Origin of the sequence: Yokenella regensburgei (genome assembly GCF_003634235.1) — a bacterium.
Taxonomy (GTDB): Bacteria; Pseudomonadota; Gammaproteobacteria; order Enterobacterales; family Enterobacteriaceae; genus Yokenella; species Yokenella regensburgei.
Genome location: NZ_RBIZ01000003.1, coordinates 2,024,940 through 2,082,610 on the forward strand (window position 1 = coordinate 2,024,940; position 57,671 = coordinate 2,082,610).

At 55.5% G+C, this 57,671-nt stretch carries 53 protein-coding genes, 1 pseudogene and 1 riboswitch (1 of these 55 only partly in view); of the genes and pseudogenes, 32 read left to right on the top strand and 22 right to left on the bottom strand.

Annotation, left to right across the window (positions count from 1 at the left end; all coding sequences use genetic code 11):
• Together C7387_RS09920 and C7387_RS09925 are read left to right on the top strand one after the other, a co-directional pair.
• Positions 1–181, top strand: a pseudogene (locus tag C7387_RS09920) (DUF2931 family protein); the annotation flags it as partial.
• A gap of 82 nt (positions 182–263) precedes the next feature.
• Entirely contained in the window at positions 264–872 is a 609-nt protein-coding gene (locus tag C7387_RS09925; protein WP_244922359.1) for a DUF2931 family protein, read from the top strand.
• A gap of 43 nt (positions 873–915) precedes the next feature.
• Here the strand turns inward: C7387_RS09925 and fsa are convergent, their stop codons facing one another.
• A complete protein-coding gene (gene fsa, locus C7387_RS09930) occupies positions 916–1,578 on the bottom strand; it encodes a fructose-6-phosphate aldolase (protein ID WP_006819174.1) in 663 nt (220 codons plus the stop codon).
• A gap of 139 nt (positions 1,579–1,717) precedes the next feature.
• Between fsa and C7387_RS09935 the strand changes: the two genes are divergently transcribed.
• From C7387_RS09935 to C7387_RS09950, 4 genes are all read left to right on the top strand, one after another.
• A complete protein-coding gene (locus C7387_RS09935) occupies positions 1,718–2,617 on the top strand; it encodes a glycyl-radical enzyme activating protein (RefSeq protein ID WP_120816592.1) in 900 nt (299 codons plus the stop codon).
• A gap of 4 nt (positions 2,618–2,621) precedes the next feature.
• A complete protein-coding gene (locus C7387_RS09940; RefSeq protein ID WP_120816593.1) occupies positions 2,622–5,054 on the top strand; it encodes a formate C-acetyltransferase/glycerol dehydratase family glycyl radical enzyme in 2,433 nt (810 codons plus the stop codon).
• Between the two features lie 122 nt (positions 5,055–5,176).
• Positions 5,177–5,992 (top strand): Cof-type HAD-IIB family hydrolase, encoded by an 816-nt coding sequence (locus C7387_RS09945; RefSeq protein WP_006819171.1) that lies wholly within the window; start codon positions 5,177–5,179, stop codon positions 5,990–5,992.
• Between the two features lie 149 nt (positions 5,993–6,141).
• Complete coding sequence (locus C7387_RS09950) at positions 6,142–7,407, top strand: DUF1479 domain-containing protein (RefSeq protein WP_120816594.1); 1,266 nt, start codon at positions 6,142–6,144, stop codon at positions 7,405–7,407.
• Here C7387_RS09950 and C7387_RS09955 read toward each other — a convergent pair.
• Positions 7,404–8,477: a LacI family DNA-binding transcriptional regulator gene (locus tag C7387_RS09955; RefSeq protein WP_006819169.1), complete on the bottom strand. Its 1,074-nt coding sequence runs from the start codon at positions 8,475–8,477 to the stop codon at positions 7,404–7,406. The two genes, C7387_RS09950 and C7387_RS09955, sit on opposite strands and share 4 nt — an antisense overlap.
• A 300-nt stretch (positions 8,478–8,777) precedes the next feature.
• On the opposite strand from C7387_RS09955, the gene C7387_RS09960 reads away from it, so the two are divergent.
• From C7387_RS09960 to C7387_RS09970, 3 genes are all read left to right on the top strand, one after another.
• Positions 8,778–10,079, top strand: coding sequence for an MFS transporter (locus tag C7387_RS09960; RefSeq protein ID WP_040903424.1), 1,302 nt, complete (start codon positions 8,778–8,780; stop codon positions 10,077–10,079).
• Positions 10,080–10,094: 15 nt separating this feature from the next.
• Positions 10,095–12,461: a glycoside hydrolase family 31 protein gene (locus C7387_RS09965; protein ID WP_120816595.1), complete on the top strand. Its 2,367-nt coding sequence runs from the start codon at positions 10,095–10,097 to the stop codon at positions 12,459–12,461.
• Between the two features lie 123 nt (positions 12,462–12,584).
• Complete coding sequence (locus tag C7387_RS09970) at positions 12,585–12,830, top strand: hypothetical protein (protein WP_006819165.1); 246 nt, start codon at positions 12,585–12,587, stop codon at positions 12,828–12,830.
• A 65-nt stretch (positions 12,831–12,895) separates the two neighbouring features.
• Here the strand turns inward: C7387_RS09970 and C7387_RS09975 are convergent, their stop codons facing one another.
• Entirely contained in the window at positions 12,896–14,491 is a 1,596-nt protein-coding gene (locus C7387_RS09975; RefSeq protein WP_120816743.1) for an ABC-F family ATPase, read from the bottom strand.
• A gap of 259 nt (positions 14,492–14,750) precedes the next feature.
• On the opposite strand from C7387_RS09975, the gene ldtB reads away from it, so the two are divergent.
• Positions 14,751–15,671, top strand: a complete 921-nt coding sequence (gene ldtB, locus C7387_RS09980) for a L,D-transpeptidase (RefSeq protein ID WP_006819163.1) — start codon at positions 14,751–14,753, stop codon at positions 15,669–15,671.
• Positions 15,672–15,719: 48 nt separating this feature from the next.
• Here ldtB and C7387_RS09985 read toward each other — a convergent pair whose 3' ends face one another.
• The 5 genes from C7387_RS09985 to mntR all read right to left on the bottom strand — a co-directional run bounded on the left by C7387_RS09985 (position 15,720) and on the right by mntR (position 20,728).
• Positions 15,720–16,436 (bottom strand): GntR family transcriptional regulator, encoded by a 717-nt coding sequence (locus C7387_RS09985; RefSeq protein ID WP_006819162.1) that lies wholly within the window; start codon positions 16,434–16,436, stop codon positions 15,720–15,722.
• A 35-nt stretch (positions 16,437–16,471) separates the two neighbouring features.
• A complete protein-coding gene (locus tag C7387_RS09990; RefSeq protein ID WP_120816596.1) occupies positions 16,472–17,848 on the bottom strand; it encodes a glycoside hydrolase family 1 protein in 1,377 nt (458 codons plus the stop codon).
• 154 nt (positions 17,849–18,002) lie between these two features.
• Positions 18,003–19,046, bottom strand: coding sequence for an aldo/keto reductase (locus C7387_RS09995; RefSeq protein ID WP_120816597.1), 1,044 nt, complete (start codon positions 19,044–19,046; stop codon positions 18,003–18,005).
• Between the two features lie 102 nt (positions 19,047–19,148).
• On the bottom strand, positions 19,149–20,258 hold the full coding sequence (locus C7387_RS10000; protein WP_006819159.1) for an anion transporter: 1,110 nt from the start codon (positions 20,256–20,258) through the stop codon (positions 19,149–19,151).
• Positions 20,255–20,728 (bottom strand): manganese-binding transcriptional regulator MntR, encoded by a 474-nt coding sequence (mntR, locus tag C7387_RS10005; protein ID WP_006819158.1) that lies wholly within the window; start codon positions 20,726–20,728, stop codon positions 20,255–20,257. Before mntR ends, C7387_RS10000 begins: the two co-directional genes overlap by 4 nt.
• 184 nt (positions 20,729–20,912) lie before the next feature.
• Here mntR and mntS point away from each other — a divergent pair, with 184 nt between their 5' ends.
• Together mntS and C7387_RS10015 are read left to right on the top strand one after the other, a co-directional pair.
• Positions 20,913–21,038 (top strand): manganase accumulation protein MntS, encoded by a 126-nt coding sequence (mntS, locus tag C7387_RS10010; protein WP_006819157.1) that lies wholly within the window; start codon positions 20,913–20,915, stop codon positions 21,036–21,038.
• A gap of 268 nt (positions 21,039–21,306) precedes the next feature.
• Positions 21,307–22,890 (top strand): phosphoethanolamine transferase, encoded by a 1,584-nt coding sequence (locus tag C7387_RS10015; protein WP_120816598.1) that lies wholly within the window; start codon positions 21,307–21,309, stop codon positions 22,888–22,890.
• A gap of 62 nt (positions 22,891–22,952) precedes the next feature.
• On the opposite strand, the gene ompX is transcribed toward C7387_RS10015, so the two are convergent.
• On the bottom strand, positions 22,953–23,468 hold the full coding sequence (gene ompX, locus C7387_RS10020; RefSeq protein WP_006819155.1) for an outer membrane protein OmpX: 516 nt from the start codon (positions 23,466–23,468) through the stop codon (positions 22,953–22,955).
• A gap of 354 nt (positions 23,469–23,822) precedes the next feature.
• Between ompX and rhtA the strand changes: the two genes are divergently transcribed.
• The 6 genes from rhtA to ybiO all read left to right on the top strand — a co-directional run bounded on the left by rhtA (position 23,823) and on the right by ybiO (position 30,215).
• On the top strand, positions 23,823–24,710 hold the full coding sequence (rhtA, locus tag C7387_RS10025; RefSeq protein ID WP_006819154.1) for a threonine/homoserine exporter RhtA: 888 nt from the start codon (positions 23,823–23,825) through the stop codon (positions 24,708–24,710).
• A gap of 111 nt (positions 24,711–24,821) precedes the next feature.
• Positions 24,822–25,325: a DNA starvation/stationary phase protection protein Dps gene (gene dps, locus C7387_RS10030; protein ID WP_038258784.1), complete on the top strand. Its 504-nt coding sequence runs from the start codon at positions 24,822–24,824 to the stop codon at positions 25,323–25,325.
• 353 nt (positions 25,326–25,678) lie between these two features.
• Positions 25,679–26,425 carry a glutamine ABC transporter substrate-binding protein GlnH gene (gene glnH / locus C7387_RS10035; protein ID WP_006819152.1) on the top strand — a complete coding sequence of 249 codons (747 nt, stop codon included), beginning with the start codon at positions 25,679–25,681 and terminating at the stop codon, positions 26,423–26,425.
• An 83-nt stretch (positions 26,426–26,508) separates the two neighbouring features.
• Positions 26,509–27,168: a glutamine ABC transporter permease GlnP gene (gene glnP, locus C7387_RS10040; RefSeq protein ID WP_006819151.1), complete on the top strand. Its 660-nt coding sequence runs from the start codon at positions 26,509–26,511 to the stop codon at positions 27,166–27,168.
• A complete protein-coding gene (gene glnQ / locus C7387_RS10045; protein WP_006819150.1) occupies positions 27,165–27,887 on the top strand; it encodes a glutamine ABC transporter ATP-binding protein GlnQ in 723 nt (240 codons plus the stop codon). The genes glnP and glnQ overlap by 4 nt, the downstream gene beginning before the upstream one ends.
• A 108-nt stretch (positions 27,888–27,995) precedes the next feature.
• Complete coding sequence (gene ybiO, locus C7387_RS10050) at positions 27,996–30,215, top strand: mechanosensitive channel protein (RefSeq protein WP_006819149.1); 2,220 nt, start codon at positions 27,996–27,998, stop codon at positions 30,213–30,215.
• Here ybiO and rlmF read toward each other — a convergent pair.
• Entirely contained in the window at positions 30,212–31,138 is a 927-nt protein-coding gene (gene rlmF / locus C7387_RS10055; RefSeq protein ID WP_006819148.1) for a 23S rRNA (adenine(1618)-N(6))-methyltransferase RlmF, read from the bottom strand. The two genes, ybiO and rlmF, sit on opposite strands and share 4 nt — an antisense overlap.
• Positions 31,139–31,322: 184 nt before the next feature.
• Between rlmF and bhsA the strand changes: the two genes are divergently transcribed.
• The 3 genes from bhsA to ybiJ all read left to right on the top strand — a co-directional run bounded on the left by bhsA (position 31,323) and on the right by ybiJ (position 32,516).
• Complete coding sequence (gene bhsA, locus C7387_RS10060) at positions 31,323–31,586, top strand: multiple stress resistance protein BhsA (RefSeq protein ID WP_006819147.1); 264 nt, start codon at positions 31,323–31,325, stop codon at positions 31,584–31,586.
• A gap of 115 nt (positions 31,587–31,701) precedes the next feature.
• Entirely contained in the window at positions 31,702–31,968 is a 267-nt protein-coding gene (locus C7387_RS10065; RefSeq protein WP_120816599.1) for a DksA/TraR family C4-type zinc finger protein, read from the top strand.
• A 287-nt stretch (positions 31,969–32,255) separates the two neighbouring features.
• On the top strand, positions 32,256–32,516 hold the full coding sequence (gene ybiJ / locus C7387_RS10070) for a DUF1471 family protein YbiJ (RefSeq protein ID WP_006819145.1): 261 nt from the start codon (positions 32,256–32,258) through the stop codon (positions 32,514–32,516).
• 75 nt (positions 32,517–32,591) lie between these two features.
• Here ybiJ and C7387_RS10075 read toward each other — a convergent pair whose 3' ends face one another.
• Entirely contained in the window at positions 32,592–33,926 is a 1,335-nt protein-coding gene (locus C7387_RS10075; protein WP_038258789.1) for an NCS2 family permease, read from the bottom strand.
• Positions 33,927–34,122: 196 nt separating this feature from the next.
• Between C7387_RS10075 and adeD the strand changes: the two genes are divergently transcribed.
• Positions 34,123–35,889: an adenine deaminase gene (gene adeD, locus C7387_RS10080; RefSeq protein ID WP_120816600.1), complete on the top strand. Its 1,767-nt coding sequence runs from the start codon at positions 34,123–34,125 to the stop codon at positions 35,887–35,889.
• Positions 35,890–35,893: 4 nt separating this feature from the next.
• Here adeD and ybiB read toward each other — a convergent pair whose 3' ends face one another.
• The 3 genes from ybiB to rhlE form a co-directional block, all read right to left on the bottom strand.
• On the bottom strand, positions 35,894–36,859 hold the full coding sequence (gene ybiB / locus C7387_RS10085) for a DNA-binding protein YbiB (protein ID WP_120816601.1): 966 nt from the start codon (positions 36,857–36,859) through the stop codon (positions 35,894–35,896).
• Positions 36,860–36,878: 19 nt separating this feature from the next.
• The gene (gene dinG / locus C7387_RS10090; RefSeq protein WP_038258793.1) at positions 36,879–39,023 is read right to left on the bottom strand and encodes an ATP-dependent DNA helicase DinG; all 2,145 of its coding nucleotides are present in this window, start codon (positions 39,021–39,023) and stop codon (positions 36,879–36,881) included.
• Positions 39,024–39,118: 95 nt separating this feature from the next.
• Complete coding sequence (gene rhlE / locus C7387_RS10095) at positions 39,119–40,465, bottom strand: ATP-dependent RNA helicase RhlE (RefSeq protein WP_120816602.1); 1,347 nt, start codon at positions 40,463–40,465, stop codon at positions 39,119–39,121.
• 224 nt (positions 40,466–40,689) lie between these two features.
• On the opposite strand from rhlE, the gene cecR reads away from it, so the two are divergent.
• Genes cecR through C7387_RS10120 form a run of 5 tightly spaced genes read left to right on the top strand, consistent with a single transcriptional unit; the run spans position 40,690 to position 46,333 of the window.
• Positions 40,690–41,367 carry a transcriptional regulator CecR gene (gene cecR, locus C7387_RS10100; protein ID WP_038258795.1) on the top strand — a complete coding sequence of 226 codons (678 nt, stop codon included), beginning with the start codon at positions 40,690–40,692 and terminating at the stop codon, positions 41,365–41,367.
• A complete protein-coding gene (hlyD, locus tag C7387_RS10105) occupies positions 41,364–42,350 on the top strand; it encodes a secretion protein HlyD (protein WP_006819137.1) in 987 nt (328 codons plus the stop codon). Before cecR ends, hlyD begins: the two co-directional genes overlap by 4 nt.
• A gap of 1 nt (position 42,351) precedes the next feature.
• Positions 42,352–44,094, top strand: a complete 1,743-nt coding sequence (locus C7387_RS10110) for an ATP-binding cassette domain-containing protein (protein ID WP_120816603.1) — start codon at positions 42,352–42,354, stop codon at positions 44,092–44,094.
• Positions 44,084–45,217 carry an ABC transporter permease gene (locus tag C7387_RS10115; RefSeq protein WP_120816604.1) on the top strand — a complete coding sequence of 378 codons (1,134 nt, stop codon included), beginning with the start codon at positions 44,084–44,086 and terminating at the stop codon, positions 45,215–45,217. The genes C7387_RS10110 and C7387_RS10115 overlap by 11 nt, the downstream gene beginning before the upstream one ends.
• Before the next feature lie 9 nt (positions 45,218–45,226).
• A complete protein-coding gene (locus C7387_RS10120; RefSeq protein ID WP_120816605.1) occupies positions 45,227–46,333 on the top strand; it encodes an ABC transporter permease in 1,107 nt (368 codons plus the stop codon).
• Here C7387_RS10120 and C7387_RS10125 read toward each other — a convergent pair.
• Complete coding sequence (locus tag C7387_RS10125) at positions 46,295–46,705, bottom strand: YbhQ family protein (RefSeq protein WP_006819133.1); 411 nt, start codon at positions 46,703–46,705, stop codon at positions 46,295–46,297. The genes C7387_RS10120 and C7387_RS10125 overlap by 39 nt on opposite strands.
• 137 nt (positions 46,706–46,842) lie before the next feature.
• Here C7387_RS10125 and clsB point away from each other — a divergent pair, with 137 nt between their 5' ends.
• The gene (gene clsB, locus C7387_RS10130; RefSeq protein WP_006819132.1) at positions 46,843–48,051 is read left to right on the top strand and encodes a cardiolipin synthase ClsB; all 1,209 of its coding nucleotides are present in this window, start codon (positions 46,843–46,845) and stop codon (positions 48,049–48,051) included.
• Here the strand turns inward: clsB and C7387_RS10135 are convergent.
• The 6 genes from C7387_RS10135 to moaA form a co-directional block, all read right to left on the bottom strand.
• The gene (locus C7387_RS10135) at positions 48,048–48,752 is read right to left on the bottom strand and encodes a Bax inhibitor-1/YccA family protein (protein ID WP_006819131.1); all 705 of its coding nucleotides are present in this window, start codon (positions 48,750–48,752) and stop codon (positions 48,048–48,050) included. The genes clsB and C7387_RS10135 overlap by 4 nt on opposite strands.
• Positions 48,753–48,831: 79 nt before the next feature.
• Positions 48,832–49,284: a molybdopterin synthase catalytic subunit MoaE gene (gene moaE, locus C7387_RS10140; protein WP_120816606.1), complete on the bottom strand. Its 453-nt coding sequence runs from the start codon at positions 49,282–49,284 to the stop codon at positions 48,832–48,834.
• Between the two features lies 1 nt (position 49,285).
• Complete coding sequence (gene moaD, locus C7387_RS10145) at positions 49,286–49,531, bottom strand: molybdopterin synthase sulfur carrier subunit (protein ID WP_006819129.1); 246 nt, start codon at positions 49,529–49,531, stop codon at positions 49,286–49,288.
• Positions 49,524–50,009 (bottom strand): cyclic pyranopterin monophosphate synthase MoaC, encoded by a 486-nt coding sequence (moaC, locus tag C7387_RS10150; RefSeq protein WP_120816607.1) that lies wholly within the window; start codon positions 50,007–50,009, stop codon positions 49,524–49,526. The genes moaD and moaC overlap by 8 nt, the downstream gene beginning before the upstream one ends.
• Positions 50,010–50,012: 3 nt before the next feature.
• Positions 50,013–50,525: a molybdenum cofactor biosynthesis protein B gene (gene moaB / locus C7387_RS10155; RefSeq protein ID WP_038258805.1), complete on the bottom strand. Its 513-nt coding sequence runs from the start codon at positions 50,523–50,525 to the stop codon at positions 50,013–50,015.
• 37 nt (positions 50,526–50,562) lie between these two features.
• Positions 50,563–51,549: a GTP 3',8-cyclase MoaA gene (gene moaA / locus C7387_RS10160; RefSeq protein WP_038258807.1), complete on the bottom strand. Its 987-nt coding sequence runs from the start codon at positions 51,547–51,549 to the stop codon at positions 50,563–50,565.
• Positions 51,537–51,669: riboswitch (molybdenum cofactor riboswitch) on the bottom strand. It overlaps the preceding gene by 13 nt.
• Before the next feature lie 227 nt (positions 51,670–51,896).
• Between moaA and yvcK the strand changes: the two genes are divergently transcribed.
• From yvcK to pmrB, 4 genes are all read left to right on the top strand, one after another.
• Positions 51,897–52,805: a uridine diphosphate-N-acetylglucosamine-binding protein YvcK gene (gene yvcK, locus C7387_RS10165; protein WP_006819125.1), complete on the top strand. Its 909-nt coding sequence runs from the start codon at positions 51,897–51,899 to the stop codon at positions 52,803–52,805.
• A gap of 82 nt (positions 52,806–52,887) precedes the next feature.
• Positions 52,888–54,528, top strand: a complete 1,641-nt coding sequence (gene eptA, locus C7387_RS10170; RefSeq protein ID WP_120816608.1) for a phosphoethanolamine transferase EptA — start codon at positions 52,888–52,890, stop codon at positions 54,526–54,528.
• Positions 54,525–55,196, top strand: a complete 672-nt coding sequence (gene pmrA, locus C7387_RS10175) for a two-component system response regulator PmrA (protein ID WP_038258811.1) — start codon at positions 54,525–54,527, stop codon at positions 55,194–55,196. Before eptA ends, pmrA begins: the two co-directional genes overlap by 4 nt.
• Before the next feature lie 4 nt (positions 55,197–55,200).
• A complete protein-coding gene (gene pmrB, locus C7387_RS10180; protein ID WP_120816609.1) occupies positions 55,201–56,280 on the top strand; it encodes a two-component system sensor histidine kinase PmrB in 1,080 nt (359 codons plus the stop codon).
• Between the two features lie 182 nt (positions 56,281–56,462).
• Here pmrB and uvrB read toward each other — a convergent pair whose 3' ends face one another.
• Positions 56,463–57,671: the 3' portion of an excinuclease ABC subunit UvrB gene (gene uvrB, locus C7387_RS10185; protein WP_120816610.1), read on the bottom strand. 804 nt of this gene lie beyond the right edge of the window; only the last 1,209 of its 2,013 coding nucleotides appear in the window; the start codon falls outside the window, past its right edge; its stop codon occupies positions 56,463–56,465.

Here is a 57,671-nt window from a genome sequence, read left to right on the forward strand (position 1 = left end):
GTTTTCCGATGTCGCCGGGCGTCCCAGCCTGGTGATTAAGCCATTCAAGCTCACCACCCGCTCCGGCAACGAGATGACCCTGTGCAAAAACTACGTTGTACCAGGCGGCTACTACGCGTTCATCCCCGCCACGCAGGATTTTATCAAAGGTAAAACCTACCCCTACGGCAACTGGGATTAACAGGGAAAATGGCTATGAACAAGATACTAATGCTCATGCTGCTGTTAGCGACCACCGCTGCAGCTCGCACAAACCTCAACCTTTGCAGTCGAAACAGGCCGCCAGCGGCGACTGGACGCTGCCCTACGGTGAGTGGTTTTTTTCATTTATTACTCCCAGGGATTTACCGTCAGCGGTGCTTCACGCCAGGATTATTGATACGGACGGGTATCTGTATACCTTCAACACCCTCGACATCGCCTCAAACGACCCAAATTCCGTCAAGGAATGGTCAGTCAGTGCCCACGGTTTTGGTATGCAATTTAACAGAGCCAAAAAACCACCGCAGTACATGATCTTCTGCTGGGAATCCTATATTGATCAGAAAACCTACGAAACCAGCGCCATGTTCGCACCGGACACCTGGCTGCGGATGAAAACCCCTGCCGATCATACCTGGGGCAATGGAGACACTATCTGGTATGACTCAATGGTGTTCGGCCTGTCCCCTGGCGGTAAGGTTAAGGTCTGGCTTTCCGATGTCGCCGGGCGTCCCAGCCTGGTGATTAAGCCATTCAAGCTCACCACCCGCTCCGGCAACGAGATGACCCTGTGCAAAAACTACGTTGTGCCTGGCGGCTACTTCGAGTTCATCCCTGCCACGCAGGATTTTATCAAAGGTAAAACCTACCCCTACGGCAACTGGGATTAACCGTAGAGGCTTAACCTTCGGCAGGGCATCATACAGCTCAGATTCAGAGCGATGTCCGTCCGAACGCCCCCTGCCAGTCCTGCTCAAACTTTTTGACCGCCGCATCTACCGCCGGAGAAGCGATAAACTGCTGCGCCACGTCCAGCGGTAAGGTGATGGATTCACAGCCCGCCAGCAGGCAATCCAGCGCCTGACGCGGCGTTTTAAAGCTCGCGGCCAGCACTTTAGCGTGCGGAGCGTGCAGGGTTAACAGCAGCTGGAGTTCTGCCACCGTCTGAATACCGTCACCGCCCTGCGCATCGACGCGATTGACGTAAGGCGCGATATACTCCGCCCCGGCAAGCGCCGCCAGCAGCCCCTGCGCGGCACCGTAAACGGCCGTACCGAGCGTTGGGATCCCTTCGGCTTTCAGAAGCTTAATGGCTGCAAGGCCTTCAGCGGTCACCGGCACTTTGACCACCAGGTCGGGCACGATGGCCCGCAGTTTACGTGCGTCCTGCACCATACCTTCGGCGGTAGTCGCCATCACCTGAGCGAACAGCGTTCCGCTACCACCGAGCGCTTCGCGCAGTGCCGGTAACAGACTTTCCAGCGCAACCTTCCCGCTCGCAACAATGCTGGGGTTAGTGGTCACACCGGCCAGTGGAAAAATACGGGCCAGACGTTTTACTGCCGCGACATCGGAGGTATCCAGATAGAGTTCCATTATTCAGCCTCAGGTATTTTGTGAAGTGTGGGTATGGTTCAAAAGTATACGCGGGCGACCTGCCTCCTTTTTGATTTGCGTCAATTCAACTTTCATTCGAAAGTAATTTAATCTTCATACGCAAACACTGAGGTGGTTTATGATCTTCAACATTCAGCGTTACTCGACACATGACGGCCCGGGCATTCGCACCGTGGTATTCCTTAAGGGATGCTCGCTGGGCTGCCGCTGGTGCCAAAACCCCGAGAGTCGCTCCACCACGCGCTCCCTGCTGTTCGACCCGCGCCTGTGTCTTGAAGGCTGCGAGCTCTGCCAACAGGCCGCACCGGAGGTCATCACCCGGGCGCTGAATGGTTTGCTTATTCACCGCGAAAAACTTAACAACGACCACTTTACCGCACTCACGGACTGTTGTCCGACCCAGGCACTGACGGTCTGCGGAGAAACGCAAAGCGTGGAACAGATTATGGCCACGGTGCTGCGTGATAAACCCTTCTACGACCGCAGCGGCGGCGGCATTACCCTTTCCGGCGGCGAGCCGTTCATGAACCCTGAACTTGCGCTGGCGCTGCTGAAAGAGAGCCACCAGCAGGGCATTCATACCGCTGTTGAGACCTGCCTGCACGTACCGTGGCGCTATATTGAACCCTGCCTGCCGTACATTGACCTGTTTCTCGCCGATCTCAAGCACGTCGATGGCGATATCTTCAAAACCTGGACCGATGGCTCAGCGAAGCGCGTGCTGGCGAATCTCAAACGCCTGGCCGATGCCGGGAAAACGCTGACCATTCGCGTGCCGCTGATCCCCGGCTTCAACGCCGACCGGGAGTCTATTACCGCTATTACTGAATTTGCCGCCAACGAGCTGCACGTTCGCGATATCCATTTTCTGCCGTATCACACCCTGGGCATGAACAAGTATCACCTGCTCGGCCAACCCTACTCCGCCCCTGACAAGCCGCTGGACAGTCCGTCATTGCTGGCCTTTGCGCAAGAAGTTGCCAGCCAACACGGGCTTACTGCGACCTTACGAGGATAAACCGATGACCATTCTGACTCTCAACACCCTGACAGACCGTATCCAGGCCCATAAAAACGCGCTGGTGCACATCGTTAAGCCGCCGGTTTGTACCGAGCGTGCCCGCCATTACACCGAGGCGTATCAGCAGAATATGGACAAACCTGTTGCTGTGCGTCGCGCGCTGGCGTTAGCGCATCATCTGGCGGAACGTACCATCTGGATTAAGCACGATGAACTGATTATTGGTAATCAGGCAAGCGAAGTCCGCGCGGCTCCCATCTTCCCGGAATACACCGTCAGCTGGATTGAGAAAGAGATAGACTCCCTCTCCGACCGTCCGGGAGCCGGGTTCGCGGTAAGCGAAGAGAACAAACGTGTACTGCACGAGGTTTGCCCGTGGTGGCGTGGGCAGACGGTGCAGGACCGCTGCTACGGGATGTTTACCGATGAACAAAAAGCGCTGCTGGCGACGGGCATTATCAAGGCGGAGGGCAACATGACCTCCGGTGATGCCCACCTGGCGGTGAACTTCCCGCTGCTGCTGGAAAAAGGGCTAGACGGGCTGCGTCATAAGGTAGACGAACGCCGTGGTCGCCTTAATCTGACCGTTCTCGACGATCTTCACGGCGAGCAGTTCCTGAAGGGCATCGACATCGTGCTGGCGGCGGTGAGCGAACACATCATCCGCTTTGCCACGCTGGCACGCACGATGGCACAAAGCGAGTCGCGCGCCCAGCGCCGCGACGAGCTGCTGATGATGGCTGAAAACTGCGACATCATCGCCCACCAGCCGCCTCAAACCTTCTGGCAGGCGCTGCAGCTGTGCTGGTTCATTCAGTTGATTTTGCAAATCGAATCCAACGGCCATTCGGTATCCTTTGGTCGCATGGACCAGTATCTGTATCCGTACTATCGCCGCGACGTGGAGCTGAACCAGAGCCTGAGCCGCGAGCAGAGCATTGAGCTGCTGCACAGCTGCTGGCTGAAGCTGCTGGAGGTGAATAAAATTCGCTCCGGCTCACACTCCAAAGCGTCGGCAGGCAGCCCGTTGTATCAGAACGTCACGATCGGCGGACAGAACCTGGTCAACGGCCAGCCGCAGGATGCGGTTAACCCGCTCTCTTACACCATTCTGGAATCCTGTGGTCGCCTGCGTTCGACCCAGCCAAACCTCAGCGTGCGTTATCACGCTGGCATGAGCAACGACTTCCTCGACGCCTGCGTGCAGGTCATCCGCTGCGGGTTCGGGATGCCCGCCTTCAACAACGATGAAATCGTGATCCCGGAGTTCATCAAGCTCGGCATTGAGCCGCAGGACGCTTACGACTATGCCGCCATCGGCTGTATCGAAACCGCCGTCGGCGGTAAATGGGGCTACCGCTGCACTGGGATGAGCTTTATCAACTTCGCCCGCGTAATGCTGGCGTCGCTTGAGGGCGGTCGCGATGCCACCAGCGGTAAAATCTTCCTGCCGCAGGCGCAGGCGCTGTCCAAAGGGAATTTCCGCAACTTCGACGACGTACTTGCCGCCTGGGATACGCAGATCCGCTACTACACCCGTAAATCGATTGAAATTGAATACGTGGTCGACACCATGCTTGAAGAGAACGTGCACGATATTCTGTGCTCGGCGCTGGTCGACGACTGCATCGAACGGGCGAAAAGCATCAAACAGGGCGGGGCGAAATATGACTGGGTCTCCGGCCTGCAGGTGGGGATCGCCAACCTTGGCAACAGCCTGGCGGCGGTGAAAAAGCTGGTGTTCGAACAGGGAGCGATAGGTCAGCAGCAGCTGGCCGCCGCGCTGGCAGATGACTTCGAGGGGCTGACCCATGAGCAACTGCGTCAGCGCCTTATCAACGGTGCACCAAAATACGGTAACGACGACGACAGCGTCGATGCCCTGCTGGTTCGTGCTTATCAGACCTACATCGACGAGCTGAAGCAGTACCACAACCCGCGCTATGGCCGTGGTCCCATCGGGGGGAATTACTATGCCGGGACCTCTTCCATTTCCGCTAACGTCCCGTTTGGCGCCGCAACCATGGCCACACCGGACGGCCGCAAAGCGGGAACCCCGCTGGCGGAAGGCGCAAGCCCGGCTTCCGGGACCGACCATCTCGGCCCAACGGCGGTGATAGGCTCCGTCGGCAAGCTGCCGGCAGGCTCCATCCTCGGCGGCGTGCTGCTGAACCAGAAGCTGAATCCGGCGACGCTTGAGAATGAATCAGACAAACAGAAGCTGATGGTCCTGCTGCGCACTTTCTTTGAAGTGCACAAAGGCTGGCATATTCAGTACAACATCGTCTCGCGTGAAACCCTGATGGAAGCAAAACAACATCCGGACCAGTATCGCGATCTGGTGGTGCGCGTGGCGGGCTACTCCGCCTTCTTCACCGCGCTGTCGCCAGACGCGCAGGACGATATCATCGCCCGTACTGAACATACGCTTTAACCTCTGTGGCCTGATGCCCCCTCTTCCATAAGGAGAAGGGGCTTTCATTCGAAATAAATTTGTGCAGGCCGTCACATTGTCAGTAGAATGTCCTGATATGCAGTGCTATCAGGAGCAGAAGTATGACCGTTAAAGTTATCGTCACTGATATGGACGGAACTTTCCTTAATGACGCCAAGAAGTACGATCGTGAACGTTTCCTGGCCCAATTCCAGCAGTTGAAGCAGCGAAATATCGAATTCGTGGTGGCCAGCGGTAACCAGTACTACCAGCTCATCTCCTTCTTCCCTGAAATTCTGAACGACATCTCTTTTGTCGCCGAGAACGGCGCGCTGGTGTTTGCTCACGGCGAACAGCTCTTTCACGGCGAGCTCACCCGTCATGAATCGCAGATCGTTATCGGTGAATTGCTAAAAGACAGCCATCTCAACTTTGTGGCCTGTGGTCTTGAGAGCGCGTACGTCAGCGACAAGGCCCCCGACGAGTTTGTCGCACTGATGTCGAAACACTATCACCGCCTGAAGCGCGTTGCCGATTATCAGGAGATTGACGATAAGCTGTTCAAATTCTCCCTTAATCTGCCGGACAGCGACATCCCGCAGCTGGTAGACAAACTTCATGTTTCCCTCGACGGCATCATGAAGCCGGTCACCAGCGGGTTTGGCTTTGTAGACTTGATTATCCCCGGTCTGCATAAGGCTAACGGTATCAGTCGTCTGCTGAAGCGCTGGCAGCTGTCACCGCAGGAGTGCGTGGCAATTGGTGACAGCGGCAACGACGCTGAAATGCTGAAGCTGGTGAAATACTCGTTTGCCATGGGTAACGCCGCCGAAGGCATCAAAGCCCTCGCCCGCTATCACACTGACGATAACAACCACGACGGCGCGCTGAATGTCATTCAGGCCGTACTCGATAACGACTCCCCCTTCGACGCCTGATCGAAAAACCGGAGCCCGGCTCCGGTTTCATTTTTTCTCTCCCTGCTGCCATCAACATCAAGTTATTTAACTTGCATTAACTTATTTTTAACTTAAAGTGTCACATGTAATCAAAATTACTTTCGAATGAAAGATAGAGAGGTTTCATCATGGCACTTACCTTTACCAGTACCACCCTGCCCGCCGACCACAAAGCAGCCATCCGACTGATGAAACAGACGCTGCGCCGCCGGATAGGTGATGTGCAGGCGGTCTTTGATAAGCTCAGCGCGCGAATTGAATCGCGGCTGGCGGAAATCGATGCACTGAAAGCCAAAGGGGGTACCGTATGGCCGGAGATTGATTACCGCGACCTAGCACAGGGAAAGGTAAGTGAGGCGCAGCACGAGGCTATCAAACGTCGCGGCTGTGCGGTGATTAAAGGGCATTTCCCGCGTGAGCAGGCGCTGGCGTGGGATCGCTCGATGCTTGAGTACCTCGACAATAACCACTTCGACGAGGTGTATAAAGGCCCGGGCGATACCTTTTTCGGTTCGCTTGAGGCGTCGCGTCCCGAGATTTACCCGATCTACTGGTCGCAGGCGCAGATGCAGGCGCGCCAGAGCGATGAAATGGCAACGGTGCAGTCGTTCCTGAACCGTCTGTGGACTTTCGAACGCGACGGCAAACGCTGGTTCGACCCGGATATCAGCGTCATTTACCCGGATCGCATTCGCCGTCGTCCGCCGGGAACCACCTCGAAAGGACTGGGTGCGCATACCGATTCCGGCGCGCTTGAGCGCTGGCTGCTGCCGGCTTACCAGCAGGTTTTTGCCAGCGTATTCAACGGCAACGTTAACGACTTCGATCCGTGGGATGCGGCGCACCGCACCGAAGTGGAAGAGTACAGCGTCGATAACACCACCAAATGCTCCGTGTTCCGCACCTTCCAGGGCTGGACGGCGCTGTCAGATATGATCCCTCATCAGGGGCTGCTGCACGTGGTGCCTGTCCCGGAAGCGATGGCGTATCTGCTGCTGCGCCCGCTGCTGGATGATGTGCCGGAAGATGAGCTGTGCGGCGTGGCGCCGGGGAAAGTGCTGCCGGTTTCCGAACAGTGGCACCCGCTGCTGATTAAAGCGCTGACCTCGATCCCGGCGCTCGAAGCCGGGGATTCGGTATGGTGGCACTGCGACGTTATTCACTCGGTAGCGCCGGTGAAAGATCAGCTGGGCTGGGGTAACGTGATGTACATTCCGGCAGCGCCGATGTGCGAGAAAAACCTCGCCTACGCGCACAAGGTCAGAAACGCGCTGGAGCACGGGGCATCACCGGGCGACTTCCCACGTGAGGACTACGAGGCCAACTGGCAGGGGCGCTTTACGCTCACCGACCTGAATGTCTACGGCCGCCGCGCGCTCGGGATGGACGTTTAGTCGTCATACAAACCTTCCCGTGATACGGGGGTACGCCTGCTGCCCGGGCGTACCCGCCGTACGGAATCCCGCACCACCAGGCTGCCGTTAAGCAACAGCGTCCCCACCGGGGCGTTCGGGCGAATCAGCCGTTGCTGGAGCAGATGCACCGCCTCCGTTCCCAGCTCATCGCGCGGCACGTGCACCGCGGTCAGCGGGACGTCCTGAATCGCCGCAAGGTTGAAGCCATCGATGCTCATCACCGAAACATCCTGCGGCACGCGCAGCCCCCTGCTGTGCAGCGCATTCATCGCCCCCACCGCCATAAAATCACTCCCTACCAGCAACGCCGTCGGCAGAGTTTTTCCGGCAAGATTATCCAGCCATTCGCCCACCAGCGCTTCGGTTTCTTTGGCACTGAAGTTCGACACCAGGATCAGATCCCGCGCACTCTGAAAACGCAGGTTATGCGTCTGCCAGGCCTCTTTGATACCGGTCAGGCGCAGCTCCATGGTATAGCGACGCAGGCACAGCACGTTGACCACCGATCGGTGTCCCATCTCGAACAGGTAGTTTGCCGCAAACTGGCCGATGAGCCGGTGATCGGGAGCTATCGACGGCAGACGCATCTTTTCGTCACGGCAGTTAATGAGAACGCAGGGTTTCCCGACGTCCGCCGCCAGATCGTGAATGTGGGTATCGTCAATACCCAACAGCACCGCCGCCTGGGTGTCGTTTTCATGCATACGGGTCAGAAACAGGTTGGCGTCGCTGTCGTTCTCCTCGAGCGCGCAAAAGCGCAGCCGGACCTCATGAGACGCCAGCGCTTTGTTGATGCTCTGGATAACACGGTAATAGAAGATGTCGGAGCGCTCATCAAAAGCACGCTGAGGGGCGAACACCAGCAGGCTGTTGAGCAGCATTCTGCCTGCCGCCATCCCCTCCATCACCCCCAGCTCCCGCGCGCAGGCGAGCACTTTCTCCCGCGCGGCTGGGCTGGTATTTGCCTTCCCCGCCAGCACCCGTGACACCGTGCTGGCAGAAAGCCCGGTACGCACGGAGATTTCCGCAATTTTGAGCTTTTTGTCCATTTTGTGATCTGCCTCCAGTTTGCGGATGAAAGAATTTTCACGGTAAAAACTCCCTGATATTCACCATGAGAGTCGATATTACCCGCCATAAATTTTCACACTGTGAAAATTCTTGCATAAAAAGCGCTATTGAGCCGGTTTTTTCTGACCTACTCTGATTTGGTCCGACAACTTCCATACTAGTTATCAGGACAATTTAAACAACAACGATAATATTTTCAAATAGATAGATTAACTGGTGTGACAACTTATGGATAAGTCACCCCATCTTCCCCCTACAATTCCTGGATGGAGATGTCTATGAGTCAGGACATTAATAACACCGTCGCCGCCAGTGGTTCTCGCCGGGTGGTTAAGAACCTGCGCTGGTGGGTGCTGGTCCTCTTTTTACTTGGCGTGACCGTTAACTACATTACCCGCAATTCACTGGGGATCATTGCCCCGGAACTGAAAGACAGCCTGGGCATTACCACCGAGCAGTACTCATGGATCGTTGGCGCTTTTCAGCTGGCCTACACCCTCTTCCAGCCGCTGTGCGGTTGGCTTATTGACGTTATCGGTCTCAAGCTCGGGTTTATGATTTGCGCCACACTGTGGGCCGTGGCCTGTATCGCCCATGCGGGTGCGGGTAACTGGCTGCACCTCGCTATTCTGCGCTTCTTTATGGGCGGCGCAGAGGCGGCGGCAACGCCAGCCAACGCCAAAACCATCGGCGAGTGGTTCCCAAAATCAGAGCGTCCGATTGCCGCAGGCTGGGCAGGCGTGGGTTTCTCCATCGGTGCGATGCTGGCTCCGCCTATCATCTATTTCGCTCACGCCTCGTTTGGCTGGCAAGGTGCCTTTATGTTCACCGGCGTGCTGGCACTGCTGTGGGTGATACTGTGGTGGGCGTTCTATCACAACCCGGACAAACACCCGAATCTGGGTAAGGCCGAGCTGGACTACATCAGGCAGGATAACGAAGCGCCACCGGTAAAACTACCCTTCCTGACCGCGCTGAAAACCGTGGGTAAAAACAAGCGCTTCTACGGCATCGCTATTCCGGCCTTTATGGCGGAACCGGCGTGGGCGGTGCTGAGCTTCTGGGTACCGCTGTATCTGGCCAAAGAACATGGCATGGATCTCAAGCAGATTGCCATGTTCGCCTGGCTCCCTTTCCTTGCCGCCGATCTCGGCAGCGTCGCGAGCGGTTACCTGACGAAGCTGTATACCCGCCTGTTCGGTGCTTCCCGCGTCAACTCGATTGTCGCAAGCTCGGTCACCGGCGCATTCCTGATGATTTCGCTGGGAATTGTTGCCATCACCCGTGACCCCTACATCACCATCGTCCTGATCTCCATCGGCGGCTTCGGCCATCAGATAATCTCCTGCATGCTGAGCGCCCTGGTGGTGGAATCTTTCGACAAAGGCCAGATGGCAACCGTTAACGGTATGCGCGGCTCGGCTGCGTGGATCGCAAGCTTCCTGTTCTCCCTGTTAATCGGGGTTACCGCCGACAAAATTGGCTTTAACCCACTGTTCATCGCCATGGGCTTTTTTGACCTGATTGGCGCCGTATTCCTGGTTTCCTTTATCGCTGAACGTCGCGCCAAACGCGCCTGAGAGTGGATGTAAATTATGAAGACGCTTAAACACTGGACATTTGAAACGCAGTCAGCCCATCACGTTGAGCTGAAAGTCGACGGCCAGCACAGACTGTGCCTGTATATGCTGGAACAAAATCTGTTCCGCGTGCTGATTAAACGCAAAGGCGAACTGGCGCTCGACCGTACCTGGAGCATCGCCCCGGCGCAGGATGTACCGTGGGAAGGTCGCTCCCGTGAAGACTTAAGTGGTTTTACTCTCCCCGCATGGACGCTGGTTCAGCGGGATAACCAGTTGACGATTGCCACCGAGCAGCTGCGCGTGACCGTCCACCAGCCGCTGTGGCTGGAATGGCATTATCGTGACGAGAGCGGTGAATGGCAGTACCTGACCGGCGACCGCCCGACCAGCGCCTATCTGCTCAACGCCCACGGCGACGGCGCCGCGCACTACCTGAGCCGCCGCAAAGACGAACGTTTTTACGGCCTTGGCGAAAAAGCGGGCGATCTGCAGCGCACCGGTAAACGTTTTGAAATGCGTAATCTCGATGCCATGGGCTACAACGCGGTCAGCACCGATCCGCTGTATAAACATATTCCATTTACGATAACCCAGCGCGCCGATGTCAGCCACGGCCTGTTCTACGACAACCTCAGCAGCTGCTGGTTAGATCTGGGTAAAGAAATCGACAACTATCACACCGCCTATCGCCGCTGGCAGGCCGAAGCTGGTGACATAGACTACTACATGTTTACCGGCAAGCGCGTACTCGACGTGACCAAAACCTTTGTGCGTCTGACCGGCAAAACCTTCTTCGGGCCGAAGTGGAGCCTGGGCTACAGCGGCTCCACCATGCACTACACCGACGCGCCGGACGCACAAAATCAGCTGATGAACTTCATCCGCCTGTGCGAAGAGCATGCTATCCCGTGCGATTCGTTCCAGCTCTCCTCCGGTTACACCTCGATAAACGGCAAGCGCTACGTCTTTAACTGGAACTACGACAAAGTGCCGCAGCCGAAGGTGATGAGCCAGGCTTTCCACGATGCGGGTCTGCACCTGGCGGCGAATATCAAGCCGTGCCTGCTGCAGGATCACCCGCGCTACCACGAAGTGGCAGAGCGCGGTCTGTTTATTCGCGACTCTGAATCCGATATGCCGGAGCGCTCCAGCTTCTGGGATGACGAAGGCTCCAACCTCGACTTTACCAACCCGGAAACCGTGGCCTGGTGGCAGGAAGGCGTCACCACTCAGCTGCTGGAAATGGGGATCGACTCCACCTGGAACGACAATAACGAATTCGAGGTCTGGGACGGCGAAGCCCGCTGCCATGGCTTCGGAAATGAGATTGCCATTAAGCATATCCGCCCGGTGATGCCACTGCTGATGATGCGCGCCTCGATGGAAGCGCAGCAGCGCTTCGCACCGGAAAAACGCCCGTACCTGATTTCACGCTCCGGCTGCGCCGGGATGCAGCGCTACGTGCAAACCTGGAGCGGCGATAACCGCACCAACTGGGATACTCTGCGCTACAACACCCGCATGGGCGTTGGCATGAGCCTTTCCGGTTTGTACAACGTCGGTCATGACGTGGCGGGCTTCTCCGGTGATAAACCGGATGCCGAACTGTTCGTCCGTTGGGTGCAAAACGGCGTGATGCACCCGCGCTTCACCATTCACTCCTGGAACGACGACCAGACGGTCAACGAGCCGTGGATGTACCCGGCGATCACTCCGGCTATCCGCAGCGCGATTGAGCTGCGCTACCGCCTGCTGCCGTACCTGTACACCCTGCTGTGGCAGGCACACGCCGAGGATGAGCCAATGCTACGCTCCACTTTCCTCGATCACGAACATGACGAGCAGACCTTCGAGGAGTGCGACGACTTCCTGCTGGGTCGCGATATTCTGGTAGCAAGCGTGGTGGAGCCAGGCCAGCGCGAGCGCCGCGTGTGGCTGCCCGCCAATGAAGCCGGCTGGTATGATTTCTACAGCCACGAGTGGTTCTCCGGCGGCCAGTGGATAACTCTCGATGCTCCGCTGGAAAAACTGCCGCTGCTGGTGCGCGCCGGTGCCGGTCTGCCGCTTAGCGAGCGTATTACCTGGGTTAATGCGAAGAAAGATGACCAACGAGAACTGCGCCTGTTCCCGCTGAAAGGCGTGGGGACAACCTTCGGACTGCTGTTTGAAGACGATGGCGAAAGCTGGGGCTATAAAGACGGCAACGCGCTGTGGCTGGAGTGGGAAATGGCGTGCAGTGCGAATACGGTCAACCTGAAGGTGAGCGCCCGCGGTGATTATGTTCCGGCGTGGAAAACGCTGCAGGTAACGCTCCCTGCAGGTGACAAGCGCAAACTGCTGATTAACGGTGTCGCCGCCGATACCTGGGTACGAAACTAAGCCGATAAACTAAGCCGATAGTTTCCATCAGTAACAAAATACGCCATGAGTGTAACTGCTCATGGCGTTTTAATTACGCCAGTTATACCCTCAAAGAGCCCCTTCCCCTGCGGATCCGAGACCATGAAAATAGTAACCGCCGTTTCCATTGCACTACTGCTTAGTTCCACAAGCGCGCTGGCATTTCAGGAAAAACCCGTACAGGAAGTTGCCGCCCAGAGCTCGCAGAAAAATACCCCGGCTCTGAGTCAGTTTTCTGATGACGATAATGATGGTGCAATTGCGCAGGCTTATGGTCCGGCGGCATTCAGTGGCACATCGGTCAGCAGCACTGTTTACCCCATGCCGGTACCACATTCTCAACGGTAAGTGCCCGAGAAAATGGCACCAGACAGTCCCCTCTCCCTTAGGGAGAGGGTCAGGGTGAAGGGAAGTTAACCGTCGATCCCTTTGCTACGCAGATAATCTTCGTAATTACCGGTGAAGTCCACCACGCGCTCTGGCGTAATTTCAATCACGCGGGTCGCCAGCGAGCTCACAAACTCACGGTCGTGGGAAACGAAAATCAGGGTGCCCTGATACATTTCCAGCGCCATGTTCAGCGATTCGATAGATTCCATATCCAGGTGGTTGGTTGGTTCGTCCATTACCAGGATGTTTGGTTTTTCCATCATCAGCTTACCAAACAGCATGCGGCCTTTTTCACCACCGGAGAGCACTTTGGCAGGCTTTTTGATATCGTCCTGGCTGAACAGCAGACGACCCAGAATGCTGCGCACAGCCTGCTCGTCGTCGCCTTCCTGCTTCCACTGGCTCATCCAGTCGAAGACGGTCAGGGAGTTTTCGAACTCATACTCATGGTCCTGCGCGTAGTAACCCACCTGCGCGTTTTCAGACCATTTCACGCTACCGTTGTCAGGCTGAAGCTCGCCTACCAGGGTTTTCAGCATGGTTGATTTACCCACGCCGTTGGCACCGATAATGGCAATCTTCTCGCCCACTTCCAGCAGCAGGTTGAAGTTTTTAAACAGCGGGCCGTCCTCAAAACCTTTCGCCAGCGCTTCGACTTCCAGCGCGTTACGGAACAGTTTCTTATCCTGTTCAAAGCGGATGAACGGGTTCTGACGGCTGGAGGCTTTGACTTCGTCGAGTTTGATTTTATCAATCTGACGAGCGCGCGAGGTCGCCTGACGTGATTTAGAGGCGTTGGCGCTAAAGCGGCTGACGAAGGACTGCAGGTCTGCTATCTGCGCTTTCTTCTTGGCGTTATCCGCCAGCAGACGTTCACGGGCCTGGGTTGCCGCCGTCATGTACTCGTCGTAGTTGCCCGGGTAAACGCGCAGTTCACCGTAATCGAGATCCGCCATGTGGGTGCAGACCATGTTCAGGAAGTGACGGTCGTGCGAGATAATGATCATGGTGCTGTCGCGATCGTTGAGCGTCTGCTCCAGCCAGCGGATGGTGTCGATGTCCAGGTTGTTCGTCGGTTCATCGAGCAGCAGGATATCCGGGTTGGAGAACAGCGCCTGCGCCAGCAGTACACGCAGCTTCCAGCCTGGAGCTACTTCGCTCATCGGGCCGTAGTGCTGTTCCACCGGAATGCCTACGCCAAGCAGCAGCTCACCGGCGCGGGATTCCGCGGAGTAGCCGTCCATTTCACCGTATTTAACTTCCAGATCGGCCACCTTATAGCCGTCCTCTTCGCTCATTTCTGCGAGGCCGTAGATGCGGTCGCGCTCCTGTTTCACTTCCCAGAGCTCCGCGTGACCCATGATCACGGTATCGAGCACGGTAAACTCTTCGAAGGCGAACTGGTCCTGGCGCAGCTTACCGATGCGCTCGTTAGGATCGAGAGAGACGTTGCCCAGCGTCGGTTCGAGATCGCCGCCGAGGATTTTCATAAAGGTGGATTTGCCGCTACCGTTGGCGCCAATCAGGCCGTAACGGTTGCCGCCGCCAAATTTGACGGAGATGTTTTCGAACAGCGGCTTACTGCCGAACTGCATGGTGACGTTGCTGGAGACTAACACGCGAAATACCCTGAGAGAGATGACAAACGGCATAGTATGCCATCAACCGCACCATATTTCACGGATACGGGCATTTTCTTTCCATTATTCCGAAATGCTTCCAACCGCCCGGGGAATTGCTACAGTTGAAACAAACGTAAAAAAAATGTGATTTAGTACACATCCGAATTCCTTGTTGGCAGGAATGCACATATAATGCGCTCCCATTGATGTTTGAATTCTCAATCAACCGCCTACATGGCCCTGATACTTCGCACACATGAAAATGAAACTCTCGACACTTTTTGCGGCGGCACTCGCCGTTGTAGGCTTTTGTAATACGGCATCAGCCGTCACTTACCCACTGCCAACCGACGGTAGCCGTCTGGTGGGTGAGAACCTGGTGACCACCATTCCTGAAGGCAATACCCAGCCGCTGGAGTATTTTGCGGCGAAGTACCAGATGGGCCTGTCTAACATGCTGGAGGCTAACCCTGGCGTGGACACCTACCTGCCGAAAGGCGGCACCGTGCTGAACATTCCTCAGCAGTTGATCCTGCCGGATACCGTGCATGAAGGTATTGTCATCAACAGTGCGGAAATGCGTCTGTATTACTACCCGAAAGGCACCAATACCGTTCTGGTACTGCCAATCGGTATCGGCCAGTTAGGCAAAGATACGCCAATCAACTGGACGACTAAGGTTGAACGTAAGAAAGCGGGCCCGACCTGGACCCCAACGGCGAAAATGCACGCGGAATATGCGGCAGCCGGTGAACCGCTGCCAGCGGTTGTTCCTGCTGGCCCGGACAACCCGATGGGTCTGTACGCGCTGTATATCGGTCGCCTGTACGCTATTCACGGCACCAACGCCAACTTCGGTATCGGCCTGCGCGTGAGCCACGGCTGTGTGCGTCTGCGTAACGAAGACATCAAGTTCCTGTTCGAAAACGTACCGGTAGGTACCCGCGTGCAGTTCATTGATGAGCCAGTGAAAGCCACTACCGAGCCGGATGGCAGCCGTTATGTGGAAGTCCACAACCCGCTCTCCGTGACGGAAGCGCAGTTCACCGGCGGCGAAATCGTACCAATCACCCTGACCAAAGCGGTGCAGACGGTGACCGGTCAGTCTGACGTTGACCAGAACGTACTGAATCAGGCGATTCAGAACCGTTCCGGGATGCCGGTTCGTCTGAACTAATTCAGGCAACAGAGACAAAAAAGGCGGATATTTTATCCGCCTTTTTTATTAGCCGTTATTCACAATCACAATGCCGCCGTGATCGTAGCGGTAGTGGCAATGCGCATATTCCAGCGGCGTACCGTCTTCCAGATACACCACCTGTTCCACCTCCAGCACCGGGTCGGCAGGCTCCTGCACCAGATGCGTTTTATCCAACGCTCCGGCTTTAATTGCCCGAACCACCCGATACGATCCCATGATTTTAAGCTCCAGCGTTTCCTGCACATAGCGAAACACAGAGCTCTCAAGATGACTTTTATTTAGCCCGGGTACCAGCGCCACCGGCATCACGGTCGTGTCGAGAGAAATCACCTCACCGTTGAGCAACCGCAGACGGACAAAATCATACACCGGCGCATCGGCATCAATCATTAGCGCGGTCTGCTCCTGCTCGGAGGGGAAACGCAGTTCAAAGCGCAGTACCTCGCTGCCCACTTTCCCGAGATGCTCCCAGGTCCTGGTGGCGCCAAAATAGTCGCTGCCCGCCAGATCCCACTGCGAGAGCTGGCGGAAGTTTTTACGCACGAAGGTGCCCTGCCCCTGGCGGGTGTAGATAACCCCTTCGACAATCAGCTGACGCATCGCCTGCTGAATGGTCATCCGGCTGGTCCCAAACTCGGCCGCCAGCGCGTGCTGATCGGGTAGCGGTTCGCCATCGTGATACTGCTGGCTGATTATCCGTTTGCGGATTTCCCGCGCGATGGTGAGATACTTCGCCGCCATGCCTGTTCCTTTCGTGGTAAGTGAGCGCCGGCAGGTTACATTTCTTCGCCGTTGCTGTGAATAGCCCGCTTCAGCCAGGCGTAACTTTTCTTCGGTACGCGTTTCAGGTCTTTGAGGTCGTGGTTATCGCGGTTAACGTACACCACGCCGTAGCGTTTACGCATATCGCCCTGCGAGCTGAGAATATCGATAAGCCCCCAGCCGAGATAGCCGATAACCTCTGCGCCATCCTCCTCCATCGCCGCGCGCATCGCGTTAATATGCTCACGGTGATAGTCGATACGGTAATCATCTTCGACAGGGTTCACCCCATCCCACGCCTCAATCACCCCAATACCGTTTTCAATTGGGAATACCGGCATCCGCCAGTCGTTGTAATAGCGGGTGATGATTGTGCGGAACCCCAGCGGATCTATCTGCCAGTTCCACTCGGTGGCTTTCAGGAACGGGTTACGTTTATCACCAAACAGCATGTAGTTGTTGACCGGGGTCCCTTGCGGAATCGCATCGCTGTCCAGGGTGCGGCTGGCGTAATAGCTGAACGCCAGGTAGTCATTTTTGATGGTGGCGAGCAGCGCCAGATCTTCTTCACGGTAGATATCGTTAAAACCTTCACGCGCCACCAGCGTCAGCACTTCCGGGCTGTAGCCTTCCCCCGCATAGACCCGCAGCAGGTTCTGGTTGAAGAACTCATCTAACTGCTGCGCGCAGAGGTAATCCCGTGGTTTGCAGGTGGCCGGATACACCAGCGCATGCGCCAGCATACCGCCCATCAGCTGCCGCGGGTGCGTCTCATGCAGGTAGTGGGTGAGGTGAGCGTGGGCCATCATCACATGATGCTGGATGGCGTACATGTCGCGCAGGGTTTTGTCACCCCGCGTATAGCCGGAAATCAGAAACGCCTCCGGGCCGTGATAGAGGTTCTGCTCGTTGAAGGTCAGCCAGTATTTCACCTTGCTACCGTAGCAGTCGATCATCTTCTGCCCGTAGCGCACGAACGCCTCCATCACCCGGCGATCGGTGAAGCCGTTATACTCATTTGCCAGATGCAGCGGCATATCGAAGTGGTACAGGCAAATCATCGGCTCGATGCCGCGGGCGATCAGCGCGTCGATAAAGCGGTGATAGAAAGCAATGCCCTCTTCGTTAAACGCCCCATCGCCGGTCGGGCAGACGCGGCTCCAGGCAATCTGGAAGCGATAGCAGTTCATGCCCAGATCTTTCATCAAATCGAAATCTTCTTCGTAGCGATGGTAGGAATCGGTCGCCACTTTCCAGTCTGACGAATTTTCACCCGGCTCGCGAATGTCGTACACCGACATCCCTTTTCCCCCCTCGTTCCATGCCCCTTCGGTCTGCATGCTGGATACTGAGTTACCCCATAAAAAATCGGCTGGCAGCTTTTTCATCACGTCGCTCCGTAATATGACTAGTCATTTAACTATAATGACTAGTCATATTAATAGCGAGCAGAAAAACAGCAAAGATCGGGATCGTTTTTTGTGAGCGCGGTTGAAAAATGGGTGGGCCGGGTGAGGCGTTAGCCACACCCGGCAGGATGGAAGGTTACTGCTGTGCGAGCTGTTCGCGGCGATAGCCACCCTGACGCTCCAGCATCCAGCCCGGATACTCGTTCGGCAGAGCGCTAACCGTATCCAGCTGCTTCAGTTCATCCTCAGTGAGACGAATAGCCGTTGCGGCGATATTATCCTGCAGCTGATCCGGACGTTTCGCCCCAACGATGACGCTGCTGACCGCCGGCTGATGCAGCAGCCAGGCCAGCGCAATCTGCGCCACAGAAACCCCTTTGTGTTCGGCGATTCGCCGCATGACGTCGATACAGTCGAAAGCCCGGTCCTTATTCACCGGTGGGAAATCGAATTCCTGACGACGGCTTCCGGCCTCACCGCTCTGGCCGTTACGATCGTACTTGCCGCTCAGCAGGCCGCCTGCCAGAGGGCTCCAGACCATCAGCCCAACGCCTTCGCTCTGCATCATCGGCACCAGTTCGCGCTCCAGGTCGCGCCCGGCAATGGTGTAGTACGCCTGCAGCGAAACAAAGCGTGCCAGCCCCAGGCGGTCAGAAATGCCCAGCGCTTTCATGATTTGCCACGCCGCCCAGTTAGAAACGCCGACGTAGCGAACATGGCCGTGCTGAACCAGATTATCCAGCGCGTACAGCGTCTCTTCCATCGGCGTTGCTGGGTCAAAACCGTGCAATTGGTACAGATCGATATGATCCAGCTGCAGACGTCGCAGACTTTCTTTGACGCTGTTCATGATGTGATAGCGGGAGCTGCCGCGGGAATTCACCCCGGCGGTGCCGGTTTCACCAAACACTTTGGTGGCGACAACGACGTTTTCGCGCGGCACACGCAGGTTTTTCAGCGCCTGGCCGGTAATCTCTTCTGAGCGTCCTTCAGAATAGACGTTGGCGGTATCAATGAAGTTAATGCCGGCATCCAGCGCGCTGCCGACCAACTGTTCAGCCTCCGTCTGGCGCAGCTGACCAATTTTCCCCCACATCCCCTCTTCACCGCCGAAGGTCATGGTGCCAAGGCACAGTTCAGAAACGAACAAACCGGTATTGCCTAATTTCTGGTATCGCATAGGGATCTCCTCGAGATGGCTCATCGTGAGTGCCCTATAGTTATAGCCAGTACAGCCGGTTTGCGAATGTGGTAATTCTGCCCGTTTCTTGCCTGATCCTCTTTATCTCAGTTGAAAGAGCGCGTAGCCGACCAGCGCCGCCCAGAACAGCAGCGGGACAGAATAGAGGTGAAAGCGCCACCAGATGCGGCGATCGTTGGCCATGCGAAGCGCAATCAGGTTCGCCAGCGAGCCGGGCAATAGCCCAAAACCACCGACGTTCACCGCCCAGGCAAGCAGCGCCGAAGGCGGCACCGTATTGAGAAGCAGAATGGTCGCCGGAACGTTGCTGATAAACTGCGACAGGCCGATGGCCGTGAGCCACAGCCCGCCCTCCGAAAGCTGGCTTACGCCGTGCAGGCTCTGCTGCAATATCGGCAGTTGGATCAGCAGGTGTACGTCGATAAACATGGCGATGAATACCAGCAGCAGCGTCCAGTCGACGCTAAAAATCACCCGACGCGCCAACAGAAGGAACCCGGCGGCAATCAGCGCCAGCCCCCACAGCTCCTGCTTCATCTCCAGGGCAACGAGGAACACCACGTACAAACCCAGACAGCTCCACACCAGCCGCGGCGACCACTCCGGCGTGCGGTCACTGCTCTGAAAACGCAGCGCTTTCGCCGGGAAACAGAACCAGCACAGCACCAGCAACGTCAGCATCATCGCCAGCGCTAACGGCAGCATCTGGCCGATAAACGCAGTAAAAGAGAGTCCGGAACGCCCCCACAGCAGGATGTTTTGCGGGTTGCCAATGGGCGTCAGCAGCGAGCCAGCGTTCACCGCCAGCGCTTCGAAAATGATGATCCGATTGACCGGCAGCGCGCACCACTTCTTTAGCGTGATGGTCAGCGGCACCACGATAAACAGCGCTACATCATTGGTCAGAAAGGTCGACAGCAGCGCGGCGGCCAGCAGCATAAATATCGCCAGCTGGCGTTCGGTGACAAATCGGCGGGCCATTCTGCGGCCCAGTACATCAAAATAGCCGCTTTGTTCAACGCCTTTGGTGAGCAGCATTAACCCGCTCAGGGTGATAATGGTGTGCCAGTCGATGGCGGCCGGCCAGCGAGAAGGGGCGAAGGGAACCAGAAAACTCAGCAGGACGCCAATGATAATCAGCAGGTGCAGAAAGCGATCGCGCGCCAGGGCGCGCAAAATCGGCAGACTCATTCAGCGTTATGCCCGTGTTTTTCGTTGTAGCGACGGAACACTTCCAGCGTTTCCTCGCAGACGTGGTGCTCTACCCCTTCCGCATCGCGGCGGGCATTTTCCGGGCTGACGCCGATGGTCAGCAGGAAAGTTTCAACTATCTGGTGGCGTTCACGGCTGGCCTGCGCCAGCTTCTCCCCTTCCGGGGTCAGGAATACGCCGCGCCACGGGATCTGTTCAATCAGGCCAACACCGGCCAGACGCTTGAGCATTTTAGCAACCGTCGGCTGGGAAACCCCAAGACGCGCCGCCATATCGACCTGGCGTGCTTCTCCGGATTCATGGATGAGGTCAGAGATCAACTCAACGTAATCATCAATCAGCTCGCGACGATGCGCTTCACGCACCTGACGAAAGCCTTCAACATGCTCTTCAACATTAACCAACTGCGTCACTTTTTTTGTTATTGGCTTACCTTCGCGACGGCTCATCGTGCTTCCTCATCAGTGTGGCGCGGCCTCGCACCCTATAAAGGACGACCATTGTATAGGATCGTGCTCTGAGCACAAAAAATTAACGTCTTAGCCATAGCTATAAGATATAGCCTGTGCTATATCTGTATACAACACGAACATCCTTCAGGGAGTGAAGGACCAGAAATGACAGGAGGCAATCATGAACGAAATGAAGAGGTGCTTAAGCGTGTTTACTCATTCTCCCTTTAAAGTCCGGCTGATGCTGCTGAACATGTTGTGCGACTACTTCAACAACAAACCGCAGCAGGACAAACCTTCCCACTAACGCGGCGTCGCGGTACGCCGCTTCATTTTATTGTCACAAAACCCTGCCACACTGCGCTGTTGCGCCCAATATCCGCGCCTTTTTTCCGGATTTGTAATCTTTCTCGCAAAACAATTCGTTATGAGTAGTTGACCTTCACATTCACAGGCTCTATCTTCGTGCCATCCTGCACCACTTGCGAACTTCTCACCTTTTTTTTCGCGCTGTCACGGCAGGTTTGAACCCTTGACGCCAGGGGAAGCACATGGCGTTTTTATGATAGCGACCTATGAATTTAACCCTGAAAGACTCACTTGCGGCCCGCGGCGTAAAATTATGCCCGTGGACGGGATTCTACATTTTACAATCTCTGCTGATTAACCTTGCGCTGGGCTATCCGTTCAGCGTGCTGTATACCCTCGCCTTTACCTGCGTGCTGCAGCTACTGTGGCGCAGCTTCCCTCGCGTGCAGAAGGGGGTGATTGGTATTTATTCATTGCTCGGTGCCTTATATTTCCCGTTTGCTCAGGCCTACGGCGCGCCTAATTTCAACACCCTGCTGGCGCTGCACTCCACCAATATGGAGGAGTCGACGGAAATTCTGACGATTTTCCCGTGGTACAGCTATTTTGTTGGCGTGTTTATTTTTGTCATGGGCGTCATTGCCGTGCGTCGCAAAATTGGCGAACCGCAGCCGTGGGGAAAGTTACAGACGCTGGCGCTGCTGTTCAGCGTTGGAACCTTTTTTGTCCAGCCGGTGCAAAATCTTGCCTGGGGTGGCGTGTTTAAGCTTATCGATTCTGGTTACCCGGCGTTTCGCTTCGTGAAAGATGTGGTGGTGAATAATAACGAAGTGCTGGATGAGCAGGCGCGAATGGCGCAGCTTTCCGGTATGAAAGACACCTGGACCATTACTGCCGTGAAGCCGAAATACCATACCTACGTAGTAGTTATCGGCGAGAGTGCGCGCCGTGACGCCATGGGTGCGTTCGGTGGTCACTGGGACAACACCCCGTTTGCCAGTTCGGTGAATGGCTATCTGTTTACCGACTACATCGCCGCCAGCGGCTCGACGCAAAAATCGCTCGGCCTGACGCTCAACCGCGTTGTCGATGGCAAACCGCAGTATCAGGATAACTTCGTGACGCTTGCCAACCGCGCGGGCTTCCAGACCTGGTGGTTCTCAAACCAGGGGCAGATTGGTGAATATGATACCGCCATCGCCAGTATCGCTAAACGCGCTGACGAAGTGCATTTCCTGAAAAGCGGTGATTTTGAAGCGGATAAAAATACCCGTGATGACGCCCTGTTAAAGATGACTTCGCAGGTGCTCTCTACCCAGCGTACTCAGCCGCAGATGATCGTATTGCACCTGATGGGCTCTCATCCGCAGGCCTGCGACCGTACTCAGGGGAAATACGCCGAGTTCGTCCAGTCGAAAGAGACCTCCTGCTATCTCTACACCATGACGCAAACCGACGACCTGCTGGCGAAGCTTTACGATCAACTGCGCAACTCGGGCGACAGCTTCTCGCTGGTCTATTTCTCCGATCACGGACTGGCGTTTAAGGAACGCGGCAAAGAGGTGCAGTATCTGGCTCACGACGACCAGTTCCAGCAGAACTTCCAGGTCCCGTTTATGGTGCTCTCAAGCGACGATAAAGCACATCGCATTATCAAAGCACGCCGTTCAGCCAACGACTTCCTGAGCTTCTTCTCACAGTGGACCGGGATCAAAACGCAAGAAATTACTAGCGGCTATCCCTTCATCTCGAACAAGAAGGCCCCACCGGTTTACATCACCAACTTCAAGCTGCAGAAAGTGGATTACAACCACCTCGGCACCGACATCTTCACCACCAACAGTCGATAACCCCGAATCGCAGCCAAAAAAAATCCGCCTCAAGGGCGGATTTTTTATTATCACCGAAGTGATTAGAAACGGTAACCAACGCCTGCGATCCAGGTGCCAACGTCAACGTTACGAATACGAGACTGCTCGTAGGAGAAGTCCAGTGCAACGTTTTCGATCGGGTTGAACTGCAGACCAGCACCGTAGGAGAAACCGTAGTCGCTGGTGTCAGATTTGCTGTTCGGGAAATCAGTTGCCTGGAATTTACCGTAGCCCAGACCGATTACGCCGTAGATGCTAGCCCAATCGTTGATACGGTAAGCCGGACCGGCAGTGATACCGTAGTACTGGCCTTTGTTATACACGCCGTCTTCGGTACGATTTTTTTCAGTGTAAGTAAAGGAACCGATAACACCCAGCGGGTTGCTGTCGTCGAACTCGTAACGGTATTTCAGGTTGAAACCGCCAGCTTTGTTAGCAACGCCCTGCATATCGCTCTGAGCGTAACCACCAGTAACGGTAGAAGTACCTGCAACAGCAGAACCTGCGGAGAAAGCCATAACTACGGCCAGTGCTGAAAGACATGCAATTTTTTTCATAACCACCTCAAATGTGCTTCAAGTAAATCCTAAGTTTTAAATATAACAAAAATTGTTAAGAAACTCTTTCCACTTTGCGCTGTCAAAGGGGTCATTTCATGTAACTAAACGTTTCCACTACTGACTATCCCTTTCAAAAAACAGCGATTTTGCCGAAGAATACGCCATTATGCGGCGCTGATCACGCACCCTTCATCCAGAAAATTCCTAAAACCGTAGCACAAAAGTCCACACGGGGGCCAAAATTGTACGGATTTCCGGCTCTATATTTTTCAACAATTGTTAAACCGCCCTGCCGTTATTCATTTACACTGGCAGTTTTACTTCCTTTGACAAAAGCTGACAGGAGAACGGATGCCTGGCTCGTCCCGCAAAGCACCAGTCTGGTTTCCCATACTGGTTATCATCATCGCCATGTGTTCCATACAAAGCGGCGCGTCGCTGGCAAAATCGCTCTTCCCCCTTGTTGGCGCACCGGGCGTCACCGCCCTGCGTCTGGCACTGGGTACGCTCATTCTGGTGGTTATTTTTAAACCCTGGCGGCTGCGCTTTGAGAAGTCACAGCGCCTGCCGCTGCTGCTGTACGGTCTGTCGCTCGGCACCATGAACTACCTCTTTTATTTATCCATTCAGCGGATCCCGCTGGGGATTGCCGTGGCGCTGGAGTTTACCGGGCCGCTGGCCGTCGCGTTGTTTTCCTCCCGGCGGGCGGTGGACTTCATATGGGTCGTGCTGGCGGTGCTCGGACTGTGGTTCCTGCTGCCGCTCGGTGAGAACGTTGGACATATTGATTTAACCGGTGCCGCGCTGGCGCTTGGCGCGGGCGCAGGCTGGGCGGTGTACATTCTCACCGGCCAGCGCGCCGGAGAGGAGCACGGTCCGGCTACGGTTGCTATGGGCTCGCTGATTGCTGCTATCGTCTTTGTCCCTATTGGCATCATGCAAACCGGTGATGCCATCTGGCACTGGTCTATTTTGCCGCTGGGCCTCGCGGTGGCGGTGCTCTCAACCGCACTTCCTTACTCGTTAGAGATGATTGCCCTGACCCGTCTGCCAACGCGCACCTTCGGCACGTTGATGAGCATGGAGCCTGCGCTGGCGGCGGTATCCGGAATGATTTTCCTGAATGAAACGCTGAACAGCAGCCAGTGGCTGGCGCTGCTCGCCATCATTGCGGCGTCAATGGGCTCGACGCTGACGGCACGTCGAGAAACGCAGATTAAAGAGGTCGATATCAGTTAGTTGGCGGGGGTGATTAGACCGATAGGCACATCCAGCCTGAACGTTCAGACTGGGGTGCTATACTTGTTTTCGGCATTTAATCGGGACAATTCACATCAAGAGGATGAAATTATGAGTACCGCTAAACTGGTCAAAACTAAAACATCGACTCTGCTTTATACCCGTAACGACGTAGCGGATAGCGTTAAAAAAGCGACGGTAGAGCTGTTGAATCGTCAGGTTATCCAGTTCATTGACCTGTCGCTCATCACCAAACAGGCTCACTGGAATATGCGCGGTGCCAACTTTATTGCCGTTCATGAAATGCTGGACGGTTTCCGCACAGCCCTGACCGACCACCTGGATACCATGGCAGAACGTGCCGTGCAGCTCGGTGGGGTGGCACTGGGAACCAGCCAGGTCATCAGCAGTAAAACGCCACTGCAAAGTTACCCGCTCGATATTCACAACGTTCAGGATCACCTGAAAGCGCTGGCAGAACGTTATGCCATTGTGGCTAACGATGTGCGCAATGCGATAACCGAAGCGAAAGATGAAGATACCGCCGATATCTTTACTGCTGCTTCCCGCGATCTCGATAAATTCCTGTGGTTCATCGAAGCCAACATCGAATAATCGCTCCCCCTCAAACCCTCCACTTCGTGGAGGGTTTTGCACATTAACGGTGCGTCACTTCCCTTCATTTCGCTGCAAAGTAAAAGAATTGTAATAATCACTTCACACAATCGTTAACAGAAGATTGTTTTATCACCGTACTTTGCGTTAAAAAACATCGTCACGATTCGCTTTCCCGTCATGCACCAAAATCACGCCCCAAAACGGTGCACATCCGGGTGAATCTGATCGTTTTTGTGCAACGCTTACCGCTCCAGTTGTTATAAAACAAGGAGTTGTAAAACTGGCACGATTTTTTCATAGAGTAATACGTTCTCGCCGGGGATCGCCCCGTGGATATAAAAGGAAATGCTATGAAGTCTGTATTGAAAGTTTCACTGGCTGCACTGACCCTGGCTTTTGCGATGTCCTCTCAGGCCGCAGAAAAACAACTGATTGTCGCAACAGACACTGCGTTCGTTCCGTTTGAATTCAAACAAGGCGACAAATACGTCGGCTTCGACGTGGATCTGTGGGCCGCTATCGCCAAAGAGCTGAAGCTGGACTACACCCTGAAGCCAATGGACTTCAGCGGCATCATCCCGGCGCTGCAAACCAAAAACGTCGACCTGGCGCTGGCGGGTATTACTATCACTGAAGAACGCAAAAAAGCGGTCGAGTTCTCCGACGGCTACTACAAGAGCGGTCTGCTGGTGATGGTGAAAGCCAACAACAACGACATCAAGAGCGTGAAAGACCTCGACGGTAAAGTGCTGGCGGTGAAGAGCGGTACCGGCTCCGTTGATTACGCAAAAGCCAACATCAAAACAAAAGACCTGCGTCAGTTCCCGAACATCGATAACGCCTACATGGAACTGGGCACCAACCGCGCTGATGCGGTACTGCATGACACGCCAAACATCCTCTACTTCATCAAAACAGCCGGCAACGGTCAGTTCAAAGCGGTAGGTGATTCTCTGGAAGCACAGCAGTACGGCATTGCCTTCCCGAAAGGCAGCGACGACCTGCGTACCAAAGTGAACGGCGCGCTGAAAACACTGCGTGAGAACGGCACCTATAACGAAATCTATAAAAAATGGTTCGGTACTGAACCTAAATAATAACATCGTACAGGCAGTCATCTCGGGGGCGCCTTTCGCCCCCCTGTTTTATTTCACGGTAACTGTAACAGGAACAACACACTATGCAGTTTGACTGGAGTGTCATCTGGCCAGCGATCCCGCTGCTGCTGGAAGGCGCCAAAATGACCCTGTGGATCTCCGTCCTCGGTCTGATTGGCGGTCTCATTATTGGCCTGGTGGCTGGTTTAGCCCGTACTTACGGCGGCTGGATAGCCAACCACGTTTCCCTGGTTTTCATCGAAGTGATCCGCGGTACGCCTATCGTTGTGCAGGTGATGTATATCTACTTCGCCCTGCCGATGGCCTTCCCGGACATCCGCATTGATACCTTCACCGCGGCGGTCATCACCATCATGATCAACTCCGGTGCCTACATTGCGGAAATCACCCGTGGTGCCGTGCTGTCGATCCATAAAGGGTTCAGCGAAGCGGGCCTGGCGCTGGGTTTATCTCGTCGCGAAACCATTCGCCACGTGATAATGCCGCTGGCGCTGCGCCGTATGCTGCCGTCTCTGGGTAACCAGCTCATCATCAGTATCAAAGATACCTCGCTGTTCATTGTTATCGGTGCAGCAGAGCTGACCCGTAGCGGCCAGGAGATCATCGCCGGTAACTTCCGCGCGCTGGAAATCTGGACCGCGGTTGGGGTTATTTACCTTATCATCACCCAGGTGCTGAACCTGGTGCTTCGCACCCTTGAAAGAAGGATGAAAATCCTGTGATTGAATTTAAAAACGTTTCCAAGCACTTTGGTCCAACCCAGGTGCTGCACAATATCGATCTCAAGATAAACCAGGGTGAAGTGGTGGTGATTATCGGGCCTTCCGGCTCGGGTAAATCGACGCTGCTGCGCTGCATCAACAAACTGGAAGAAATCACCAGCGGCGAGCTTATCGTCGATGGCCTGAAGGTTAACGATCCGAAAGTTGACGATCGTCTGATCCGTCAGGAAGCCGGGATGGTGTTCCAGCAGTTCTATCTGTTCCCGCACCTGACGGCGCTGGAAAACGTCATGTTTGGCCCGATTCGTGTTCGTGGTACGCCGAAAGACGTGGCAGAAAAACAGGCGAAAGAGCTGTTGGCGAAAGTAGGGCTGGCGGAACGTTCGCACCACTACCCGTCCGAGCTTTCCGGCGGTCAGCAGCAGCGTGTGGCGATTGCCCGCGCGCTGGCGGTGAAACCGAAGATGATGCTGTTTGATGAACCCACTTCGGCACTCGATCCGGAACTGCGTCATGAAGTGCTGAAGGTGATGCAGGATCTGGCGGAAGAAGGCATGACCATGGTCATCGTCACCCACGAAATCGGCTTCGCCGAGAAAGTGGCTTCTCGCCTGATCTTCATCGACAAAGGGCGCATCGCAGAAGATGGCGACCCGCAGCAGCTGGTGAAAAACCCACCGAACCAGCGTCTGAAAGAGTTCCTGCAGCACGTCTCTTAAGCCACTCCCCCCTCTCTCTCGGGTGAGGGGGATTTCTCTCAAAGTCTGTCCTCTCCCACCCACCTTCTATACTTATCATTTTGCTGATAATTATGAAGGGAGGCTCTCGTGCCGTGGATCCTGTTGCTCATCGTTGCGCTGTTCAGCGCACCACTTCAGGCGGTTTCCATTCCCGGAGTGACGACCACCAACAGTGCGCCCGCCGCCGCCGAGCCCGATGTGGCGCAAAAGAAAGCTGCCTATGCCGCGCTTGCCGACGTGCTGGAAAACGACGCGGCGCGTAAAGAGTTGATTGGTCAGCTCCGCCAGGCCGCCGCCACGCCACCGGCGCAGCAGACGCCGAAGATAGTTCCGCCGGAAGTCAAAGAAGAGAAAACGGTACTGGAAAACGTCACCGATGTCAGCCGCCACTATGGCGACCTGCTCTCCTCTCGTTTTGCTCAGCTATGGCGCAATATCACTGACACCTCGCACAGGCCCTTTAACTCACAAACGTTTACTAATGCCCTGACCCATTTTCTGCTGCTCGCCGGGCTGGTCTTTTTGTTTTACTGGCTCCTGCGCCTCGCCGCCCTGCCGCTGTATCGCAAAATGGGCTTCTGGGCACGGAAGAAAAACCGTGACCGTAGCAACTGGCTGCAGCTCCCGGCGATGATCATCGGCGCGTTTGTGTTTGATTTACTGCTGCTGGCGCTGACGCTGTTTGTTGGCCAGATGCTGAGCGACAATCTCAACGCCGGTAGCAGCACCATCGCCTTTCAACAAAGCCTGTTTCTCAACGCCTTCGCGCTCATTGAATTTTTCAAAGCGATTCTGCGGCTGATTTTCTGCCCTCGCGTACCGGAGCTGCGGCCATTTAATGCCACCAATGAAACCGCACGTTACTGGAATCTTCGCCTGAGCGCGCTCAGTAGTCTGATTGGCTACGGTCTGGTGGTCGCGGTTCCCATCATCTCAAATCAGGTAAACGTGAAGGTCGGCGCCCTGGCCAACGTGATTATCATGCTCTGCATTACCCTGTGGGCACTGTGGCTCATTTTTCGCAATAAGCAGCGGATCACCGAGGCGTTACTACATCTTGCTGACCGCTCGCTCGCCTTCTTCAGCCTGTTTATTCGTGCTTTTGCGCTGGTCTGGCACTGGCTCGCCAGCGCCTATTTTATCGTGCTGTTTTTCTTCTCGCTCTTTGACCCGGGCAATAGCCTGAAATTTATGATGGGGGCAACCGTGCACAGCCTCGCCATTATTGGGATTGCCGCCTTTGCATCCGGAATTTTGTCGCGCTGGATTGCCAAACAGATAACCCTGTCGCCAGAAACCCAGCGTAACTATCCTGAACTGCAAAACCGCCTTAACGGCTGGCTCTCCGTGGCGTTGAAAGCGGCGCGCATTCTGCTGGTGTGCGCGGCAATTATGCTCCTGCTCAGCGCCTGGGGACTGTTTGATTTCTGGGAGTGGTTGCATCACGGCGCCGGTGAGAAGACCGTCGACATCCTGCTGCGCATCGCGCTGATCCTCTTTTTCTCCGCCGTGGCCTGGACGGCGTTCGCCAGCCTGATTGAGAACCGTCTGGTGTCCGATATACACGGACGCCCCCTGCCCAGCGCCCGGGCGCGTACCCTTCTGACTCTGTTTCGTAATGCGCTGGCCGTTATCATCAGTACCATTACCGTGATGATTGTGCTTTCCGAAATCGGGGTAAATATCGCCCCGCTGCTGGCAGGCGCCGGAGCGCTGGGGCTGGCAATTTCGTTTGGTGCACAGACGCTGGTGAAGGACATCATCACCGGAATATTTATTCAGTTTGAGAACGGGATGAACACCGGCGATCTGGTGACCATTGGGCCGCTCACCGGCACCGTAGAGAAAATGTCGATTCGCTCGGTCGGCGTGCGCCAGGACACCGGGGCCTACCACATCATCCCGTGGTCATCGATAACGACCTTCGCCAACTTTGTCCGCGGCATCGGCTCAGTGGTCGCCAACTACGATGTCGACCGACAGGAAGACACCGACAGCGCCAACCAGGCCCTGAAAGACGCCGTGTCGGCGCTGATGGAACAAGAGGAGATCCGTGGACTGATTATCGGCGAGCCCACGTTTTCGGGGCTGGTTGGCCTCACCAACACCGCGTTTACGCTGCGGGTATCGTTCACCACTCTGCCGTTGAAACAGTGGAGCGTACGCTATGCGCTCGACGCTCAGGTGAAAAAGCACTTCGATCTGGCTGGCATCCGCCCGCCGGTCCAAACGTATCAGATGCTGCCGTCGGCGGCGGTTCCGGGCGTTTTACACAACCCACCGCCGCCGCAGGAGCCCACCATTTAACGTGGGCGAGAGGCGAAGCGACGACGCTGCTCGTCGTTCATGAAACTCCAGGCAATAAAGCGGCTCTGCTTTTGCCCCTGGCTCATCTCTTTTTTAACCACCTTCACCGCCCCTGCTTCGGTCAGGGCGCGGTAAAGGAACGGCAGGTTGTCGCCACGTGATACCAGGGAGGTGAACCACATGACCTGGCGGCCAAACTGCTGGCTTTCGGCAATCATTTTGCTGATGAAAGCCACTTCGCCCCCTTCGCACCACAGCTCCTGCTGCTGACCGCCAAAGTTAGCGGCATCGTCTTTGTCCTGACCGAGGTTACGTCGTTTTCGCTCACTGCCCTGGCGGACGGCGGCCTCAGAGTCGTGGAATGGTGGATTGCACATCGTCGCGTCGTACTGTTCATTCTTATGGATAATGCCGACGAGGATCGCCTCCGCTGATTTCTGTCGACGCAGACGGATCTGACGGCTTAACCCGGTATTACCGTTGACGATCGCCTGCGCACTGGCGAGCGCCTGGGCGTTAACTTCACTCCCGGTAAAACGCCAGCCGTACTCATGCGCGCCAATCAGCGGATAGATGCAGTTTGCCCCGGTGCCAATATCCAGCACGCTGGCATTACGTGGAACCTCGCCTGCAGCTTCAGCCAACAGATCGGCAAGGTGGTGTACATAGTCGGCGCGCCCTGGCACCGGCGGGCAGAGGAATCCTTCAGGAATATCCCAGCTTGCAACCCCGTAGAAGTGGCTCAGCAGCGCCTGGTTCAGCGCCTTTACCGCCTGCGGGTCGGCAAAATTAATCGTCTGTTCACCGGCCGGGTTCAGCGTCAGGAAAGGACGCAGGGCCGGGTTGGCCGCGCACAGCTCGGTGAGATCATAACGGTTCTGGTGACGATTTCGCGGGTGTAGTCCCGACTTCTGGGCTTTCATGGCATTCTCCTGTTTTCTGCGGCGTAAGATACCCGTTGCCCGCGGCGGGGTAAATAACTAGCGGTATCTCAGGGGGGATTGTTCAAAAAAACGCTGGATCTCCACTCATTTTTTGCGGCAATTCCCTCTTTGTGAGCACCTACACTTTTAGAGTACATCCCGTCGATACTGAGAGGTTGTCACCATGAAAAGTCGTGTTGTGTTGATTGCTGCTGGTGCTCTCGCCCTGCTCTCCTTCGCTGCCCATGCGAAACCGCAGGAGCTGGATCCTGCCAACACCGGACAGCTACGTCCTGCCGGGACGGTCTCTGCAACCGGCGCCAGCAACCTGGACGATTTGCAGGCTAAACTCGCTGCAAAAGCTCAGGCAGAAGGTGCCAAAGGCTATGTAATAACCGGTGCCAGCGGTGAGAACAAAATGTTCGGCACCGCCACCATCTATAAATAGCATTTCGTCCCCCGACCAGAATGCACCCTCCCGGCGGGTGCATTCCCTCCTTGATTGTGCAGAATTCGACCACATATTTAATTCGTACTGACTCACTCACCACAGGAGAACGCTCATGGCTTCCGGCTGGGCAAATGACGATGCCGTACAACAGCAAATTGACAGCACCATCGATGATGCGATCGCCCGCGTCAGAAACGACATTCCAAAGGGAAACAGCCTCAAATTTTGTGAAGAATGCGAAGTACCCATTCCGGAGGCACGCAGAGAGGCCATTCCAGGGGTACGCCTGTGCGTAAAATGCCAGCAGGAGAAAGATTTACACAACCATACATTTTCGGGATATAATCGCAGAGGTTCCAAGGACAGCCAGCTTCGCTGACGTCAATTTACCTAAAATGACAGAATCGATGAGGGGATTTACAAGCACGGTTTTTGGCAAAAATAGTCGCAATCTGTGCCCTTTTTGAGCCTGGAAGATTGTCTCTCCATCGATCGCCCGCAGCGGGAAAAATAATTTATTAATAATCAGTAAATTATTTAAGATTCAAAATATTTGATTAAGACTGTCAACGCTATTCGATTTTCTCCCTCGCAGAAAAACGTGATACTCATCACATCGACGAGACATCGTCCCCTGAACAGAACACAACCTGCGAGAACAAAATTATGAAAAACATTAAATATGCTGTTGCTGCTATCGCCCTCACCACTCTGTCCTTCGGTGCCTTCGCTGCAGAAGCCGTTTCCCCGGCTCAGGCTCAGAGCATGAACAAAATTGGTGTCGTTTCTGCTGAAGGCGCAAGCACGCTGGATGGTCTGGAAGCGAAACTGGCTGAGAAAGCTGCCGCTGCAGGTGCTACCGGTTACAGCATCACCTCTGCTAACTCCAACAACAAAGTTAGCGGTACTGCGGTTATCTACAAATAAGTTGTATACCCTCTGATTGACCCCACTGTTATTACCCTTGCTTGCCCGTCCCTGCCACAGGACGGGCTTTTTTATTTAATCCACCAGCACAATCTTCAGCGCAAACAAGAGCGCCACGATCACCACGCAGGCATTGATATCCCGCCAGCGGCCGGTACAGAGCTTCATTACGCAGTAGCTGATAAATCCCAGCGCAATCCCTTCGGTAATTGAAAACGTAAACGGCATCATCACCGCGGTGACAAATGCGGGCACTGCTTCAGTGAGATCGTCCCACATGACCCGCGCCAGGCTTGAGGTCATCAGGACACCCACGTAAATCAGCGCTCCAGCCGTGGCATAGCCTGGCACCATTTCCGCCAGCGGCGACAAAAAGATCATCAGTAAGAAAAGCCCGCCGGTGACCACTGCTGTTAGCCCGGTTCGCCCACCCACGGCTACCCCGGCGGTACTTTCAATAAAGGCGGTCACCGACGATGTACCGATAAACGCCCCGGCCATCGAACTTGCGCTGTCGACATACAGCGCCCGATGCATTTGTGGGAATTTACCGTGCTTATCCATCAATCCGGCTTTATCAGTAACCCCTATCAGGGTGCCGGAGGAATCGAACAAGTTAATCAGCATGAAAGAAAAAATAATGCCCAGCAGATCCAGCGACAGTGCGCCTCTGATATCGATTTCACCAATAACCCCGCCAATTGCCGGAGGAACGGAATAGACGCCCTGGAAATGGACGTCGCCGTACCAAAGCCCAAGGCCGGAGGTAATAATAATGGCAACCAGCACCGCGGCGTGAAACTGGCGTGAGGCGAGCACCGCAATAATAAAAAAGCCGACAACGCCCAGCACCACGCTGTGCGAACTTAAATCACCGATGGCAACCAGCGTATCTTTATTCGCGATAATCACCCCGGAATTCTTAAGCCCCATCAGCGCGATAAATAAACCTATTCCGCTGGTGATACCAATACGCAGGCAGAGTGGAATATTCGCAATCATCCAGTAGCGAATTCGCAACAGCGTTAATAAAAAAAGCCCCACGGCGCCCCAGAAAATAGCCCCCATTCCTGTTTGCCAGCTGATACCCATGGCCCCCACCACCACAAACGCGAAAAAGGCGTTAAGCCCCATTGCGGGAGCCAACGCCACCGGGAGACGGGCAATCAGCCCCATCGCGATACTGCCCACTCCGGCAATCAGACAGGTCGTCACAAATACCACACGCGTGTCCATATGCGCCGCCCCGAGGATCTGCGGGTTGACGAATACGATGTACACCATCGTCAGAAAGGTAGTGATACCGGCGATAGTTTCCGTTCGAACCGAAGTGCCATAATGCGCTAATTTAAAATAACGCTGCAGCCAGCCAGGATTCTGCTGTGAAAGCAAATTAATATCATTATTCATGTTCTTACCCATTGATCCGAGTGATGTATCTATTTTCAAAGGCGAAATTTATTTTCCTTTTTACGCGACACAACGCCTGGCTTCAGTGATTAAGGTCACAGCCACTTATTTAATTAACTCGTAAACTGTTCCAGAAAATTATTTATTTTCATCACAGCAATAATCAATTTGATAAAATCATAATGAGAATTGAGACATGGAAAATTATATTCATGGATGTCCCAACACGATAAACCGTGATGAATTACTGACATTACTGGCCGTTTCTCGCGGTGATGCGGTTGCCGATTATATTATTGAGAATGTCACCCTGCTTGATCTGGTGAACGGCGGTGAGATTGCCGGTCCCATTGTGATAAAAGGCCGCTGGATAGCCGGTATCGGTGAAGCGTATGAGGATGCCCCTGCCCGTCAGCGAATTGACGCGCAGCACGCGGTCGCGGTGCCGGGCTTCATCGATGCTCATCTGCATATTGAGTCGAGCATGATGACCCCGGTTACCTTCGAAACCGCCACCCTGCCTCGCGGTCTGACAACGCTTGTGTGCGACCCCCACGAAATCGTCAACGTGATGGGAGAGTCGGGGCTGGCGTGGTTTCTACGCTGCGCAGAACAGTCTCACCAGAATCAATACGTGCAGATAAGCTCGTGCGTTCCTGCGTTGGCCGGGAGCGACGTCAACGGTGCCGACTTCCCCCTTGAACAGATGTTACGCTATCGCCACCATCCGCTGGTTGCCGGAATAGGTGAAGTCATGGATTTTCCGGCAACCATTGCCGGAAGCAGCGCACTACTCGATAAGCTTGACGCCTTCCGTCACCTGACTCTCGACGGCCACAGCCCGATGCTGAGCGACAAGGCGCTGAATGCCTATATCGCCGCCGGTATTGAAAACTGTCATGAATCACACACGCTGGCTGAAGGACGGGAAAAGCTCGCCCTCGGCATGGCATTGATGATCCGCGAAGGCTCTGCGGCACACAATCTGGATGCCCTCGCGCCGCTTATCACTGATTTCAGCAGCCCCCAGTGCTTGCTCTGCACCGACGACCGAAACCCGTGGGAAATCGCCCATGAAGGGCATATTGATGCGCTAATACGTCGTCTGATTCAGCATCACCATATCGCCCCACACCTCGCCTATCGCGTGGCCAGTTGGTCTACCGCCCGGCATTACGGCTTTAAGCATCTGGGGCTACTGGCGCCAGGAAAGCAGGCCGACATCGTGTTACTGAGCGACGTGGAAGCAGTAGAAATTCAGCAGGTCTGGGTGAAGGGTAAACCGGTTGACGAACGACTGTTGCAACAGGAAGAAGCCCAGCGTCTGCAGGCTACAACACCACCGCTGGCGAACACGGTAAGGCGCAAACCGGTACAGGCCGAGGATTTTAAATTTACCTTTGTCAGCGGAAAGCATTACAGGGTGATGGAGCTAATCCCCGGCGAACTCATCACCCGGGCCGGTGTTTGTCAGCGCACCGAAACCGGCTTCGATCGCGAGGATATCTGCTTTCTCGCGGTACTTGACCGTTACGGTCATGAACTCCCGCCAGCACTCGGGCTGATAAGCGGCTTTTCGCTTGAAAATGGCGCACTGGCCGCCACGGTAAGCCATGACAGCCACAACATCGTGGTGATGGGACGTGATACGAAAGAGATGGCTATCGCCGTCAATCAGGTGATCCACGACGGCGGTGGGCTTTGCGTGGTGCAGCATCAGCAGGTCGTGAGCCACCTGCCGCTGCCCATTGCCGGGCTGATGAGCAGCGGGCCCGCAGACGTACTGGCGCAAGAGATCGACGCGCTGAAAGCTGCCTGCAGGCGCTGCGGTATCCCGCTGAACGAACCTTTTATCCAGATGGCGTTTCTGTCGCTGCCGGTGATCCCCTCACTGAAACTCACCAGCAAGGGGCTGTTCGACGTTGATACGTTTACCTTCACGCCGCTGGAGGTCGCCCACTAAGCCGCTACCAGTTTTCGGCGACGCGGGCCAGACCCGCGTCGAGGGTTGCCACTTCTCCGGCCGCCAGCAAGCAGCAGGCCAGCTGAATTTTCAGGGAGTGCGGTACCGGCTCGCTTCCGGTGACGCAGCGTTCAATCCAGCGGGCGGTGACCAGCGGATCTTTTGATTCTGGCAACGCTACCCCGGCGTTGTCTGCCAGCTGACGCTCCACCAGTACCTTCACCCCCTGCGCGTCAATCAGGTTAATCTGCGGACAGCGCTGTGGGTTGGCGTACACCTCGCCTTCGGTACCGTGCATCAGCAGGCCACGGCCGCCGATATCGCTAAAGAAGGTCGCGACACGCTGAATATATTCCGGATGTGAGACGCTCGACAGCCGCAGCGCGGCGTCTTCAGCAAACGGCGTGGCAAGCTTCGCCAGCGTATGCGCACTGTTACGCACCCCCATCCGCCAGCGCATACCCAGCTGTTTCTCCATCGGCGGGCACAGCGCGCTAATCGGCATATACACCGGCTGATGGCCTTCGAGCTTCGCCTGCGCCTGGCCGGCGTGTCGGGTGGCTTCAACGCCTAATAGTTCGAAAATGGTTTCTGTCAGTACACGGGTGGGATCTTCGCTAACGCCGTGTACCACCACCGGGAAGCCAAGTTTGTTCAATAGCATCGCGAGCAGCGGCGTCAGGTTGGCCTGTTTACGCGCGCCGTTATAGCTCGGAATGACGACGGGCACAGGTTTGTTAACCGGCGGCGTCAGGCTAATGGTTTGCTGCTGCATGGCTTCATAGAATCCACGCATTTCCGCCTCGCCTTCGCCCTTCACCCGCAGGGCGATAAGGATCCCGCCCATTTCGAGATCCGGGACTTCATCGTTGAGCATTCTGGTGTATAAACCGCGTGCGGTATCAATATCCAAATCGCGGGCATGGTTCTTCCCTCGCCCCACTTCTTTAATGATTTTGCGGTAATCCATGGATCCTCCTTGCCTGAGGCTAACGTTTTTTACGCCGACTCGGTTTCGCTTTGCTTTTTACTATAACCTCTGGCACATCAGGTTGCTCAATAGGAAATACCGGTAGCGCGTTGAGCAGCCGTTTGCCATAGCTTTTGCTCAGCAGGCGCTTATCGTAAATCACCACTTCCCCCCAGCAGGTGTGGCTACGAATCAGGCGTCCAACCTGCTGAATGAGGTTAAACGAGGCGCTTGGCAGGCTCTGCACCTCAAAGGGGTAACGGTTGAGGCTTTTCAGCCACTCGCCTTCGGTAATCACCACCGGGCTATCAATAGGCGGAAACGCGATTTTGTGGATGTGTACCTGGCTTAGCAGCTCGCCTTTCAGATCCAGCCCCTCGGCGAAAGACTGAAGCCCCACCAGCACGCTGCGCTCACCGTTTTCCACCCGCTTACGATGAAGCTCCACCAGCCGGTAGCGCGGTTGATCTCCTTGCACCAGCAACAGCAGGCGCAGGTCGGTCACGTGTTCAAGAAAACGCTGCATTGCCCGCCCGCTGGCGAACAGCACCAGCATACCGCGATGCGCCTCGCTCTCAAGACATTGGCGGAAGTATGCCGCCATCTCGGCAATATGCTGCTCTTCGTTTTCCATCAACGGCTCGTAGCGCATCTGCGGGATAATGATTTTGCCCTGTTCAACGTGATTGAAAGGGGAATCCAGCGCCACGAAGCGATCGCCCGCTTTCTCTTTTAGCCCGCTCATCTCCTGCAGGCGCGAAAAGCTGTTCAACGAACGTAACGTCGCCGAGGTGACAACAATGTGCGGCACGCTGCGCCACAGCAGCTTTTCCAGCTGATCGCTAACGCGAATACCCACGCAGTGGAACCAGATATGAATTTGACCATCGCGTACTTCGCGGGTCGCCCACTTACTGACCGGCGCTCCCGAAGCCTGCGCCATCGCCGCAAGTCGCCACAGCTTGCTCTGGCTTTCGAACATGCCGAGCGCACGGTTCATCTGCAGCAATACCCGATGCAGGCGCACAATATCGTGGCTACCGGTTTTTTCACTAAGATCGTTGAGGAAAAGCTCGGAAAGCCCGCGCAGCTGCTCGGTCAGCTTTGCCAGCCGCTGGCAGATCTCCATGACTTCGTCAGGAAGCTCGCCCATCGGGAAGCGATGTTCGGCCTCCTGCACGGCGGGCATATACAGGTTCAGGATATTGTTGAGCGACGCAATCAGCTCGTACAGCTCTTCGCAGTGGGCGTTGAGCCTCTCGGGCAGCGCCAGCGGCGGCGTGGTTTTTGGCCGGAACTGCTCAAGGCAGGTCGCGACCAGCTTGCTGAAGAGATCTAACTGCAGCCGATACCATGGGGCGGTTATCTCGGCGCTCATCTCCAGCGCATCGCGGGCAACATCCGGCAGATGATGGCCTTCATCCAGCACCAGCAGCAGGTTTTTCGGCTCCGGCAAAACCGCCTCGCTCTCCATTGCCGCCATCACCAGCGCGTGGTTGGCAACCACCACTTCGGCTTCCTGAATTTCGCGACGGGCAACAAAAAACGGGCACTCCCGGTAATAGTGGCAGTTGCGGTTCAGGCAGCTCGCTTTATCGGTGCTGAGGCGACGCCAGAGGTCGTCATCAATTGCAACATCAGTATGGTCTCGCAGACCATCCCATTTGTAGCTATCAAGAGAGGTTTTGAGCTTCGCGCAGCGCTTCTGCTCTTCCTGATTGTTGGGCGTCAGTTCATCGTCCAGAAACGCCAGCAGATCCTGCTGGGTGGGTTCAGTGCTGGCAAGCGCCGCCAAATTGCGTGGGCAGACGTAACGCCCGCGACCAAACGCGGCGGTAAAGCGGAGATCGGGAATGATTTTCTTTAAAAGCGGCAGATCTTTACTGTAGATCTGATCCTGCAAGGCAACGTTGGCGGTGCTGACCACCAGCGTTTTTTGTTCTTCGCGGGCGATGGCGATCCCGGGGATCAGGTACGAGAGCGTTTTCCCGACGCCGGTCGGGGCCTCAATGGCCAGATGTCTCCCTTCCTCACCCGCGAGCGTTTTTGCCACATCGGCAATCATTTGTCGCTGCGGTGGACGCGGAATAAAATCGGGGATCTGCTCCTGAAGCGCCTTATACCAGGCGGCAATCTGCGCCTTCAGCGCGGCGGTAAGTGACATCGGAAAACCTGAGTACTGTATAAACAGCCACTATTGTGGCACTTTCCGAGCGGCGGGGCAAAGTAAAAGCCCGGCTTTTCGGCCGGGCTCGCAAATTACTCTGCAATCTTACGTGGGCGACGACGGCGTGGTTTCTCACCAGTCGGTTTATCATCCTGACGACGCGGCGCTTTTGGTTTTGCGCTTGCGCCTTCGTTACGGCGCTGCTGCTGGCCGCGGCTCTGATTCTGCCCCTGGCCTTGACCACGACCGCCACGGCCCTGGCTCTGGCGACCGTTCTGGATAGGTTCAGCCTTGATAGACGGATCCGGCTCGTAGCCCGGTACCGCAATACGCGGGATCTCTTTTTTCAGCAGACGCTCGATGTCACGCAGCAGTTTGTGCTCATCAACGCACACCAGGGAGAGTGCTTCACCGGTTGCGGCAGCACGGCCGGTACGGCCAATACGGTGCACGTAATCTTCCGGCACGTTCGGCAGCTCGTAGTTCACGACGTGCGGCAGCTCTTCGATATCAAGACCACGCGCGGCGATATCGGTTGCCACCAGTACGCGGATATCACCGGATTTAAAGTCGGCCAGCGCACGAGTACGCGCTCCCTGACTTTTGTTACCGTGGATAGCCGCACTGCGGATCCCGTCTTTGTTCAACTGCTCAGCCAGATGGTTTGCGCCGTGTTTGGTGCGGGTGAATACCAGCACCTGCTGCCAGTCGTCTTTACCGATAAGGTGCGACAGCAGTTCCCGCTTACGCTTCTTATCAACGAAGTGTACGTGCTGTGTTACCTGCTCGGAGGCGGTGTTACGGCGGGCAACTTCGATTTCCAGCGGGTTATGCAGCAGCTTTTCAGCAAGCGCTTTAATGTCGTCGGAGAAGGTCGCGGAGAACAACAGGTTCTGGCGCTTCGCCGGCAGCTTCGCCAGCACGCGGCGAATGTCGTGGATAAAGCCCATGTCGAGCATGCGGTCGGCTTCGTCCAGCACCAGCACTTCAATGCTGTCGAGCTTGAGTGCATTTTGATGTTCAAGATCCAGCAGACGGCCCGGCGTTGCCACCAGCACATCAACACCACCGCGCAGTTTCATCATCTGCGGGTTAATGCTGACGCCGCCGAAGACCACCAGCGAGCGGATGTTCAGGTATTTGCTGTAGTCGCGAACGTTTTCGCCAATCTGCGCCGCCAGCTCACGAGTTGGAGTCAGGATCAGCGCACGAATTGGGCGACGCCCCTTCGCGTGCGGTTCACGGGAAATCAGGTGCTGCAACAGTGGCAGGGTAAAACCCGCCGTTTTACCGGTACCGGTCTGGGCACTCGCCATCAGGTCACGGCCCTGCAGTACCGCAGGGATCGCCTGCTGCTGAATAGGGGTAGGTTCGCGGTAACCCTGCTCTGCAACAGCGCGCAGGATCTCCGGGTTCAGGCCAAGGGTATCAAACGACATAACAACTCCGAACCGCCCCGACCATTGCAGGTGTAGTTTTCAGGGTGATAAGTAACGAAACAGGTGACAAAAACCACAATGTCAGAAAGACGCGGAGTGTAGCAGCTTTTGTGACATACCGCATAAAATATCCCACAAGGATGAATTGACAGAAGACAAACTGGACAAGATGAAAAAATGCTCATATTATTAATCAATCGATTGATTAATTTTTTTGGTGTTCTATGAATGCAACCCCCATTACGAGTAAAGGCGAACAGGCAAAAAGCCAGTTGATTGCCGCTGCCATTGCCCAGTTTGGTGAATATGGGCTGAACGCCACCACCCGCGAGATTGCTTCACAGGCCGGGCACAATATTGCAGCCATCACCTACTACTTTGGTTCAAAAGAAGATCTTTACCTCGCCTGTGCGCAGTGGATTGCCGATTTCATTGGCAGTAATTTCCGACCGCACGTCGAGGCCGCAGAGCGTCTGCTGGCGCAGCCTGACCCGGATAGAGCCGCGCTTCGCGAGCTTATCCTCGGCGCCTGCAAAAATATGATCCTGCTGCTGACGCGCGATGAAACCGTCAACCTCAGCAAGTTTATCTCCCGTGAACAGCTGGCGCCGACCCAGGCGTACCATCTGGTGCACCAACAAGTCCTGGATCCGCTACATAGCCATCTGACGCGCCTCATCGCCGCCTATACTGGTTGCGACGCCGGTAATACCAACATGATTTTGCACACCCATGCGCTGCTCGGTGAGGTGCTGGCGTTCCGCCTTGGTAGAGAGACGATACTGCTGCGCACCGGTTGGGCACAGTTTGATGAGCAAAATACCGAACAGATTTACCAGGTCATTACCAGCCACATCGATTTTATTTTGGAAGGATTAACGCAAAGGAGCCTGAAGTCATGAAGAAGCCTGTCATCGTCGTCCTGATTATTGCCGTAGTCGTTGCCGCCGTGGGTGGCGGAGCGTGGTGGTATCAAAGCCGACAGGATAAGGGCCTGACCCTGTATGGCAACGTTGATATCCGCACGGTGAATATGAGTTTCCGCGTCGGTGGTCGTCTGCAGTCGCTGAATGTCGATGAGGGGGATGCCATTAAAAGTGGCGAACCTCTCGGCGAGCTGGATAAAGCCCCTTTTGAAAACGCCCTGATGCAGGCAAAAGCCAACGTGGCAACCGCCCAGGCGCAGTACGACCTGATGATGGCCGGTTACCGCGCCGAAGAGATTGCCCAGGCCGCCGCCGCGGTGCGTCAGGCACAGGCCGCCTACGACTACGCGCAGAACTACTACCAGCGCCAGCTCGGGTTATGGCAAAGCCGGACGATTTCCGCCAACGATCTGGAAAACGCCCGTTCTTCCCGCGACCAGGCTCTGGCGAGCCTGAAATCGGCGCAGGATAAACTGAGCCAGTATCGTGCCGGTAACCGTCCGCAGGAAATTGCCCAGGCGAAAGCCAATCTTGAGCAGGCCCAGGCACAGCTGGCGCAGTCACAGCTCGACCTGCACGATACCACGCTTACCGCCCCTTCTGACGGCACCCTGCTCACCCGCGCCGTCGAACCGGGCAGCATGCTGAACGCTGGCAGCACCGTAATGACGCTGTCGTTGACCCGCCCGGTATGGGTTCGTGCTTACGTCGATGAGAAGAACCTGAACCAGGCACAGCCGGGCCGTGAACTGCTGCTCTACACCGACGGCCGCCCGGATAAGCCGTATCACGGTAAAATCGGTTTCGTCTCTCCCACCGCCGAGTTCACCCCTAAAACGGTCGAGACTCCAGACCTGCGTACCGATCTGGTCTATCGTCTGCGCATTATCGTAACCGATGCCGACGACGAGTTACGCCAGGGAATGCCGGTGACGGTACGTTTTGGCAACGGAGAGTGACATGACGGACGCGGTGATTGCCCTGAACGGGCTGGTCAAACGCTTTGCCGGGATGGATAAGCCCGCCGTTGCCCGACTGGATTGCACCATTCAATCCGGTTACGTCACCGGGCTGGTCGGCCCGGACGGTGCGGGGAAAACCACGCTAATGCGGATGCTCGCCGGGTTGCTCAAACCCGACGAAGGCAGTGCCACGGTGATTGGTTACGATCCGGTGAAAGACGACAGCGCGCTGCATGCCGTACTCGGCTACATGCCGCAGAAGTTTGGCCTGTATGAAGATCTCACGGTCATGGAGAACCTCAACCTTTACGCCGACCTGCGCAGCGTAACCGGCGAGGTGCGGCAAAAAACCTTTGCCCGCCTGCTGGAGTTTACCTCCCTTGGCCCCTTTACTGGCCGTCTTGCCGGGAAACTCTCGGGCGGGATGAAACAAAAGCTCGGCCTCGCCTGCACCCTGGTTGGGGAACCGAAGGTATTGCTGCTTGATGAACCCGGAGTTGGCGTTGATCCCATCTCCCGCCGTGAACTGTGGCAGATGGTGCACGAGCTGGCAGGCGACGGCATGCTGATCCTCTGGAGCACCTCGTACCTCGATGAAGCAGAGCAGTGCCGTGATGTGCTGCTGATGAACGAAGGGGAACTGCTCTATCAGGGAGAGCCTACCGCGCTCACCCAAAGCATGGCCGGGCGCAGTTTTCTGCTCAACAGCACTGAAATGAATAATCGCAAGCTGCTGCAGCGGGCGCTGAAGCTGCCGCAGGTCAGCGACGGCATGATTCAGGGGAAGTCGGTTCGTCTGATCCTGAAAAAAGAGGCAAGCGCGAGCGCGCTTGCCGCCGCCCCGGAAATGCCCTCTTCTCTCAATATTGAAGAGACTGCACCGCGCTTTGAAGATGCCTTTATCGATTTGCTCGGCGGTGCTGCCACCTCTGAATCTCCGCTGGGGGCCATTCTGCACACCGTCGAAGGCAGCGCCGACGAAACGGTGATCGAGGCGATATCGCTAACCAAAAAATTCGGTGACTTTGCCGCAACCGACCACGTCGATTTCAGCGTGAAGCGCGGTGAAATCTTCGGCCTGCTGGGGCCAAACGGTGCCGGAAAGTCGACCACCTTTAAGATGATGTGCGGTCTGCTGGTGCCCACCTCCGGGAAGGCGCTGGTGCTGGATATGGATCTCAAAGTGAGCTCCGGCAAAGCGCGGCAGCATCTTGGCTATATGGCACAAAAATTCTCCCTTTACGGCAACCTGACCGTCGAGCAGAACCTGCGCTTTTTCTCCGGCGTTTATGGTCTGCGCGGCCAGGCGCAGGCGGAGAAAATCGCCCGTATGAGCGATGCCTTCGGACTGAAAAGTATCGCCAGCCACGCCACCGATGAACTGCCGCTGGGCTACAAACAACGACTGGCGCTGGCCTGTTCGCTGATGCATGAGCCGGATATTCTGTTCCTTGATGAACCGACCTCCGGCGTTGACCCGATTACCCGCCGCGAGTTCTGGCTACATATCAACAGCATGGTGGAAAAAGGGGTGACGGTGATGGTCACCACGCACTTTATGGATGAAGCGGAGTACTGCGACCGCATTGGCCTCGTTTATCGCGGCAAGCTCATCGCCAGCGGGACACCAGACTCGCTAAAAGCGCAGGCGGCAGACGCCGCCACCCCGGACCCCACCATGGAGCAGGCGTTTATCACCCTGATCCACAACTGGGATAAGGAGAATGGGCATGTCCAGTAAAGTCATTTCCTGGCGGCGGGTGCGCGCGCTGTGCGTCAAAGAGACGCGACAGATTGTCCGTGACCCGAGCAGTTGGCTGATTGCGGTGGTGATCCCCCTGCTACTGCTGTTTATCTTCGGCTACGGCATCAACCTCGACTCCAGCAAGCTGCGGGTTGGGATCTTGCTTGAAGAACAGAGCAAAGAGGCGCTGGATTTCACCCATGCCATGACCGGCTCGCCCTACATTGATGCCACCATCAGCGATAACCGTCATGAGCTTATCGAGAAAATGCAGGCCGGGCGTATTCGCGGGCTGGTCGTTATCCCGGTAAATTTTGCCGCTCAGATGACGCGGGCAAACGACACTGCGCCAATTCAGGTGATCACCGACGGCAGTGAGCCCAACACCGCTAACTTTGTGCAGGGCTACGTTCAGGGCATATGGCAGCTCTGGCAGTCACAGCGGGCGGAAGATCAGGGGGAAACCTTCAAACCGCTTATCGACGTGCAGACCCGCTACTGGTTCAACCCCGCCGCCATCAGCCAGCACTTTATTATTCCGGGGGCGATTACCATTATCATGACGGTGATCGGTGCGATCCTTACCTCGCTGGTGGTTGCTCGCGAGTGGGAGCGTGGCACCATGGAGGCGCTGCTTTCCACCGAGATAACCCGCGCCGAGCTGTTGCTGTGTAAGCTCATCCCCTATTACTTCCTGGGGATGCTGGCGATGCTGCTCTGCATGGTGGTGTCGGTGTTTATTCTTGGCGTGCCGTACCGGGGCTCGCTGGTGATCCTGTTTTTCATTACCAGTCTGTTTTTACTGAGCACGCTTGGGATGGGGCTACTTATCTCGACCATCACCCGTAATCAGTTTAACGCCGCTCAGGTGGCACTGAACGCGGCGTTCCTGCCGTCGATTATGCTCTCTGGTTTTATCTTCCAGATAGACAGTATGCCCGCCATTATTCGCGCGGTGACCTACGTTATCCCGGCGCGCTATTTCGTCAGCACGCTACAGAGCCTGTTCCTGGCCGGGAATATCCCCGTCGTGCTGCTGGTGAACATCCTGTTTTTGATTGCCTCGGCGGTAATGTTTATCGGCCTGACCTGGGTTAAAACTAAACGGCGACTGGATTAAGGAGGACGCATGTTTCATCGCTTATGGACGCTAATTCGTAAAGAGCTGCAGTCGCTGCTGCGCGAGCCGCAGACCCGGGCCATCCTGGTGCTTCCGGTACTGATTCAGGTGCTGCTGTTTCCCTTTGCCGCCACCCTTGAGGTCACGAACGCCACGATCGCCATTTACAACGAGGATAATGGCCAGCACTCGGTTGAGCTGACCCAGCGTTTTGCCAGGGCTAAGGCGTTTACGCATATTCTGCTGCTGAAAAGCCCGCAGGAGATTCAGCCCACAATCGATACGCAAAAAGCGCTGCTGCTGGTGCGTTTCCCGGCCGACTTTTCACGCAATCTCGATTCCTTCGAAACCGCGCCGATGCAGCTCATTCTCGACGGACGAAACTCCAACAGTGCGCAGATTGCGGCAAACTATCTGCAGCAGATAGTGAAGGACTACCAGCAGGAGCTTCTCGATGGCAAGCCAAAACCCAACAACAGCGAGCTGGTGATCCGCAACTGGTATAACCCAAACCTCGACTACAAATGGTTTGTGGTGCCATCGCTCATCGCCATGATCACCACCATCGGGGTAATGATTGTCACCTCGCTCTCGGTGGCGCGTGAACGGGAACAGGGCACGCTGGACCAGCTTCTGGTATCACCGCTGGCGACCTGGCAGATTTTCGTGGGTAAGGCGGTTCCGGCACTGATTGTCGCCACTTTCCAGGCAACTATCGTGCTGGGTGTCGGCATCTGGGCGTATCACATCCCCTTTGCCGGATCGCTGGCGCTCTTTTACTTCACCATGGTGGTTTACGGGCTTTCGCTGGTCGGATTTGGTCTGCTTATCTCGTCGCTTTGCTCAACCCAGCAACAGGCCTTTATCGGGGTGTTTGTGTTTATGATGCCGGCCATTTTGCTCTCCGGTTACGTATCACCGGTGGAAAACATGCCGGTGTGGCTGCAAAACCTGACGTGGATAAACCCGATCCGCCACTTCACGGATATCACTAAGCAAATCTATCTGAAGGACGCGAGTCTGGAGATTGTGTGGGGAAGTTTGTGGCCGCTACTGGTCATAGCGGCCACGACGGGCTCAGTGGCGTACGCGATGTTCCGCCGGAAGATCGCGTGATTTTTTGTCTTTCGCGAGTAAAGACACCACCGCCGGGCCGGCAAGAATGACAACGCCGGCCAGCGCTAACAGCAGGTTGTTGTGCAGCACGCGTGACAGCAGCCACAGCGCAATCATGGCGGCACCGAAATACCAGGTGGTGGTGAGCTCTTCGAGCACATCACCCACTTCACGCCAGCGCGCCTCATGGTGGCGCTGCAGAATCAGCATGGTCACTACGGTCACGCAGTACAGGGCGCACAGGCCTAAACCCACGTGCACCAGCAGGTTGCTTGTCCATGCCATGACCACTATCGCCACAACCAGCAAATGCAACATTATCTGCCAGCAACTAAGTCCCGTTGCGACACGAACGCGTTGTTGCCACTTCATGGCTTCTCTCCTGAAGTATTTTCATCTGACTATTCAGAGTACCGCACTTTACGGAAAATTCCGTTCCACCGCATCTTTTTGTGACGACTACTACACTATTTTCATCAGGATAGTGACGTCGACAGGAAAAAAATGACATGGCTTACAGCTGGCGTAGCGGCAATCGCATTACACTTCTGGAGAATGGAGAACAATATTATCCCGCCGTTTTCCAGGCGATTAAGCAGGCAAAAAGCAAGGTCATCCTCGAAACCTTTATCTGGTTTGAAGATAAGGTGGGCAGACAGCTCCAGCAGGCATTGCTGCGCGCCGCACAGCGTGGGGTCGAAGTCGAACTGCTGATCGATGGTTTTGGCTCTGCCGATCTCAGCGACGAATTTATTGGTGAACTGACGGCAGCCGGCGTGATTTTCCGCTTTTACGATCCCCGCCCGCGCTTACTGGGGATGCGTACTAACCTTTTTCGCCGGATGCACCGTAAGCTGCTCGTGATTGACGCCAGCGTCGCTTTTATTGGTGGGATCAACTACTCCGCCGATCACCTTGCCGATTTCGGTCCCGAAGCCAAACAGGACTACGCCGTGCGCGTGGAAGGCCCTGTCGTGCTCGATATGCTGCAATTTGCCCAGGAAAACCTGCCGGGGCTCAGACGAAACTTCCGCTTCTGGCGTCATCGCCAACGGGTGGAAGAGACTCGTGAACCCGGCGAAGCGCAGGCGCTGTTCGTCTGGCGGGATAACGATGAACATCGTACCGATATTGAGCGTTATTATCTGAGAATGTTGCGCCGCGCCCGCCGTGAAGTGATTATCGCCAACGCCTATTTCTTCCCCGGTTATCGCCTGCTGTACGCTATGCGCACCGCCGCGCGGCGGGGGGTGAGCGTCAAACTCATCATTCAGGGTCAGCCGGATATTCCCATTGTGAAAGTGGGCGCCCGCCTGCTGTACGCCTGGCTGGTGAAAGGTGGGGTGAAAATCTTTGAATATCAGCGACAGCCGCTGCATGCCAAAGTCGCGCTGATGGACGACCACTGGGCAACGGTCGGTTCAAGCAATCTGGATCCGCTTAGCCTGTCGCTTAACCTTGAAGCCAATCTGATTATCCACGACCGCGTGTTTAATCAGACGCTACGCGACAACCTGACGACGATTTTGCATAGGGACTGCCAGCAGATAGAGAGATCTATGCTGCCAAAGCGGACGTGGTGGAATCTGGCGAAAAGCGTGCTGGCGTTCCATTTTCTGCGTCATTTCCCGGCCTGGGTGGGCTGGTTGCCGGCTCACGCCCCCGTACTGAGTGAAGTGAAGCCCCCTCACCCGCAGGATGAGGGGGAGAACGTCTAGCGACGGTTGCCGAGAATACGCAGCATCATCAGGAACAAGTTGATGAAGTCGAGGTATAGCGTGAGGGCACCGAGTATGGCGTACTTGCGCAGATTACCGCTGTCACGGGTATCAATTTGCTCACCGATGTTTTTAAGTTTTTGGGTGTCATACGCCGTGAGGCCTACGAACACAAGCACCCCGATATAGGTCACCGCCCACATCAGCGCCTCACTCTTCAGCCAGAGGTTGACGAGCGATGCCAGAACAATCCCGATAAGCGCCATAAACAGCATACTACCTAAGCCACTGAGGTCACGCTTAGTGGTGTAACCGTAGAGGCTCATCACGCCAAACATCCCGCCGGTCACCACGAAAGTACTGGCGATAGAGGAGTAGGTGTAAACGATAAATATGCTGGAGAGCGTTAGTCCGGTCAGCGCCGAATAGAGCATGAACAGGGTCGTCGCCATTCCGGCGCTCAGACGCTGCACCATGCCGGAGAGCACAAACACCAGCGCCAGTTGGGCGATAATCAGCCCGAAGAAGGTGATTTTGCTGGAGAAGATAAACATCATCAGCGACGGCGTGTTGGCCGCATACCAGGCGATAAACGCCGTCAGCAGCAGACCGCAGGTCATCCAGCCGTACACCTGCGCCATATAGGTTTGCAAACCCGTACGCGCCTGTACGATAGAATCGGAACGCGGGAATCGATCCATGATACTAACCTCAGAAATGTAATGTGTGTGTTGTAAGACTAACACATCCTGGAATGACCGCGAATGTCCCGGAACCGACTTACCAGCGGCTGGCCGCCGCTTTGTCGCTGTCGCGTGATTCCACCCAGCGATCGCCTTCTGGCGTGGCTTCCCGTTTCCAGAACGGTGCCTGCGTTTTCAGGTAGTCCATAATGAACTCGCCGGCGGCAAACGCACTACCGCGATGGACGCTGGTCACGCCAACAAAGACTATCTCTTCGCCCGGCCACATTTCACCAATGCGGTGAAGGACCGTGACACGTCCGAGCGGCCAGCGCTCCCGTGCCTGCGCAACAATATCGGTCAGTGATTTTTCGGTCATCCCCGGGTAGTGCTCAAGGGTCAGCGCCTTAACGCTGTCGCCGAGATTATGGTTGCGTACTTTGCCTGTAAAGGTCACTACCGCGCCGTCTTCGTCGCGTTCGGCAAGCCATTGATACTCGTCACCGACGCTAAAGCGCGCCGTTTCAACACGAATTCGCGTCTCGCTCATCTTAGCCTCCCGTCACCGGCGGAAAGAACGCCACTTCATCACCGGACGCCACCGGATGGTTGAAATCGACCAGCGTCTGATTCACCGCCGCCAGCAGCTTTCCCTCTTCCAGTGCTAATGCCCAGCGATCGCTTTGGGCAGCCAGATGCTTGCGCACCGCTTCAACGGTGGTAAAAGGGGCATCCAGCGTCAGGCTGTCTGTCCCGACCAGCTCACGGACCTGTGCGAAAAATAGGATTTTAATCATCAGTTTCTACCCTGAAATCACCTGACTTACCACCGCTTTTCGCCAGCAGGCGAACCGGCCCGATAACCATGTCCTTCTGTACCGCTTTGCACATGTCGTAAATGGTCAGCGCCGCGACGGAGGCCGCCGTCAGCGCTTCCATTTCCACGCCGGTTTTCCCGGTAAGGCAGCACAGCGTCTCTACGCGTACCCGGTTATGTTCCGGCTGCGCCTGCAGATTCACTTCGACTTTGCTGAGCATCAGCGGGTGACACAGCGGAATCAGGTCCCAGGTGCGCTTCGCTGCCTGGATCCCGGCAATACGCGCGGTGGCAAAGACGTCGCCCTTGTGGTGGCTACCGTCAATAATCATGGCGAGCGTTTCGGGTTGCATGGTGATAAAAGCCTCGGCGCGCGCTTCGCGAACGGTTTCGGCTTTGGCAGAGACATCCACCATATGCGCTTCACCGGCGGCATTAATATGGGTCAGTTGTGACATCGCTTACTTCTTCAAATGAGGATGAAAGTTACACGGACGCGTACGGGCATCCAGCTGCGGGGCAATAATGTTTTCCCAGGCAGTAGCGCAGGCTTTGGTGGAGCCCGGCATGGCGAAAATCAGCGTTTTGTTGGCAATACCGGCCACAGCGCGGGACTGCAGCGTCGAGGTGCCAATCTCCTCGAAAGAGAGCATACGGAACACTTCACCAAAGCCTTCAATCTCACGATCGAACAGCGGCAACAGCGCTTCCGGTGCCTGATCGCCATCGGTCAATCCGGTTCCACCGTTGATAAGCACCACCTGGACATCGTCGCGGGCAATCCACGCCGACACCTGGGCACGAATGGCATAGCGATTCTCTTTGACGATGGCTTTATCGACGACCTGATGCCCGGCTTCAAGCGCGGCATCACGCAGGAAATGCCCGGAAGTATCGTCCTCTTCACCACGACGGCTGGAAACGGTAAGTACGGCAATACGTGCCGGAATAAATTCAGCGCTAACCTGACTCATCATTGCTCCTGTGTAGCAGAAATACGATTACCCGACGTTACCCGCCAATGTAGGAAAGGTTCTGGGTAATCCCGGTATTGCCCTGATGAAGGAAGTGGGTCTGTTTTTTCGTGGCCAGCGCATCAGCAATGCGCATTTCCAGCGCCTGCTGCTGCTCATCTTCCGCCAGTAAATCGCGAAGATCGACCCCGCCATCACCGAACAGGCACAGATGCAGTTTCCCCACAGACGAGACGCGCAGACGGTTGCAGCTGGCGCAGAAATCTTTCTCATACGGCATGATTAAGCCGATCTCCCCTTCGTAATCGGGGTGACAAAAGACCTGCGCCGGACCGTCGCTACGCTGACGGATCTGGTGGATCCAGCCGCGTCTTAGCAGCTCGTCGCGTAGTACCATGCCCGAAATGTGGTGTTTGCGGAACAGCTCGCTGCCCTCACCGGTTTCCATCAGTTCAATAAATCGCAGTTGAATGCGGCGCGGTTTGATCCACGCCAGAAAGGTGTCGAGCTGATGATGATTCACGTCGCGCATCAGCACGGTATTGACCTTCACTTTGTCAAAGCCGGCGGCAAAGGCGGCGTCGATACCGTCCATTACCTGCTGAAACTTATCCTGCCCGGTAATCGCATGAAACTGACGCGCATCGAGGGAATCGACGCTCACGTTCACCGCCGTCAGGCCGGCATCACGCCAGTTTTGCGCATCGCGCGCCAGACGGTAGCCGTTGGTGGTGACCGCAATTTGGCGGATAGCTTCATTTTCACGAACGGCGGCGATGATGTCGGTAAAATCACGACGCAGCGACGGCTCACCGCCGGTGAGACGCACTTTTTCGGTGCCAAGAGAGGAAAATGCGCGGGTGACGCGACGCACTTCATCGACCGTCAAAAAACCGTTGTTGCTGATACCGCTCGGCTTATAGCCGTTCGGCAAACAGTAGGTGCAACGGAAGTTACACACATCGGTAATCGACAGACGCAGATAGAAAAACTTGCGCGCGAATGCATCAGTTAATTGAGCCATGTACACCTTTCCAAATACGGGAGGCACAGTTATTTCTTCCTGTACCCTGGTGGCTGTTGCCACGGCCGGAGCGCCATATCGTGTGACTTAGGCGCAAGGGCTAGAGTGTTTTTTTCTTAGCAATGCACTAAGACTGGTATGCCGATAGTAGCCTGAAATGAAGGCTTTCGCCAATTTCAGCAACGCTATATAATCTTGTATATAGCGACACGATCGTGCATTTTCGATCCAGAATACGCAAAAATCATACTTTTGCTTTGATATGGGTCATTTTACGCCAGTTGGAGTGTCGTCTTTTAGGGGTAGATCGAGTATTTTAAGCGGCTTAACTGATTGAAGGAATTTGTATGCGCAATCGCACTCTTGCGGATCTCGACCGGGTTGTGGCACTGGGCGGTGGTCATGGGCTGGGACGGGTTATGTCGTCGCTCTCGTCGCTTGGCTCCCGGCTTACCGGTATTGTCACCACCACCGATAACGGCGGATCCACAGGACGAATCCGACGCTCCGAAGGCGGTATCGCCTGGGGCGACATGCGCAACTGTCTTAATCAGCTAATCACTGAACCAAGCGTTGCTTCGGCGATGTTTGAGTACCGTTTTAGCGGTAATGGCGAACTTTCCGGGCATAACCTCGGAAATCTGATGTTAAAGGCGCTGGATCACCTGAGTATCCGCCCTCTCGAGGCCATTAATTTAATCAGAAACCTCCTTAAAGTAGACGCTTCGTTAATCCCGATGTCGGAATCACCGGTCGACCTGATGGCTATCGACCACGAGGGCCATGAAATCTACGGTGAAGTGAATATTGACCAGCTCTTAACGCCGCCAAAGGAGCTGCTGTTGTCGCCGAACGTCAGCGCCACCCGTGAAGCGGTACAGGCCATCGCCGAAGCCGATCTTATCCTGATTGGCCCGGGAAGTTTCTACACCAGCCTGATGCCGATTCTGCTGGTCGAAGAAATGGCTCAGGCGCTGCGCCGAACGCCCGCCCCCATGGTCTATATCGGTAACCTCGGGCGCGAACTGAGCCCGGCTGCCGCCAGCCTGACACTTACCGATAAGCTTTCACTTATGGAGCACTACGTCGGGCGTAAAATCATCGATGCGCTGGTCGTGGGACCAAAGGTCGATACCCGCGACATCAGCGACCGTATCGTCATCCAGGAAGTGCTCGAAGCCAGTGATATTCCCTACCGTCATGACCGTGAGCTGCTGCATATCGCGCTGGAAAAGGCGGTCCAGGCGCTGGGCTAAGCCCGCGAAATGATTAAAATCTTAAGGTTGTCTTAAAAAACCGCTGGCACTATGGCGCGATTATTTTTAGCGGATCCTGGTCATGCGTTTATTTTCACGCCGCCCACGCCTTGGGCGGATTGCTTATCTTGTGCTGTTTGCACTGTACATTGCGCTGTTTCTTAACGTCGCCTTTTACCAGCAGGCCTTCTCCGAGCTTCCGGTCAATAATCTGCGTAACGCCCTGGTCTTTCTGACCATGCCGGTGGTGCTGTTCTGCATTATCAATATTCTGGTCACGCTGGCCTCATTTTTATATCTCGACCGGATACTGATTACGCTCTTTATCCTGGTCAGCGCCGCCGCACAATATTTCATCCTGACCTTTGGGGTGATTATTGACCGCTCGATGATCACCAACATTCTTGATACCACGCCGGCAGAAAGCTATGCGCTGATGTCGACGAAAATGGTGCTAACGCTGCTGCTATCGGGTTTACTGGCGATCGTTATCGCATGGTGGATTAAGATAACCCGCCCAACGCACGCCTGGCGCGGCATTATTACCCGCGCTATCAGCATTACGCTTTCGGCACTGGCAATCGTGCTTGTCGCCCTGCTGTTTTATAAAGACTACGCCTCACTGTTTCGTAACAACAAAGAGCTGGTAAAAGCACTGAACCCATCGAACAGCATTGTGGCCGTCAACTCGTGGTATTCCCACCACCAGATGGATAATCTGCCGCTGGTGAAAATTGGCGAAGATGCAACCCTTATCCCGGAAGCACAGAAGCCTTCGCGCAAAAACCTGACCATTCTTATCGTCGGTGAAACCTCGCGCGCAGCAAACTTCTCGCTTGGCGGTTATGCACGTGAAACCAACCCACGGCTGGCAAAAGATGACGTGGTGTATTTCCCGAACACCGCTTCCTGCGGCACAGCCACCGCGGTTTCAGTACCCTGTATGTTCTCTAATATGTCGCGCGAGAATTACGACGAAACGCTGGCTCACCATCAGGAAGGTCTGTTGGATATTCTTCAGCGTGCAGGCATTCAGGTGCTGTGGAATGAAAATGACGGCGGCTGCAAAGGTGCCTGCGACCGCGTACCGCATCAGGACATTACCGCGCTAAATCTCACGGGCGAATGTATTGCCGGTGAATGCAAAGACGACGTACTGTTTAATAATCTCGATAAATACATCGACGGTCTGCAGCAGGACGGTATTATTGTGCTACATACCATCGGCAGCCACGGCCCGACCTATTACAATCGCTATCCGCCAGAATTCCGTAAATTCACGCCAACCTGTGATACTAACGAAATTCAGACCTGTACCCAGGAACAGCTCGTCAATACTTACGATAATACGATTCTGTACGTCGATTATATTGTTGATAAAGCGATTAATCTGTTGAAATCAAAGCAGGGAAACTTCACCACCAGCCTGGTCTATCTCTCCGATCACGGTGAATCGCTAGGTGAAAATGGCGTTTATCTGCACGGTCTGCCTTATTCCATCGCACCGGAAACCCAAAAACACGTACCGATGCTGCTGTGGCTTTCCGACGATTATCAAAAACGTTATGACATTAATTATTCGTGCCTGCAGAAACAGGCCGCAACACATCCATATGCCCAGGATAATCTGTTCTCAACGATGTTAGGTATAATGAGAGTGAATACCCAAGAATATCAGGCTGCGGACGATATTCTGGCGCAATGTAGAGGAGAAAGCCGGTGAAAATTCTGGTCATTGAAGACGATGAGCTGCTGTTACAAGGGTTGATTCTGGCAATTCAGAGCGAAGGATATGCCTGTGATGGCGTCTCCACAGCCCATGAAGCGGCGTTGTCCATCGCCGGGGGACACTACAGCCTGATAGTGCTCGACCTTGGCCTGCCGGACGAAGATGGCCTGCATTTCCTGGCCCGCCTGCGCCGGGAGAAATTCACCCAACCGGTACTTATCCTTACCGCTCGCGACACCATCAGCGATCGCATTGCCGGGCTGGATACCGGAGCCGACGACTACCTGGTGAAGCCGTTTGCGCTGGAAGAGCTCAACGCCCGCATTCGCGCCCTGCTCCGCCGTCACCACAATCAGGGCGACAGCGAGGTGAAAATTGACAACCTGCGCCTCAACGTCACCCGTCGCCAGGTGTGGCTGGATGAATCGCAGCTCGATCTGACGCCAAAAGAGTTCGCTCTGCTGTCGCGCCTGATGCTGAAAGCGGGCAGCCCGGTGCACCGTGAAATCCTCTATAACGACATTTATAGCTGGGACAACGAACCGGCAACCAATACCCTTGAAGTGCACATTCATAATTTACGCGACAAAGTCGGTAAATCGCGGATCCGCACCGTCAGAGGCTTTGGCTACATGCTGGTTGAAAACGCAGGGGTAGAATAAACGGATGGCGCTGTTCTCAGTTCAGTCATGGACCATGCGTACCCGCCTGCTGCTGACCATTGGCGCGGTACTGATTGTGTGTCAGCTCATCAGCGTTTTCTGGCTGTGGCACGAAAGCGAAGAGCAGGTCCAGCTGCTGGTGCAAAGCGCCATCGACGGGCACAACAACCGCAAACACATTCAGCATGAAGTGCGCGAGGCGGTAGCAAGCCTGCTTATCCCGAGCCTGCTGATTGTCGGGCTGGCGCTGTTTATTTGCGTTCAGGCCGTCAAACGCATCACCCGCCCGCTCTCTGACCTGCAAAAAGAGCTGGAAACCCGTACCCCTGACAACCTGCAGCCCATCATCATTGAGAACAACGTGAGTGAAGTGGAGGCGGTCACCAACGCTATCAACCAGCTGGTGTCGCGTTTGACGCTGACGCTCGACCGTGAGCGCCTCTTCACCGCCGACGTCGCCCACGAGCTGCGCACTCCGCTTGCGGGACTGCGTCTGCATCTGGAGCTGATGGCAAAAACCCATGCGATTAAGGTCACGCCGCTGCTGCAACGCCTGGATCAGATGACGGAGAGCATCTCTCAGCTCCTGCAGCTGGCACGCGTTGGGCAATCATTTTCGGCCGGTAGTTACCAGACGGTGAATTTAGCCACCGATGTGGTAGAGCCAGAGCAGGACGAACTAGAGCGCGTGCTCGCACTGCGCAAGCAAAAATTGCAGATAGTCACCACGCCACGCAGTGCAACGCTAAAAGGCGACGCGACGCTGGTGCGGGTGCTGTTACGCAATCTGGTGGAAAACGCCCACCGCTACAGCCCGGAAGGATCGCTCATTACGCTGACCATTGATTATGAAGCGGGTGCGGTGCTGGTTGTTGAAGATGAAGGGCCAGGCATTGATGAAGCCAAGAGCGGTGAACTCAGCAAAGCCTTCGTGCGTATGGATAGCCGCTTTGGTGGAATTGGTCTTGGATTAAGTATTGTTTCGCGTATTGCGCAGCTGCATGATGCGAAGTTCTTCCTGACCAACCGCAGGCCTGGTCCGGGTGCCCGGGCGTGGGTGCGGTTCCCCCCGCTGAGCCGTTGATTAGAAAGTCTGCACCCAGTTAACGCTGAAGCCAGCAATAATCGACAGCGCCAGCAGCAGGACAAAAAGCTCTCGGATTTGGGTTAATTTCATGGCAACTCTCCACATCGTTATGCGGAGAGTTTCCGTGAAAAAGATTAAGCAAACATTAATTTTTGTGTCTGTCTGAATCAGCCAGACAATTACGATGCGGCGATAAACAGATCGCGAAGCTGATGGAGCTGGTCACGGATCTGCGCCGCCTCTTCAAATTCGAGATTCTGTGCATGCTGCATCATTTGCCCTTCCAGCTCGTGGATTTTCTGCTGCAGCGCTTTCGGCGTTAACACGACGGTATCTTCTTCTACAATCCGCGCTTTACCACGCCCTTTCGCTTTGGTTTTCGCCAGACCCGCACCCAGTGCCAGAATATCGACCACCTTCTTGGTGAGGCCCTGCGGCACAATACCGTTCTCTTCGTTATAGCGCTGCTGTTTCTCGCGACGACGTTCGGTTTCGCCAATCGCCTTAGCCATTGACGGAGTGATTTTATCGCCGTACAGAATGGCTTTACCGTTGATGTTACGCGCCGCACGACCAATGGTCTGGATCAAGGAACGTTCAGAACGCAGGAAACCCTCTTTATCGGCATCAAGGATCGCCACCAGCGAGACCTCAGGCATATCCAGACCCTCTCGCAGCAGGTTGATCCCAACCAGGACGTCAAACTCGCCCAGACGCAGGTCACGGATGATTTCCATACGCTCGACGGTGTCGATATCCGAGTGCAGATAGCGCACCCGCTCGCCGTGTTCTTCAAGATACTCGGTTAAGTCTTCCGCCATCCGTTTGGTCAGTGTCGTCACCAGTACGCGTTCGTTGATAAGCGCACGTTGGCGAATTTCTGACAGCAGATCGTCAACCTGGGTCGCCACCGGGCGCACTTCGATAACCGGATCTAAAAGCCCGGTTGGACGCACGACCTGGTCAACCACGTCACCCGCAGATTTATCCAGTTCATAGTTACCCGGCGTTGCCGAAACATAAATCGACTGCGGCGCCAGCGCTTCGAACTCTTCAAACTTCAGCGGACGGTTATCGAGCGCGGAAGGCAGGCGGAAACCGTACTCCACCAGCGTCTCTTTACGCGCCCGGTCGCCACGGTACATACCGCCAATCTGCGGGATAGTCACGTGGGATTCGTCGATGACCAGCAGACCATCGGCCGGAAGGTAATCAAACAGCGTCGGCGGCGGCTCGCCGGGACCACGGCCGGAGAGAAAGCGCGAATAGTTTTCGATGCCGGAGCAGTATCCGAGCTCGTTCATCATCTCGAGATCGAACTGAGTACGCTGGCTCAAGCGCTGCTCTTCCAGCAGCTTGTTGTTGGCAAGCAACACCTTGCGGCGGTC

Excerpts from the sequence above, each read along its gene's own strand:
- fsa (WP_006819174.1), bottom strand. The coding sequence starts at position 1,578 with ATGGAACTCTATCTGGATACCTCCGATGTCGCGGCAGTAAAACGTCTG.
- C7387_RS09935 (WP_120816592.1), top strand. The coding sequence starts at position 1,718 with ATGATCTTCAACATTCAGCGTTACTCGACACATGACGGCCCGGGCATT.
- C7387_RS09940 (WP_120816593.1), top strand. The coding sequence starts at position 2,622 with ATGACCATTCTGACTCTCAACACCCTGACAGACCGTATCCAGGCCCAT.
- C7387_RS09945 (WP_006819171.1), top strand. The coding sequence starts at position 5,177 with ATGACCGTTAAAGTTATCGTCACTGATATGGACGGAACTTTCCTTAAT.
- C7387_RS09950 (WP_120816594.1), top strand. The coding sequence starts at position 6,142 with ATGGCACTTACCTTTACCAGTACCACCCTGCCCGCCGACCACAAAGCA.
- C7387_RS09955 (WP_006819169.1), bottom strand. The coding sequence starts at position 8,477 with ATGGACAAAAAGCTCAAAATTGCGGAAATCTCCGTGCGTACCGGGCTT.
- C7387_RS09960 (WP_040903424.1), top strand. The coding sequence starts at position 8,778 with ATGAGTCAGGACATTAATAACACCGTCGCCGCCAGTGGTTCTCGCCGG.
- C7387_RS09965 (WP_120816595.1), top strand. The coding sequence starts at position 10,095 with ATGAAGACGCTTAAACACTGGACATTTGAAACGCAGTCAGCCCATCAC.
- C7387_RS09970 (WP_006819165.1), top strand. The coding sequence starts at position 12,585 with ATGAAAATAGTAACCGCCGTTTCCATTGCACTACTGCTTAGTTCCACA.
- ldtB (WP_006819163.1), top strand. The coding sequence starts at position 14,751 with ATGAAAATGAAACTCTCGACACTTTTTGCGGCGGCACTCGCCGTTGTA.
- C7387_RS09985 (WP_006819162.1), bottom strand. The coding sequence starts at position 16,436 with ATGGCGGCGAAGTATCTCACCATCGCGCGGGAAATCCGCAAACGGATA.
- C7387_RS09995 (WP_120816597.1), bottom strand. The coding sequence starts at position 19,046 with ATGCGATACCAGAAATTAGGCAATACCGGTTTGTTCGTTTCTGAACTG.
- C7387_RS10000 (WP_006819159.1), bottom strand. The coding sequence starts at position 20,258 with ATGAGTCTGCCGATTTTGCGCGCCCTGGCGCGCGATCGCTTTCTGCAC.
- mntR (WP_006819158.1), bottom strand. The coding sequence starts at position 20,728 with ATGAGCCGTCGCGAAGGTAAGCCAATAACAAAAAAAGTGACGCAGTTG.
- mntS (WP_006819157.1), top strand. The coding sequence starts at position 20,913 with ATGAACGAAATGAAGAGGTGCTTAAGCGTGTTTACTCATTCTCCCTTT.
- C7387_RS10015 (WP_120816598.1), top strand. The coding sequence starts at position 21,307 with ATGAATTTAACCCTGAAAGACTCACTTGCGGCCCGCGGCGTAAAATTA.
- ompX (WP_006819155.1), bottom strand. The coding sequence starts at position 23,468 with ATGAAAAAAATTGCATGTCTTTCAGCACTGGCCGTAGTTATGGCTTTC.
- rhtA (WP_006819154.1), top strand. The coding sequence starts at position 23,823 with ATGCCTGGCTCGTCCCGCAAAGCACCAGTCTGGTTTCCCATACTGGTT.
- dps (WP_038258784.1), top strand. The coding sequence starts at position 24,822 with ATGAGTACCGCTAAACTGGTCAAAACTAAAACATCGACTCTGCTTTAT.
- glnH (WP_006819152.1), top strand. The coding sequence starts at position 25,679 with ATGAAGTCTGTATTGAAAGTTTCACTGGCTGCACTGACCCTGGCTTTT.
- glnP (WP_006819151.1), top strand. The coding sequence starts at position 26,509 with ATGCAGTTTGACTGGAGTGTCATCTGGCCAGCGATCCCGCTGCTGCTG.
- rlmF (WP_006819148.1), bottom strand. The coding sequence starts at position 31,138 with ATGAAAGCCCAGAAGTCGGGACTACACCCGCGAAATCGTCACCAGAAC.
- bhsA (WP_006819147.1), top strand. The coding sequence starts at position 31,323 with ATGAAAAGTCGTGTTGTGTTGATTGCTGCTGGTGCTCTCGCCCTGCTC.
- C7387_RS10065 (WP_120816599.1), top strand. The coding sequence starts at position 31,702 with ATGGCTTCCGGCTGGGCAAATGACGATGCCGTACAACAGCAAATTGAC.
- ybiJ (WP_006819145.1), top strand. The coding sequence starts at position 32,256 with ATGAAAAACATTAAATATGCTGTTGCTGCTATCGCCCTCACCACTCTG.
- C7387_RS10075 (WP_038258789.1), bottom strand. The coding sequence starts at position 33,926 with ATGAATAATGATATTAATTTGCTTTCACAGCAGAATCCTGGCTGGCTG.
- adeD (WP_120816600.1), top strand. The coding sequence starts at position 34,123 with ATGGAAAATTATATTCATGGATGTCCCAACACGATAAACCGTGATGAA.
- ybiB (WP_120816601.1), bottom strand. The coding sequence starts at position 36,859 with ATGGATTACCGCAAAATCATTAAAGAAGTGGGGCGAGGGAAGAACCAT.
- dinG (WP_038258793.1), bottom strand. The coding sequence starts at position 39,023 with ATGTCACTTACCGCCGCGCTGAAGGCGCAGATTGCCGCCTGGTATAAG.
- rhlE (WP_120816602.1), bottom strand. The coding sequence starts at position 40,465 with ATGTCGTTTGATACCCTTGGCCTGAACCCGGAGATCCTGCGCGCTGTT.
- cecR (WP_038258795.1), top strand. The coding sequence starts at position 40,690 with ATGAATGCAACCCCCATTACGAGTAAAGGCGAACAGGCAAAAAGCCAG.
- hlyD (WP_006819137.1), top strand. The coding sequence starts at position 41,364 with ATGAAGAAGCCTGTCATCGTCGTCCTGATTATTGCCGTAGTCGTTGCC.
- C7387_RS10110 (WP_120816603.1), top strand. The coding sequence starts at position 42,352 with ATGACGGACGCGGTGATTGCCCTGAACGGGCTGGTCAAACGCTTTGCC.
- C7387_RS10115 (WP_120816604.1), top strand. The coding sequence starts at position 44,084 with ATGTCCAGTAAAGTCATTTCCTGGCGGCGGGTGCGCGCGCTGTGCGTC.
- C7387_RS10120 (WP_120816605.1), top strand. The coding sequence starts at position 45,227 with ATGTTTCATCGCTTATGGACGCTAATTCGTAAAGAGCTGCAGTCGCTG.
- C7387_RS10125 (WP_006819133.1), bottom strand. The coding sequence starts at position 46,705 with ATGAAGTGGCAACAACGCGTTCGTGTCGCAACGGGACTTAGTTGCTGG.
- clsB (WP_006819132.1), top strand. The coding sequence starts at position 46,843 with ATGGCTTACAGCTGGCGTAGCGGCAATCGCATTACACTTCTGGAGAAT.
- C7387_RS10135 (WP_006819131.1), bottom strand. The coding sequence starts at position 48,752 with ATGGATCGATTCCCGCGTTCCGATTCTATCGTACAGGCGCGTACGGGT.
- moaE (WP_120816606.1), bottom strand. The coding sequence starts at position 49,284 with ATGAGCGAGACGCGAATTCGTGTTGAAACGGCGCGCTTTAGCGTCGGT.
- moaD (WP_006819129.1), bottom strand. The coding sequence starts at position 49,531 with ATGATTAAAATCCTATTTTTCGCACAGGTCCGTGAGCTGGTCGGGACA.
- moaC (WP_120816607.1), bottom strand. The coding sequence starts at position 50,009 with ATGTCACAACTGACCCATATTAATGCCGCCGGTGAAGCGCATATGGTG.
- moaB (WP_038258805.1), bottom strand. The coding sequence starts at position 50,525 with ATGAGTCAGGTTAGCGCTGAATTTATTCCGGCACGTATTGCCGTACTT.
- moaA (WP_038258807.1), bottom strand. The coding sequence starts at position 51,549 with ATGGCTCAATTAACTGATGCATTCGCGCGCAAGTTTTTCTATCTGCGT.
- yvcK (WP_006819125.1), top strand. The coding sequence starts at position 51,897 with ATGCGCAATCGCACTCTTGCGGATCTCGACCGGGTTGTGGCACTGGGC.
- eptA (WP_120816608.1), top strand. The coding sequence starts at position 52,888 with ATGCGTTTATTTTCACGCCGCCCACGCCTTGGGCGGATTGCTTATCTT.
- pmrB (WP_120816609.1), top strand. The coding sequence starts at position 55,201 with ATGGCGCTGTTCTCAGTTCAGTCATGGACCATGCGTACCCGCCTGCTG.